Below are 57,671 nucleotides of genomic sequence, written 5' to 3'. Positions count from 1 at the left end.
GCACCATTTTCGGCGGCAGCACGCTTTTGATTTTGCCCACCATGGTCAGCAGCAGCGTTTCGTGTTGTTCTTCATTAAACACGCCGGCGGCGTCGCTGAGGGTTTCGCTGGCGACGATCATCAGCGCGCTGTTTTCCTCGTTGGCCACCAGCTGTTCAAGCAGCGCCAGCAGCAGGGCCTTATTCGGCAGCTCCGTCACCGCGTGGCGGGTGCTCATGGCGCTCATTTCCTGATGCAGGCGCAGCGTCATTTGCTGATTGCGGTTGTAGCTGCGCACCAGAATGCCGATTTCATCATCATGATGCAGCGGCGGCAGCCTGAGCTGATGCGCGCCGGCATCCTGCGGGCTCAGGTCATCGAGCTCCCGGGCGATCTTACGCAGCGGATGGATAATCAGGCGGTTAATCGACCAGCTGATCGCCACGGATAAAATCAGCGCCAGCAGCAGATAGGTAGTCAGCAAGGTGGAAATGGTGCTGATAATAAATTTGTACATCCGCCAGGAGTCCGCCTGCAGAACCAGATAGGCCAGCGGCTGCGGGTTCGCCGGGCGTTCCAGCGAATAAAGCGGCAGGGAAATTTGCACCGGAAGCTCAAACAGACGCGCGATCCACACCGGGATGGGACGTTCCGGGGCGAAGCTCTTGCGCAGGGCCTGGAACTGGTTAGGCAGCACGACGTCCGCGCGGCTGATGATACCGGAAGGTTGAATCTGGGTAAGAATCGTCTCCGCCTGAGGAATATCGGCTTTGAGGATAGCCTCGGACAGGGGCAGACGCACCGAATGGGCGATTTTTTCCATCTGGCTTGCGGTGTCGTAGCGGCTTTGCTGCACAAAATGGAACAGCTGCACGACGATAAAAATGAAAATAAACACCACGGCCACGGCTGACACCATCGCCATTTGTTTAATCGTTAAGGAGCGACTGACTCGCAAGCTTACTCTCCGCTGTTTCTCTATCCGCCTGGGCATATTCTTATGCGGCCTGAGTATACTGCATTGCGCGCGTTTTTAGGCGGTAATGCGGGGGAGAATAGGGAAAATCTGTTTGCACAATGGGCGGCAGAGTTCAGGCCGGCCGCTCCCGCCCCGATCCTCCTCGCGGGAGGGCCAGGGAAAGAGGCGGACATCAGAAATCAGCGTAAGGCACCAGAGGCTGCGGCGGCATATCCATATCGCCCTGCCAGCCCGCCTGCGAGTAGCGTACGAAAATCAGCGCGTGGCTTGGGGTATAGTCTTTCGCCTCCTGAATATCTACGCCTGCCCCAATCGACCAGTTGGACGTTATTCTACGCTCCACCAGCGCGCGGGCGGTGTAGCCAAAACCATGACTGCTGCCGCCGCCTGACGGATCGTCGCGGTCCGGATAATCCGCAGTATTCGGCACCAGGCTGGAAAGCGGGTAGCGCTTACCGGCGTCAGATTTTGAGCGTGACCAGGAGCCTGAACCACCCAGCTCCCATGACCAGTTTTCGCTGCGCTGACGCCAGATAAGCGGAATGGCGAACGAAACGTACTGCTGCGGGCTGTAATAGCCGCCCTGGCCGAGGAAATAGTCGCTCAGGTCTTTATCGTAGTGCCAGAGCATATTGGTCAGGCCGAGGGTCAGACGACGGTTGTTTTCGTTGATAAGCTTGTAGTAGTAGCCGGTCATAAAACGCACGCGCCAGTTGTCTGCGACGTTTTTACCGGTCAGCGTATCGCCGCTCAGGCTTGCCCAAACGCCGTTCGCCTCGCCTTTGTCATAGCTGGTACTCACGCCCACGCCCGTGGCGCGCACGCCGCCCCACACCGTATGGGTATCAGGATCGCGCTGGCCGGCAAACGACAGCATAGAGCTGGAGACCGGGCGACGATGAGCATTAAGCGTATAGCCCATCGGCCCGATGTCATCGCTGTAGCTCACGCCGCCGACCACGTCCACCACGTCAAAACCAAGCGGCGTGGTGCCGACGTCCGTTTCCCAGGCCGCGTTTTTCCAGCCCACGGCAAGGCTTGCGCCGTTGGCCCGCTGGTGATTGCTGCCGGTACAGGTGTTTTCGGCGCAGGTGCCCCAGCGCTCGTTGTAGCCGCCGTCGCCGGTATTGCTAAACGTCCCGGCGTCCATCCCAACCACGTCGGTGCGGAACCACATGCGTCCGTCGCTCAGCGGCGCGTCCACCTGAAGCATGGTGGTGTGGGCCTGCAAATCGGAATAGCCCGGCGTGCCGCTTGAGCCCCAGTAATCATGGTCGAGCGTGACGTTAACATCCTGCTGGCGATAAAGATCCGCCGCATCGCTGCGCACGCCGCGCTTAAGCCAGTCATCTTTGGCATCGTTGCGCGTCAGCCGCGTAAAGGCGTCGTTATCCATCGGGCGTTTATCGGTGACGCCGGAAGAAACCATCGCATCTTTGTAGGTTTCCAGCGCCCGCTGCGGCTGATGGCTTTCAGCCTCGAAGCGCGCCGCGTCCCGCAGCACCAGCGCGCTTTCCATGGACGGCGGCTGGCTTTTCGCCGCGGGAGTAATACGGGCGAAAACCTGCTCCGCCTGGGCTTTATCACCCAGCGCTGACCGGGCGTTAGCAATACGGCGTTCGGTATTCACCGACGGCGGTTCGGCGGCCGCAACCTGCTGCATCTGCGCTAATTGCTCACGGGCCTGGGCTTTGTCATGCTGGGCGATATAGACCTCCGCCAGCCCCAGGCGCGCATCGGCATTCTTAGGATCGCGTGCAAGCACCTGCTGATACTGCGCCACCGCGGCGCGGTTATCCCCGCGCTGCGTCACCCAGTCTGCGAGCGTCAGATTGACACGGTCTGAAGGCGGCTGCTGTTTGAGCAGCGCGACGGCCTCGGCTTCGTTGCCGCCGTCGCGCAGGCGGTTCGCCGTTGCCATTACGCGATTGCTTTGCAGTCGGGCGGCCAGCCCGCTGATATTGTCATTCCACTGGCTGCGCGGCAGCGTATTGAGGTGGGCCAGCGCCGCTTCGTCCCGATTATTGCCCGACAGGTACAGGCCACTGGCATAAACCTGTTCCGGGTCTGCCGGACGACGGCGCGCCAGCCCGTTCATCAGCGCATCCGCTTCGCTGCGTTTGCCCGCCGCATACAAATCCTTGCCCAGACGCCAGGTTATCCACACGCTGTCCGGATCCAGCTTCAGGCGCTGGCGCTGCACTTCTGCGGCCCGCGCCCACTGCCCCTGGCTTTCCAGCGCCGTGGCCTGCTGCTCCAGGCGATCGCCTTCCAGGCTGCGCTGGATATCGTCAATGCTGCGCCGCTGGCCGGCTGAAAGGCTCTGAATAAAGGCCTCTGCCCTCTCGGGAGACTGACGGCGATAAATATTAGCCAGGCCGCGCACCGCGTTACTGTTGCCGCGATCCATGCGCAGCGCCTGCTGATAAAAACGCTCGGCGGCCGCGTCGTCTTTGCGCGCCGCGGCCACATCGCCGAGGCCGAGCACCGCATAGCTGTCGGCGCTATCGACGCTGCGCGCCTGCTGATATTTTTGCTGCGCGCCAGCCGGATTACCGGCTTTTAGCCGCGCGTCGCCCTGCTCAATCAGTAACCAGTAGCGGTTGGTTTGCAGCAGGCTGTCCCATTTGCCGCGGTTATCGCTGTTCGGATCCATGCGGATAGCTTTCTCAAACTGCTGCACGGCTCGCGCCCGGTTACCCTGCTGAGAATATGCCTGACCTAAAGCCCCCACGGCTTCGCTGTCGTTATGGTTGGCCGCGACCGCTTCCTGCAGCTGCGGCACCGCTTTGGCTCCGCTGCCGCTGCTGACATCCGCCAGCCCCTGAGCGCGGGCCTTAAACGCCGGGTCCGCCAGCTGCTTTTGCTGCCCGGCAAGCTTAGCTCGCGCGGCATCGACGGTATCGCCCTCGCTGAAGGTGGCGAGGAATTTTTGCAGCGCGAGAACGCTTGCCTCGCTGACCGGCATATTGCTGATTTGGTCATACCAAATCGTCGCGGCGTCGCTGCGGCTGCCGCTCGATTCCGCCATCTGCGCCAGCACCTCAAACCCTTCGCTGCTGCGCCCGCTGGCGAACATCAGCCGCGCAAGACTGGCGCGCAGCTCTCCGTTGCCCGGGTTAGCCGCGTTCAACGCCTTGAGTTTGTCGATGGCCTGCGGGCGCCAGGCGGGATCTTTTGCCATCAGCGTCCAGTATTCCACCGCCAGATCGCCCGCCGGAGGATTGCCGTTGAAGATTTTCCGGTAGGCCGCGGCGGCTTCCTGAGTATGGCCGGTGGTGGCCAGCAGGCGGGCCTGCTGGAGCTGCTGGCGACCTTCCGGCGTGGACAACATCATGGCGGTTTGCGACTGCTGATACGCCGCTGAAGAAGGCGCCAGCCGGGAGAGGCGGTCGAGCTGCTTTTGCGCCCCGGCGTTGTCGCCCTGGCGCAGCAAATAGCGCATCCGCGCGGCAATCACCTGCGGGTTATTCGGGTCCATTAACTCCAGGCGATAAAGGGACTGGCGAACCAAATCCTCACGCTTGCTGGCTTCGCCCAGCCGTACCTGCTCCAGCAGCTGTTGCTGCGGCGTCAGGGCGGCAACCGCCAAAGGCATAAGCACGAGGCCCAGCGATAAGATAATAATATTTATTGAGAATTTTCGCATACCTGACCCCGGTTCGGGATTAACTCACCCCAAGCGTTAAAACGAAAACGTTGCTGGTCCCATCCCTGGACCAAAAGCGTTAAGACATAGCTGTAACGGCGTCATTTTGCGGAGGATTAACCAGCACCCGCTGGCGCGCGCCCGTCTCGATAAAGACCTGTTCTGGCGGCGGTCCGTATTTGACGATCCTCTCCGCCATGGGCGATTACTCATCATCCGGGTCAATGCGACGACGGCTCAAAATGCGCAGAATACGCCACAGCACCCAGGCCAGCAGCACCACGCTCACCGCCGCCAGCAAGGCCAGCAGCACCGGGTGGTTAGACAGCGCATACCAGACGCGTTCGAACCACGGCAGATGGCCGACGTAATAGATATCCCCCACGCGAATGCCGTTCACGCCCGACTCGCGGATCACCGCCACCGAACCGGACATCGCCGCTCGTTTACCGCTGTCGTTCAGCGCGTTATTGAGCAGCTCATAGCCGCGCGGGCTGTCGGCCAGCAGCGCCACAACGCTGCGCTGATCGTGATAAGGCGACTGGAAGCCCACGACCGCGGCCATCGCGCCCGGCGATGAAATGGTGGTTTGTACATCCGCTACGCGGTCGTTTTTATCCGCCATGACGGTTTGCAAAGCCGACTGGCGCACCGGCGTTTTCACCCAGCTTTTCACCGCCTCAACCAGCAGGTCCACGCGCTTGTCATCTTTAAGGCTGTCGGGAAGGGTGCCGATTATCATGATATCGGCGTCTTTACCCTGAATCGTGCCGCCGTCACTGGTGACCCTGACGTTAACGGCCGGGAAGCCCGTCTGCGCGCCAATCGTGCCGAGCGCGTCCAGCAAAGCGGTAACCTGGGCGGGTTTCGGATCTTTATTCACCACCACGATAGTCTGCGACAAATCCGCCATACGGCTGAACGGGAAGCCCGAGTTAGCAAATGAACGCAGATCGGGCATCGCAATGAAGTGGTAGTAGCTGGAGAAATCGATGGTCGATTCGTCTTCGATAACCACGTGGTTCTGCACCGGCTGGAAGGTGATGCAGTTTTCTATCGAGCCGCCCGGCATCGGGTTCATATACGAGAAGTCAAAGCGCAGCTGGTTCGCCGCCCCCAGACGCAGCGCGGGAATGGTCACGTTATTTTTACCGTCGAGCAGCCCTTGCAGAACCGGCAGGCGCAGCAGCAGCTTGCTGTTTTCTTCATTCGGCTGCAGATTAAACGCCTGCAGGAACTGATTGTTCAGGCTGATATCCATCCGCGAGCTGTCTTTGAGCGGCGGCGCGGTATAGCGATATTTCAGATCCATATCGATGCCGTTGCTGCGCATCAGGTAGAGATCCGGCGGCAGGTTCAGCGTGACGTTAATCGACGCGGGCTCAAGGCCGGTGGACTGTAGCTGCTCCTCATAGCTTTTCAGTTCGCCAAGGGTTATCGGACGGTCGGTTCGTACCCAGTTCGGCGCGTCGTAAGGCTGACGCGGCAGCAGCGGCTTAACATCGTCGACGGTGACGCTGTTGCCGCGAAACAGCACGTTCCCCTGGGCGATGCCTTTTGCCGCCTGGATAAGATCTTTATCGTCCCGGCCGAATACCACCAGCAGCTTCACGTACGGGTTAGCCGGATGGCCGATCATTTCCACCGTCGGGGCCTTCACCGGCGGATGGTCACGCAGGAAATCCGGGCGCTTATCGTTGGTGGCGAACACGATGCCGTTGCGGTCAGGAAGCTGGTTATACAGCACCGGGAACTTCTGGCCGCGCCAGACGGCGCGGGACCCGAACCAGGAGGCGATAATCCCCGCGGCGCGCTGCTGCTCAAGATCAGGCGCCGCGGCGAAGACCATCGGCAGCACCAGCGGGCGGTCGTCGCGGCTGTCGAAGAACGGGATCGGGAAGTGGGACAGATCGTTTTGCACCTGCAGGCTCTGGTAGGTCAGCGCCAGCGAGCTGCTGCGGCCAATGTCCATCCACAGCGTGGAGTTCGCCGGGTTTTCACAAACGTCGCGATAGTGCCCGACAAATTCAAGGCGCACGCGGTTAAAGTCCGTGATGTACAGCGGGTCAATCGGCAGCTGGGCGAACGTTTTTTTGCCCAGCTGCTCTTTCGTCACCGGCAGCGCGCCCATCAGCTCATCGTTGAGATAAACCTTCAGCTGCGACTGTACCGGCAGCAACGAAGGCGACGGCGTGTATTCCAGGTTAAGCATCGCTTTAGAGACAAGCTCATCGCTGCGCATGCCAAACTCAACCGAACCGGTCGGATTGATGCCGCGCAGCACCATGCTGCCCGGAGGCGGGGCAATCTGAGCGAAGCTGAGCTTCACGTCTCTGGACGGAATATTCCCGGCAGCGATCGGCGCGGCTCCCGCCAGCCCCTCATCCGCGGGGACAGCACCTGCCGCAGGTGGCGTGGCCGCTGCAGGAGAAACTGTCGTTACAGGCGCCGCCGCTTCAGGCGTGGGCACGGGCGTGGCCGTCGCCGCAGGCTCTTCTGGCGCAACCCCCTCCGCAGCGTTCGCCATCATCATCGGCAGAGCATTAAGGCCCAGTGCCGCCGCGCAAAACCAGGATATTTTTCTTTTCATCGCGTTTTCATCATTGTTGAGCCAGTGCAGACACGGTCCGCTGTTCCGCCCGGATTCCCACCGGGCTACGCGGAATAAACGACACAATCCAGTCCACCAGCGCCGTAACGGAGTGGAAAATAAATTTCAGCGACGCAGGCGCAAACTCCGCCAGATGCCGGTAGCCCCGGAAACCCAGCCTGAGGATATCGAGCAGGCTTTCCAGGGGCTTATCTTCCGGGAAACTGTCCTGCCAGAGCGCCCAGGTATCCGCCCGGGCAAAAGTACACTGAATAAAATCGATATGCTGCCGGGTGGACATCTGCGCGAGCTGTAACCCCACTTCGGTGCCGAAGACGCGCACCACCTGCGCCGGGAAAAAGAACTCCTGCCGCCCGCGTTTAAGCAGCAGGTTCACTTTTTGCCCTTCCAGCACGTTTGCCGGGCCATGAATCTGGATCCCTACGCCGCCGTCAGAGTAGTCACGCACGGTGCAGGGGAAGAGATGGCCGTCTTGCCGGGCGATAGCCGCGGGCATCGCGATTTCAACGCGGTGCGCACGGCGGACCTGTTTACTTTCTACGGAAACCGCGACGGCCCCGCCGAGAATAATCAGGTTGTAGAAGACCCAGATCAGGCTGACCACCACCGTCAGCGCTTCGTTTCCCGGCCCATAGAAGAATCGCCAGGCGCCGAAAACCACGCCCAGCAGGTTAAGTATCACCAGCCACAAATACGGTTTGGTGATAACCCAGTCGACGTAGTCGTTTTCGACCAGCCCGCCCTTCGCCGTGACGTTGAACTTGCCCTTGTGCGGATTAAACAACGCCACCAGCGTCGGCAGGGCGATGTACCAGGCCAGCACCGTTTCGTAGATTTCGCTCCAGAAGGAGTGGCGATATTTCCCCTGAATCTTCGAGTTGGTGAGGCTTGCGTGGATCATATGCGGCAGAACGAACAGCGCAATCATCAGCGCCGGGGCGTAAATGATATAGGCGTGCAGCAGCAAAAACGCCAGCGGCGCGGTGAGGAAGATCAGGCGCGGAATGCCGGACAGGAAGTGGAACATGGCGTTGGCATAGCACAGGCGCTGGGCAAATTTGAGCCCCTTGCCGAACAGCGGGTTGTCCAGACGGAAAATCTGCGTCATGCCGCGCGCCCAGCGAATACGCTGCCCGATATGCGCCGACAGGCTTTCTGTCGCCAGCCCGGCGGCCTGGGGAATGCGCAGGTAGGCGGATGACCAGCCGCGCCGGTGCAGGCGTAAAGACGTGTGCGCGTCTTCCGTCACCGTTTCGACCGCAATGCCGCCAATAGCATCAAGCGGCTCCCGGCGAATCACCGCGCACGAGCCGCAGAAGAAAGTGGCGTCCCACATGTCATTCCCGTCCTGCACCAGGCCGTAGAACAACGTCCCCTCGTTAGGCGTTTTGCGAAACCGCCCCAGGTTGCGTTCGAACGGATCCGGCGAGAAGAAGTGGTGCGGCGTCTGCATCATCGCCAGCCGCTTCTCTTTGAAGAACCAGCCCATGGTCAGCTGGAGGAAAGAGCGCGTCGGCACGTGGTCGCAGTCGAAAATCGCCACAAATTCGCCGGCGGCGTATTGCAGCGCATTGTTGATGTTCCCGGCCTTGGCGTGTTCGTGCGTGGCGCGCGCGATGTACTTAACCCCAACCTGGTCGGCAAACCGGCGGAACTCGTCGCGTCCGCCATCGTCCAGAATCCAGATGCTGAGCTTGTCTTTCGGCCAGTCGATGCCAAGAGAGGCGTAAATCGTGCTTTTCACCACGCTCAGATCTTCGTTGTAGGTCGGCACAAAGATATCTACCGTCGGCCAGGCGTTAGTGTCCTTCGGCATCGGGACCGGCTGGCGGTTAAGCGGCCAGATAACCTGGAAATACCCCATCACCAGCACCAGCCAGGCATAGGTTTCAGCAAACAGCAAAATCAGGCCGCACGCCAGGCTCACCGGATCGTTCCAGTTCAGCGTCGAGGTATAGCGCCACCACATATAGCGGCAGGAGACGGTAAGCGAAAGCACAATCATCATCAGCGCGGCGAAGCGGCCGGGCAGGCGCCGCACCAGCAGCGCCACGCCCCACAGCAGCAGCAGGAAGATAAACTGCGCCAGCGGGTTAAACGGCTGGGTAATACACAGCAGCGCCAGAATGCCCGAGAACACCACGATAACCCCGAGGATGATTCTGCGCAGGGCCCTCGCTGAGGCGGCCGGGCTCTTTTTCGTCGTCAAGATGGCGGGTTCGTTCGCTGATGCGTTCGGGCAGCTTATCGAGCCAGCCGTACCAGCCCGCCCGCCAGAGCCGCATTCTGTCCAGCGACTTAAAGCCCGACCGGAGGGACGCATTTTTCTCCGGCCTGCGTATCAGCAGCCAAAGACTCTGGAGTAGATACCGCAGGGCGTCCAGCGGACGGGGGCGATTCAGGTTGATATGCGGATAAAGCCGCGCGTGCTGAGAGCGGATTTGCGTCCAGCGCGGATTTTCCAGCGGCAGCAGCATCCACGCCAGAATAAACCACAGGCATCCGAGTACGGCGCTAAAAGGCGGCGTACCGCTGCGGCGAAACGTGCGGTAGCGTTCGCTAAGCCGCCGGCTTGCAGCGGGCATCAGCAGCCAGTTCGCAAGGCTTATCATGCGCCTGTACCCGAATCATCGCTCGTATTTTTCCCGCCTTTCGCGAAGTTCAGCAGGCACCAGTTGGCGAGCGTCATAACCTCCTGCGCTGCAAGAGAACCCGGAAGATATTCCCCAAGCGGCTGCTTCATAGCCGACGCCTCGGCAAAGGCTTCATCCCGATGAATAACGATGGGAAGCATGCTGCGCTGGCTTTGCAGCCAGAGCTGATAAATATCGTCCTGCAGCTGGCTTGCCACCAGCAGAGCGTTCACCAGGACGTGCGACGGCGAAGGCAGCGTTTGCTGGTGCAGGCGCGTATGGCAGTTGGTGTCCGGCGTGACCAGGGTCAGCACGTTATCGATCTGGCCGAGCAGCCTGCGCGTGAGGAGGTCATAGCCGTACGGTAAATCAACCAGTATCCACTGATAGCGGCCGCTGGATTTGAGTTCTTCAAGCGATGAGCTGAAATGCCCGAGGGCCGCTGCAAAGGAGGAGGGCATTTCGCGCTCTGCGGGCAGCAACCTGCCGAAAGGCAGCACGTCCAGATGCGTCGTGTATTGCCAGCCGGCGTCGCGCCAGCTGCGGTTATCCAGCAGCGCCCGCGCCCAGCCGCCGCCCTGGGCAAAATCGATATTGAAATGCAGGCGCAGTAAATTATCTGGCGAAGCGTCCACCACCAGCACCGTCTCACCCAGCCGTTGCAAAGCCCATCCAAGCGCTGCGGTGACAGAGGTGGTTCCTACGCCGCCACGCACCCCCTGTAACCCAATGATCGCCATCAGGCCCTACTCCCTATTGTTGCGTTAATTCCGCCAGTAACGGCCAGCGCCTTAAGGCGTCCGCCATCTGCTCCCGCTGTGAGATATCGGTATAATTTATTTCCGGCAGCGAAAATGCTTTGCTGAGTGCTAAAAAATCATTCTGGAAAGCGTAAACAAGCTGGTTTTCCGGCACATTTTCAGCGTCTTTTTCGTGCATTATGGTCACGTTCCTTAGCCGCTCTCCGCGCAGGAGGTGCAGGCAAATGTTCGGAGAACGAAATTTGTTTTACAATGCTAAAACCGATGCTGTTTATTTTCAATGTTAGGTTTATTTCCTGCCTTTCGCTAGTAAACTGACATACATACTAATTTATCACCAAGGGGACGCCATGGAACCCATATTTTCGGTGGGCATCCGTTCATTGTGGGACGAACTGCAGCATATGCCCGCCGGTGGCGTCTGGTGGCTGAACGCCGACCGGCGAGAAGACGCAATAACTCTTTTAAATCAAACCATTGCTGCGCAAGAGGGCCGGACAAAAACCGCCGTGATTACCATGGGCGCGGACCCCAAAAACATCGTCAACCTGGACGGCGATCGCGGCCCGGAAAAAATTCGCTTATTTAGCATGCCGATATCAAAAAATAGTCTAAATTTTTTGCCGCGCGATTTAATGTGTAGCATTAATCCTGAGCATTATTTTTTTATATTGCTGGCCGCTGATAATACCTGGGAGAATATATCCGCTGAAGAATTACACAAATGGCTACATGGCATTAACAAATGGGTTCGGCGCTATAAATGCAGCCTGCTGTTCATTAATCCCGGAAATAATAGCGATAAACAAAGGTCATTATTAGTCAGTGAATATCAATCACTAAGCGGCCTGGCGAGCCTGCGCTATGAGGGCGATAGCCACCGCTACGACGTCGCATTCTGGTTTAATGAAAAGGGCGTCAGCGCGCGGCAACAGCTGCAGCTGAACCGGGTAAACGAAGGCTGGCAGCTCGTTGAATCCACCGAAACCGTGCTGCAGCCGCGCAGCGACGAAAAGCAGGTGCTAAGCCATATCTCCATTCTGGAAGGCGCTCCGCCGCTGTCTGAATACTGGCAGACGTTCGATTCAAACGAGGCGCTTTTTGAAGCCGCCCGCACCGCGCAGGCCGCAACGGTGATCTTCTCTTTATCCAAAAATAATCAAATTGACGGCATAGCGCGGCAGATTCACGCGCTGCGCCGCCAGCGCGGCAGCGCCCTGAAAATTATCGTTCGTGAAAACACCGCCAGCCTGCGCGCGACGGATGAACGCCTGCTGCTCGGCTGCGGCGCGACGCTGATCGTACCGTGGAACGCCCCGCTTTCCCGTAGCCTGACGATGATCGAAAGCGTGCAGGGCACGCAGTTCAGCCGCCACGTGCCGAAAGACATCAACGTCCTTATCGACCAGATGCAGCCGCTGAAACGGCGCGGCTATCAGCCCTGGGACGAATTTTGCAGCGCGATTTCCACGCTGATGAACAACACGCTGCTGCCGCAGGACGGCAAAGGGGTGATGGTTGCCCTGCGACCCGTGCCTGGCCTGCGGGTCGAGCAGGCGTTAACGCTGTGCCACACCCACCGCCTGGGTGATATCGTCACCATCAGCGAAAATCGCCTCACCTTGTTTTTATCTTTTTGCCGAATCAACGATCTCGACACCGCGCTGAACCATATCTTTCCGCTGCCGGTGGGCGATATCTTCTCTAACCGCATGGTGTGGTATGAAGATAATCAGATTGCCGCTGAAATCGTACAGATGAAGGCGATGACCCCGGAGAAATGGACCAAACCCCTGGCCGTCTCCGTTGAAATCAACGAGGCGCGCAGTGCGAAGCCCGGCGGTGGAGCGGCGCGCCGCGTTCCTGCGCCGGTTACCCTGCTAAAAGCGTTAAACCCGGAGCAAGCAAAATAATGATGAACCTCACCGACATCATGCAGCTGGTGGCGCTGTGCGCGGTAATATTTATGCCGCTGGGTTACTTTGCGCACCGCTGGCTGCCGCGCCTGGCAGCGCTTATTCGACTTCTGTTTTTAAAACCACGCTACGTAAAATCGGCCGGGACGCTGCGCCGATCTTCTGTCAGGACAGACCAACAACATGACTAATCAAGCGAAGGCGGGATCGTTGCAGGCCCCTTTGTGGCAAAACTGGCGCGGCCTGGGCGGCTGGAACTACTACTTCCTGCTGAAACTCGGCCTGCTGTGGACCGGCTATCTGAACTTTCATCCGCTGGCAAACCTGGTGTTTGTCGCCTTCCTGCTGCTGCCGGCGCCCGGCCTGAAGCTCCACCGCCTGCGCAACTGGGTTGCGCTCCCGGTCGGGATTGGCCTGTTCTGGCACGACACCTGGCTGCCCGGCCCTGAAAGCATTATGAGCCAGGGCTCGCAGATTGCGGGCTTCAGCCCGGATTACGTTATCGATTTAGTGACGCGCTTTATCAACTGGCAGATGGTGGGCGCCGCCTTCGTGCTGCTGGTGGCCTGGCTGTTCTTTTCCCAGTGGATACGCATCACGGTGTTTGTGGTCGGCGCGCTCGTCTGGCTGAACGTGCTCACTCTTGCCGGCCCGGCGATCTCGCTTTTCCCGGCCGGCGGCGAAGCGCCTGCTGCGGCAACGGCCGGAGCTACGGCAACCGTAGCCCAAACCGGCGCCGCCGTGGCGCCTGTTCCGGGCGATATTCCCGCCCAGACGGCGCCGCCAACCACGCAAAATCTGACGGCCTGGCTGAACAACTTCTATGCGAGCGAAGCCAAACGCGCCACCACCTTCCCGACGACGCTTCCCGCCGACGCCCAGCCGTTTGAGCTGCTGGTTATCAATATCTGCTCCCTCTCCTGGGACGATATTGAATCGGCAGGGCTAAGCGCGCACCCGCTGTGGAAGCACTTTGATATTCTGTTCAAAAACTTTAACTCCGCGACATCCTACAGCGGCCCGGCAGCGATTCGCCTGCTGCGCGCAAGCTGCGGACAGCCGTCCCATAAAGACCTCTACCAGCCCGCGGGAAAACAGTGCTACCTGTTTGAAAACCTGGCGAAACTTGGCTTTAGCCAGCACCTGATGTTGGATCACAACGGCGTATTTGGCGATTTCCTTAAGGAGGTCCGCGAAGACGGCGGCATGCAGGCGCCGCTGATGAATCAGGCGGGGCTGCCCGCGGGTCTGCTGTCGTTTGACAACTCGCCGGTATATGACGACACGGCCGTGCTGAACCGCTGGATGGAAGGCGAAGGCCGCGAGCCAAACACGCGCAGCGCCACCTTTTTCAACCTCCTGCCGCTGCACGACGGCAACCATTATCCCGGCAACAGCAAAACGGCCGACTACAAAGCTCGCGCCCAGAAACTGTTTGATGAGCTGGACGCGTTTCTTACCCAGCTGGATAAATCCGGCCGTAAGGTGATGGTGGTTATCGTGCCTGAACACGGCGCGGCGCTAAAAGGCGATAAAATGCAGGTTTCCGGGCTGCGGGACATTCCAAGCCCGTCCATCACCCACGTTCCGGCCGGGGTGAAATTCTTCGGCATGAAGGCTGCGCACAACGGCGAAGCTATCGAAATCAACCAGCCGAGCAGCATGCTGGCGGTTTCTGAACTGGTTGCCCGGTCGGTTGACGGAAAGAACTTTGTCGCCGACCACGTCGACTGGGACGCGCTGACGAAAAACCTGCCGCAAACCGCCGCGGTATCCGAGAACTCGAACGCGATTGTCATCCGCTATCAGGACAAACCTTACGTACGCCTTAACGGCGGCGACTGGGTGCCTTACCCGCAATAAACCCGCGTAGTGGGTGAGGGTTCGCTCTCACCCATCTTCGCTTTACCCAAACCGCGCAACCGCCCACTCAATAAATACCCGCAGCCTGGCATTCAGATGCCGGTTTGACGGGTACACCAGAAACATATGTTCCGCAGGCGGCTGCCAGTCGCCCAACACGCTAACCAGCTCCCCGCTTTGCAGGTACGGCTCCGCCATAAATCGTAGCGTCTGGATAATGCCCAGCCCGGACCGGGCGGCTGCCAGCAGAGCGTTTCCTTCGTTTACGCTGACCTTATAGCGATGAAGCAGCTCAATCGTTTTGCCGCAGTCGACGAACCGCAGCGGCAGGACGCGATCGTTTACCGCGTGACGATAATGGGTAAGAGGAAATCCCTGCTCCAGTTCAGCAGGATGTTTGGGCGTGCCGTAATGGGACAAATAGCCGGGAGAAGCGCAGGTTACCCACTGCAGCGCGAATAAACGGCGCGCAATCAGCGTCGAATCCGCCAGCGGGCCGCTGCGGATCACGCAGTCCGCGCTGTCGCTGATCAAATCGATGTTGCGGTCGCTCACGCCAAGATCTATCTGGATTTGCGGATAATGTTCCAGAAATTCGCCCAGAGCCGGTAGCAAAACATTTCTTGCGGTTCCGCCGCCGACGTCAACGCGCAAAACGCCCTGCGGAGCGCTTTGCGATTCGGTCATGCAGCCCTCCATCTGCTCAAGATCGGCCAGCCATTTTACCGTGCGCCGGTAATAGCACTCCCCTTCCGGCGTCACCGACACGCTGCGCGTGGTGCGCTGAAAGAGCTTGGTTTGCAGATGGTCTTCCAGGTTCTGAATCAGTTTGGTGACGGTCGCCTTCGGCATCCTCAGCGAATCCGCCGCGCGGGTAAAACCGCCGGTTTCCACGACGCGGTTAAAGACGCGAATAGCCAGTAAATGGTGATCCATAGCGTTCTCGGTGACGGTCTCCGGCAGCAGCCGGAGACTGTTTACAGGCGGAAATAATGGTTATGACTGTTTAGCGCTTATCAGGCTGGTGCGCAAGGAGAGGCCGAACACCATCGCGGCGGACAGGATCAGCGCCCCGCCAAACAGCATCGCGCTGCTCACGCCCTGCCAGTCCACGACTTCCCCGCCCAGCAGGGCGCCAGAGGCCAGGGCAATCTGAATGACGCACACTAACAGCGCCTGCCCGGCTTCGGGAGCCTGCGGCACGGCGGCAAACATCCAGTTAGTGGCGCACACCGGCACCGCACCAAAGGCCAGGCCCCAGACCAGCACCATCAGCGTAGCGCCGGCCAGGCCGCTTAGCAGAGGCGAAACAATTAAAATGCCCGCCAGCATGGCGGCTACCAGAATAAACGTGGCGCGCAGGCTGTGCTCCGCCAGGCGTTCCCCGGCGAAGGTTCCCAGCAGGCGCCTACCGCACCGTACGCCAGCAGCTGCAAGGAAATCGCCGAAGGGCTTAGCACGAACACCTGTTGCAGAAGAGGCCGCAGATAGGTATAGGCCGCGAAATGGCCGATAAACAGCAGCACGATAGCGATCAGCCCAATGCGCGCCATCGGCAGGCGGAACGGCAGCAGCAAATCCTGCGGCGTAACCGGGCGGCTCGGCGGCACCGGCGTCAACAAACGCAGCTGGGCTGCGAAGACGCCAACGGCCAAAGCTGCGCTGCCGAAGAACGCAGCGCGCCAGCCGAACAGGTCGCCAATCAGCGCTCCCGCAGGCACGCCGCAAACCGCGCCCACGGAAACGCCGCTGATAATCAACGCCACGGCGCGCCCCTGGCTTGCCTCCGGCACCAGGTGACGCCCGTAGTTCATGGAAAAGGACCAGAAGCCGCCCACGCAAATCCCAAGCATCACCCTGCCCAGCAGCATCAAAGGGAAGTTGACGGCGAGGGCGGAAACCAGGTTAGAGATAACCAGCAGGGCGGAAAGGCCAATCATCAGCAGGCGCCTGTCCAGACGGCCGGAAATCAGGCTCAGCACGGGTGCGGCAACCGCCGCAACGATGCCCGGCGTGGTCACCATCAGCCCCGCCGTCCCCGTGCTTACGCCCAGCGAAGGCGCAATATTCGTCAGCAGCCCGATGGGCAGAAACTCGGTGGTCACCATCACGAAGCAGGCAACGGTCAGGGAAAAAACCGCCAGCCAGGATGTTATTGCAGGTTTATCTTTATTATTCAGCATAGTAACGCTCATCTCAGGTGGAAGCGCGATCCGCGCACCGGGCGCGAAAGTGACAGAGATCACAATCTACGCAGAGCGGGAGGGGCGATAAACCCGTTAAATTCGATTTCACTGTTTCTGACGGTGAACAATAGCGCAGCCCGGAGCCGGCGCGCCGGCGCAGGCTATTGCCGAAAAGGAGATAAAGCTGGAAGAAATTTGTCAGAAAGGCCCGTAGCCCTTTTCTGAGAAAGAGCTACGGGCCCGGCGAGCTAGCGCGCGGCCAAACCCGCCAGCATTTTCAGGCTCGCGGAATAGTAATCTTCCTGCGCGGTAATTTGCGGCTGGCCCGCGGCGGGGTCGCCCAGGACTAAATCTCTTACCGCCAGCAGGCCGCCGTCCATCATGTACGCAGCGGGATCGTTAGTGGTGATATTAACCCAGGCCGGCGTTTGGCCGCGGGCAAAGCGTCCCCACCAGGCTTTAAAAGGCTCCAGCAGCGGGCTTGTCGGATTGAACCACTTCACGTAAAGCGGAACGCGAATCGCGTCGTAGCTAAAGCGCGCCGGCCACTCTTTCGCCGGCGCCACGTGTCCGTCTGCATACAGCGAAACCCAGTCGGCAGGCAGCTGCGTATTACCGAACCGCATTTTGCCCAGTAGCTTTTGTCCGTCGTTAATCAGCTCCTGCCATACCATTAAATGGCTACGGTTGGCGAAGTCCTGCCAGGCAGGAAAGACGAAGTAGGAGGGGTTGAGGTTCACATAGCTGTTGAGGTTAAAGCCTTTCGCGCCCGGCAGCATGACGCGATAGCCGCCAAAGCTGATGACGTTATGCTCCACCAGCGCCTTAACGATGCTATCCGAAGCCTGCAGATAGCCGTCATCATGCCAGCTTTCGCCGGCCTTCAGCAGCGCCCAGGCGATAAAGGTATCGCCGTCCGTCGCGTTGTTTTTATCGGCAATAGGATCTGCCGATACCGGGTTATAGCGCCAGTAGAACAGGCCGTTGTCCGGGTTCTTAAGGTTTTTTTCCGTCCAGCGCCAGATTTTGTCGAAGCCTGCGCGGTCGTTATTTCTTACCGCCATCATCATGGCGAAGCCCTGGCCTTCGGTGTGGCTGACGCTGTTATTGCCGGTGTCGATAATGCGGCCGTCCGCCATCAAAAACCGGGCTTTGTAGCTGTCCCACGCCGGCCCCGCCAGCGCCTGCTGGCTGATAACCAGCGCCATGACGGCCACCATCAGCATTTTGCATCGCTGCCACATGTCTCACCCCTGTCTGCTGTTCTGATATCTGAAATGGATCACCGTGGCGGCGGGCGAGGCCTCGCGCCACAGCGAAACATGAGATTTCCCGCCCTGATCGCGCAGCCAGCGGGCATAGAGCCCTTCGAGCACCGCGCTGAACGCGTGATTCCAGGCGCTCTGCTGCGCTTCATCCGCAGGCACGGGCAGCGCCATATGGCAAATGCGCATAGCCGTTTCGCTGGCCTCGATATCAATATAGCCCCAGTTAAAGGCGGCCAGCTGAACATTTATCATCGCTTCAAGCTCGCCCACGGTACGCGCCAGCTGCAGCGGGAAACGCGCGCCCAGCGTATCGCCCATCTGCACCAGGAAAGGCCGGCTCTGCGCCTCGCCGACGTTGGTCACCATGCTATCAATCATAATGTGAATCAGCGAGAACCAGCCCGGCTGCGCCTGCTGGTTCTGGAAGTAGTTCAGAAGCTGTTGGTCATTCATTATTTGTTCCCCAGCAGGTAACGGAAGTAGAGCTGCGCGGTACTTTCGTTGTAATCGCCAAAGGTGTCGTAACCGACCTGGCCACCCATGGTCATGTCTTTGTTAATTTTATAGTCGGCGGACGCGCGCAGATTATAGCCCAGGCCATTTTCGCTGCCGCCGCTGTAGTAGGGCCTCTTTGGCGAAGCCGTTAGCAACGTAGTTTTCAAGCTGCGACTGCATTGCCGCATCGCCGGGGAAGTACGGGCTTTCGTCCTGAGTGTAGGACTGATAGCCCAAAGAGGCGCCCACGCCCAGCTTCCAGCTGTCGAACTTCTGGCTGTAGTCCACCGGGAAGGAGACGCTGACGTAATCCTGCGGGCTGAAGTAGCCGCCCTGGCCGTAGCTGAAGTAGCTCAGGTTTTTGGAGAAGTTCATGTAGCTCATGCTGATGCCGGTTTTCAGCTCGCGATCGTCTGAGTAGAACGGACGCAGATACACGCCCGCCGACCCGTTAACGCTGCTGTTGCTCGGCACGTTCTCGCCCAGATAGTTATACAGCCCGAAGCCGGCGTAGAAACCGGCGTCGCCGTTGTCATAGCTGAGCTGCGCGCTGCCGCCGTTCTTCGTCACCTGGCCCCATTTTTTACCGCTGTATTTATCTTCCACGCCGACGTAAGACAGCAGGCTGTCCATCACGGCGCGACGCTCGCCGGTCAATATCAGCTTCAGGTAATCCGTCAGCTGCGGCGACCACTGCACGCCGCCGACAACGGTATTGAGATCCGCGCCCAGCGGCGTTGAGCCAACGTCAATCTTGTACTGGTCGCCGGTCAGCGCCATGCCCACTTCCACGCCGGAAGTATTTTGCGAGCCCTGCGACGGCACCTTGATTTTATCGACGTCGGTGCGCGTTTTCGGCGTGGTGGTTGAAGCGTTATACAGATCTTCGCCTACCGCTCCCTGAATCAGCGCCCCGCTGCCGAAGCGGCGGCTGGACTCTTCAGAAGAGCTTCCCGCGTTCAGGCTGACCGGCGTGACGTTGATATCAAGTCGCGAATCGCCAAAGGGCACCGTGGACCACTGCAGCGGCGACTTAATCTCGGTGAGCTTGCTCAGGCCGCTTTCGCCGTCCCGCCCACGTACGGATACCGCGCCGCGCGCCCAGGTGGCGGTTTTGTCGGTCAGCTGTTCCATCATGTTATCGACCTGCCGCAGCGTGCCGGCCTGCGCGCTTTCCACCGGCAGATCGGTACGCGTCGTGCCCGGAGGAGCGGTCTGCGGATTGCGCGCCAGCTGCGCTTCCTGCCACGGCATCGCCTGGCCATACAGCGAGGCGGAGGTTGGCTGGGCGCTGCGGCTGGAAGTCCCCACGAACGGGTTATCCGCTAAGGCCAGGCCGCCAAGCATCGGCGCCGTTTCGCCGCCGGTTCCCTGCAGGCCAAGCAGCTTGCCGCGCGCGGTGCGCAGATAGCTCATCGCCTGCTGGTGATTGCCCTCGGCTTCCGACACGCGCGCCAGCAGCAGCAGGCGTTGCGGAGTGGCATCGTTATGCAGGCCCGCGGTCAGCTGCTTCGCTTTTTCCACGTCGTTGCTGGCGAGCGCCACGTCGATAGCGCCTGCACGCGCGTCCTGCTGCGGCGTGTCACGCGTCATCAGGTAGTCGTAGACCACGCCTGCTTCTTTGTTCATCTTGCCGGACTGGTACAGCCGCGCCATGGCAAACATCAGATCGGTATTTTGCGGGTCGCTTTGCATCGCGCGGATCAGCTTGTCGTAAGCCGCCGCATAGTTGCCCTGGGTACGAAGCTGGTCCGCCTCGTTAATCACATAGCCGTTGCGAAGGCTCGCCAGCTGCGTGGTGGTGCTGCGCGACTGCAGTTCCGGGCTGGCAAGCCACGCCTGCGCCTCGCTGCCCAACCCGGCCTGGTTTAGCACGGTGACCTGATCGGCATAGTCCCCGGCGCTGCCCTGCACGCCGCGGCGCATGTTTTCGCGCACGATGGCAACGGCGGAGTTTAAGTCGCCGCTTTGCGCCAGCATACGCGCCAGTTTACCGGCGTCCGCCGGGCTTTCCGGAGGACGAACCGCCAGCGCTTTAAGCGTATTGGCGGCGGCGGCGGTGTCGCCCTGCGCCAGATAACGCTCGGCGACCGTCATTTGCAGGTTGTAATTCACGCGCCGGGAAAGCTCGCGCATGTCGGCGTTCTGGCCGGAGGCCGGAATACGCGACAGCAGCGTTTGCGACTGCTGCCAGGCGTTGTTTTCGCTGGCGAACAGCGCCGCGGCATACAGCTCGGTATTGCTGGCATTAGGGCGAAAAGACGGCGACATCACGTTCGCGGCTTCGGCGCTGCGCCCCTGTTTTTGCAGATTGCGCGCTAAGTCCAGACGCAGCCACGGGTCCGAGGGATACTGCGCCACGCCGCGCTGCAGGAGGGCGATAGCCTGCTGGGGATCGCCATTGGCCGCCGCCTGCTGCGCCTGACGGCGCAGCGGATCGCCAGGATTGCCGCCCGACACCCGCGGCGCGAGCTTCGCCTGCAGGCTGGCCGGCAGCGTTTGTAGTATCGCCTGCGCTTCTGCCGTTTTGTTCTGCTCGCGCAAAACGTAGTAGAGGTTTTCACGCGCGGACGCGTTGTCAGGCTGGTCGTTTAATACGCCACGCAGCGTCTGCTCGGCAGCGGTGTAGTCTTTGTTGTGGCGCTGCACGTCGGCGCGAAACAGTTTGGCGGACGCGCCTTGCGCGCCGCCTTGCTGCGCCAGCGGTGCGCTCAGCGCCAGCGCCTGGCTGATGTTGCCCTGCTTAAAAGCGGCCTGCGCGCTGGCGAGCTGTCCGTAAAACTCCGCATCGGCGGCCTGCTGCTTGCGCTCGGCGGAATCAGCTCCGCCCTGGGCCGCCGCGCGGTTTAAATACTGCGCCCCGGCAGCGTAATCACCTTTGCGAAGCGCCACATAGCCCATCCCCGCCAGCGCATCCGCGTCTTCCGGGTTGGTCTGCAGAACCTGCTCAAACTGGCTGCGCGCCGCATCGGTATTGCCGCTGTTCAGGGCGGTAAAACCTTCCCCTTTCGCGGCGCCGCCGATGCTTTTACGGAAATAATCCTGCACCGCGGCGTCCTTCGGATGGCGCTGCAGGAAGGTCAGGTAATACTGGTCGTCCCCCGCCTGCGGCCCGAGCCACAGCAGCGCCTGGCGCAGAGATCTATCCGCCTCCTGGCTGCCGCTGGCCATGCTTTGCAGCAGATCGATGCCTTCCCGACGCGAGCTTTCCTGATAGGTCAGCACCTTGCCCAGCGCGATGCGGGCGTTATTGTCCTGCGGATATTGCGCGGTGAGCTGGCGCAGGCCGCTGACGGCCTGGGGATACAGCGACTTGTCGCCCGCCATCGTCAGGTAGTATTCCGGGGCCAGGCTTGGCGGCGGCTGGTCGCCGTTAAACAGCGAATGCCAGGTGGCGAGGGCTGCAGGAACGTTACCGCTGCGCGCCTGCTGGCGGGCCAGCTCAAGCTGTCCGCGCGGCACCTGCTGCATCTGCTTTGCGTTATCGAGCGCCTGTAAATTGGCGTCCTGCGGGGATACCGAAGACAGCCGTTCGCGCCACTGCGCGGCGCCCTTAAGATCGCCCGCCTGCTGCGCCCAGAGCGCCATTAAATACAGCGCCTGGGTGTTGTTGGCGTCGACCATCAGCACCTTTTTCAGCGACTCCATGGCAAGGTCGTCGTGCGACTTTTCGTGCCAGTAGTTAGCCTGGTCAAACAGCGCTTTTAGCGCCGGATTATTGCTGTCCGCAGCGTGAACGCTCATTGTCCACATCGCCAGCCCGCCGAACAGGCAGGCCGTGGACAGGTTTCTGGCAGTTTTCTTTTTATGATCCATTTTGCTACCACCCTTACTCACGATTGTCGTCCTTCGGGTTAAGGCGTTTACGCGCGCGCTGTTTCAGTAAGACATAGAGGCTTAAACCGATAATCGTCGCAAATAACAAACCACATATCGCCAGCATTGCCGAGTGCTGGTTGGCGTACCACACCACCATCATGTACCAGGGCATCTGGCCGCTTGGGAACTGCGGGCCAACGCGGAAGCTGCGCACGCCGTTTTCATCGGTGATGATGGCGGCGTCGCCGCGGATGCCGGCGTTGATGCGGGCGGAGCTAAGGTCGGCATGCAGGCGTGAAAGCTGCTCGTCGTTGCTGCCGATGGCCATCACCACCAGCCGCGAAGGGTTCCACTGCGAGCGGAAGCTGACGAACCCACGCCAGGCTTCGTTCGACGAGAAGTAGCGGTCGGCATCGACGCCGGCTGCGTTCCAGTCCCCTTCAAGCCAGCGCTGCACTTTTTCCCAGGTCGTGGGTTCACGTACGCCGAAGGTGTGTTCATTGCTGATAAAGGAGGACTGAGCCAGCAGCGCGCGGTTGAACGCGCTTTGCTCAAGTGTGGAAACCGCCAGCACGTCGCTTTCGCCCAGGCGCAGCTGGTTCGCCCCGCCCGACGGCAGGCCGAACATCACGCGGTTATTGCCCAGCGCGGTGCCGGTGGCGTTGCCGGAACGGGCCGCCAGATCCAGCAGCGTGCCGATCTCGGTTTCAGTGGGGTTCTCCGCCAGCAGCAGGACGGTCTGGGAATAGTCCGCCAGGCGCGTGAACGGGAACGAGGCCCCCACGAAGTACGAAAGGTTCGGCAGCAGCGAAAAGTGCTGCGTTTTGCTCAAGTCAATCCATGAATTCTCGTCGATGCGGCTCTTAATATTGTTATTAAGCAGCACGCTGCACGGCGCGTTTTCTTTGGTGACGATTTTGAAATAGAGCTCGAGCTGGTTATCGCCGTAAATCAGATAGGGCTCCAGCGGCATATGGTAGTTTTCCTGGCGGGCATCGCCGCCCACCTTGTGCCACAGCGTTTCCAGCGCGCCCTGTTTATTTACCGGCAGGTTATGCAGGAAGGTGCCGTTGAAGGTCATCGCCAGGTAAGAGCGATCTTCGTTGATCCAGGATTCCGACGGGAAGCGGTAGCCGATCTTCAGCGGAATAGTGTCGCCGTCCCACATAAACAGATCGGGCGCGGCGCGGAACGCAAGGCGCAGTGAATCGTGCCAGATGCCGGTGGCGGTGAGGCTTTGATCCTTACGCATCAGCTCGCTCAGGCGGATCGGCCGCGCGGTGGAGATCCAGCGCGGCGCGTCGTAGGGTTTGCTGACCGGAATAGCCTGCGCATCCACCTGCATGCTGGAAGTCAGGGTTTTAAACTGCCCGCGGGTCAGGCGCCAGGCTGCGCTGCGCAGCTGCTGGTCGTTGTTGCCCACCACCAGCAGCAGCTTGTAAACCGGGTTGCCGGGGTTATCGACGATTTGCAGCATCGGTCCCTGGGTTTGCGGCAGCGTCAGGCCGCCGATGGTCTCGCCCGGTTTACCAAACAGGATGCCGTTTTTTTCCGGCAGCTTATCGCGCAGCGCTTCGAAAGAAATGCCGCGGTAATCAGCCTGTATGCCCAGCCAGGAAGCAACCAGCGCCGCTGCGCCCACCTGCTCCGGCAGGGTTTTCGCCGGGAAGGCGAACGCCATGGTGGCAGGCGTCATCTGCATTTCGTCAAAGAACGGGCGCGGGAAGTGGCTAAGATCGGCACCGATATTCAGCTGCTGGGCTTCCAGATCCAGCCGGGTGGTCGGCATGATCGTGACCTGATATTTATCCGACAGATCGCGCTGGCACAGCAGCGCATCGCCGTCGTTAATCTTAAAGCTCATGTTGTTACGCGACACCACCATCGCCGCCGGGATTTCCAGCTGATAGGTTGAGACGTTGCTGTCCGCCGAGCCAAGCGGCACGGTGCCGAGCGGCTGACCGTTGAGCATCAGCTGCAGCGTGGTGTTACGCGCCGCCATCGCCGGCGAAACCTTCAGGTTCAGCATCAGCTGGGCGTTGGTCACCACCTGGTCTGCGGAGAGGGTGAAGTCAATGCCGCCCTGCAGCTGCCCACCGCTGAGCACCACGCCAAGGGGCTGTCCCATCTGCGCGACGGTAATGCTGCTGGTGTTGCCCGGCGTAAAGATCGAAGGCGTCAGCACCGCAGGCGCGCTGTCCATAGCCGGCGCGGGTTCGGTAACGGGCGCAGGCTCGGTAGCCGGAGCCGGTGCGGGCTCGGTAGCCGGTGCCGGTACGGGCTCGGTAACCGGCGGTAAATCCACCGGCAAAACAGATTCTACGGTTGTCGGCTCCGCCGCCATCACCGGCGCCGCCAGTACGCTAAACGCAAGCCACATCTGGCAGGCTTTACGGGTCATCCGTTTCATACCGCGCTGTCCTCGTTGACGTTATCCTGACGGCGAATTTCTTCCTGGCGGCGGCGACGGTTTTCACGGCGCGATTTCCAGGTCAGCCAGAACAGGTCAAACACGCTGCGAATGATGATCAGCAGCGAGCGGAACGGGTTATCCTGCGGTTTTGGCGGATTGATCCACGCGTCGGCGCGCGCCAGCACCACGCGCACCAGTTCGCGGCGGCGGGCAAGCGGAATTTCTTTAAACATCAGGCGAATGGACTTATCGTCATGGGCGATAAGGCTGACCGGAATGCTGATAGTGCCCGACTGCAGCTGGAGCTCAACCTCTTCAATTTCATCATTAAGATGGCGATCGTCGACCACCGCGATACGGCAGCCGCCCATCGACAGATCGAGAGTATGGCTGCGCGACGAAATGCCGCTGACGTAGTGAATGATGGCGGGTACGTTCACATCGATACGAATGGTTTTACGCGTCTGGCGGGTTTCGCGCGCTACGGCAATCGCCGCCAGCAGGAAGATCAGGCTGTACAGCCCCCAGCCAACGTTCAACGCGATAACCCTGGGATCGACGCCGAAATAGTCATTGGCGCAGGCGCGTACAATCCCGGCAATAACGCCGATGGCGAGCAGTACGGCGATAATCAGGTGCGGACGCACGATGCTGAAATCGAAATAGCCCACGTCAAGCAGGGCGCCTTTGTCGGTGACGTTGAACTTGCCGCGCTTGGGGAAAATCATGGTGATCATGGTCGGCAGAATCAGATGGAACGCCAGCACCAGGTCATAGATTTCGCCCCAGAAGCTGTAGCGGAACCGCCCGTTGAGCCGCGAGTTCAGGTAAATACACAAAAACAGGTGCGGCAGCATATAGGCGAATATCAGGCTGGCCGACGAGTGAATAATATTCAGGTTAAACAGCAGATAGGCCAGCGGCGCGGTGAGGAACGCCACGCGCGGCAAAGCGAACTGGAACGAGAGCATGGCGTTGAGATAACACAGGCGCTGCTGCCACTTCAGGCCGCGGCCGAACAGCGGATTATCGAGGCGGAAGATCTGCGTCATGCCGCGCGCCCAGCGGGTGCGTTGAATCACGTGCAGCACCAGCCGCTCGGTTGCAAGGCCCGCCGCCAGCGGGATATCCAGATAGGCGGACTTCCAGCCCAGGCGCTGCATTTTCAGCGCGGTGTGGGCGTCTTCGGTCACCGTTTCGACGGCGAAGCCGCCAATTTCTTCCAGCGCGCTGCGGCGGATTACCGCACAGGAGCCGCAGAAGAAGGTCGCGTTCCAGTTATCGTTGCCGCGCTGGATTTGCCCGTAGAAGAGCTGCCCTTCGTTAGGAATATTGCGCCCCTGTGAGAGGTTGCGCTCAAAGGGATCCGGCGAATAGAAGTAGTGCGGCGTTTGCATCAGCGCAAGCTTGGGATCGATGAGAAACGCGCCGACGGTCGCCTGCAGGAATATGCGCGTCGCCACGTGGTCGCAGTCGAATACGCAGATAAGCTCGCCTTTGGTCAGCTTCATGGCGTGATTAAGGTTGCCCGCTTTGGCATGAAAGTTATCCGTACGAGTGATGTAGCCCACGCCGACGTTTGCGGCGAAGACCGCAAACTCGCTGCGTTTGCCATCGTCGAGCAGGTAGATTTTGAGCTTATCGGCCGGATAATCGAGGCACTGCGCCGCCAGTACGGTGTCGCGCACCACTTCCAGGCTTTCGTTATAGCTTGGAATATAAACGTCGACCGTCGGCCACAGGGAGGTGTCGTCCGGTAACGGCACGATAGTGCGCTTAAGCGGAAAGAGGTTTTGCAGGTAGCTCAACATAATGGTTATCCAGATGTAGAGCTCTGCTAAAAATAAACCGATACCAAGAATGGCTTCTATTTCGGAATTAAAGTGCAGCGTCTGCGTCGCGCGAAAGTAGATATAGCGCGTGGACATTAAAACGGCCACGATCATCATGATGACGGAAATACTGTGTTTTTTACTAAAACCCAGTAAAAACAAAACGCCGATGCTGATTAAGCCAAAGATATACTGCTTTTGGCTGTCCATAGGCGTAGTGACGATCAGCACCGCTATTGGGGAAAGCACCAATAACAGCAAATAAAACAGGGCCTTTTTCATAGGACTTCCTGAAGCTAAGGTTAGAAACTAGAATTTCTCAGCACGTCGTTTACCGCACCGTCGCCGATTTTTATCCCGAGAATGCCCGCCACGCGTTTGCTCACCAGCTCAATATCAAAAGCCGCGGCCGAGGCGGCGCTGAAATCAAATATCGACTGCTGTGAGGCATTGGCCTCGGCCACGCTTTCATCCCGGTTAATGATGCCAAGCAGGCGGTCGCCAAGCCGTTGCTGCATAAAAGCGGTGACGTCGCGGCTGATATGGCGACGGTTATCGCTTTGGTTTATCAGGAAGTAATACCCGGCTTTATTATTCATTGGCGCGCCGCCCGTCAGGCGGTGGCTTTCAATTTGCGGCAGCAGCGACAGCGAGGCGGTATCCGCAAGCATGGTCACCAGATGCAAATCGGCCAGCTGCGACATCGCTTTCAGCGCCGGATTGGGCCCCGGCGGGAAGTCGGCGAGGATCACCAGGCCCGGATAGTTAAGCAGGGTGCTTAAGCCGCGCGTCAAAAAGTGGCTGTCGGTGGTAAGAAGATGTTCAAACTCAAGCCGCTGCTCTTCGGTGACGTCGCCATACGGCAGCACAAACATGTTGCTGCCGGCGGTCAGCACGGACTGGCTCCAGTCCGCGGACTCGCTGGCTCGGGCAACGTAGCCACGTCCGTCCGACAGCGGCACGCCGAAGTGCAGACGCAGGGCATTTTGCACATCGAAATCAATGGCCAGCACCTTGCTGCCGGAACGCGCCAGGGCATAGGCCAGGTTGGCGGTGATCGTGGTTTTTCCTACCCCACCTTTTGGCGAACAAACACAAACTAACGGCATGAAGCGATCATCTCCAGGAGCGGTTGTAACGGGAGGTCTTTGGCAGGATTAGTGGTTGCGGAGAGGGTTTTAGCGGCAAAAAGCTGCTCAAAACGCACGGGCCCGGCAGGCTGCGGCGCGGCAAACTGCTTGAGCGGTTCCGGCGCAGGCGCCGCTGGAGCCGGTTGTTCAAACCGCGGCGCGGCGGCTGGTTTTTCTTCCTCAAGCGGCGGCTGTCCGGCTTTTTCAACAGGCGTTGCCGCGTTCAGGCTGCCCATTATCGAGCGCGGCGCGGCCGCGGATTCAGTCGCCTGGTGCGGGGCGGGTTTAGCGAAAGCCGCGTCGAATGCGCCCGGCTTTACCGCCTGCGGAACAGGCACCGCCACGCTTCCGGCCTGCGCCAGAACCGAGTCGTCGCTGCTGCCGGAGAGCTGTTTAATAATGGCCCAGCTGCCGGTGTTAAGCTGCTGGGTTTGCGCCGACATATCCTTAAAGTCAATGGCGCCCGTGCGTGTCTTATCCTTGAAACGCTGCAAATCATCATAGTTTTTCATCGCGATTCTCATGATTTACAAATAAACGTTTATCCACGTACGACTTTAGGGTGACCAGTTATTTCTGGAAATATGACTTTAGTCGTTAAATGTTATATTCGCACCGTGCCATAGAACAAATATCGCTTGCGAAACATGATAATTACCGAGGTTATTATCATCTTCGTGGCGGCGATGGCGGATGCTGCTAACAGGATATCGGGTAAGACAAGCGTTTCTCTATCTTTTTTTCCTTACCCAACAGGCTTAATCATAAAGTAGTAGCAAAAAAGCGTCACCAACGACGCTTTAAGCTAATTTACCTTAAACAATCAGAATTTAATTCTTCTATGTATGTTAAAAAAAGCATAATGCATTAATATTATTTCGCTTTCGAAATTAACTTTTACCCCTCAGAAAACCGTTACCCACAAAAAGTCAATGGTTAAATAAGAAGACAGTTATTTATTTGAATTTTAATTAATGACGGCATTTTTGATTAAGGAGAGGGCCCGTGAGTTTTTAACCAAAACGCCCGGATGCGGCCTGGCCGGAGCAAAATGTCATCCTGGCGGTTTCCTCCTTTAGTGGCATGACGGCGTTTGGCTTAAGTGTGCATCGTGCCATTACGTATCGCTTTGACTTATCTGGGGTAAAGCCAGGGGCGGCTACAAGGCGAGCCCTCGCGGTAAATACACTTTCAGAATTTAGCCCTACTTAATTTCCTTTCCTTTTGGAGTTTTTTGAACGTTAATTGGAAACAATTGCGTAAAGGAAAGGAGATTTAAGGATGAGTAAACGAAGCCATATCATTGATGGCAACAAAGCCGTCAGAAACCCATTCGGGCTGATCTATACGGAGGTGCTGGGGTGGATCGATCTTGGTCATGCGCAAGGCACGGATATCACTATATTAATGGATAAAATCAACGCTGGAGAATCCTCGAATCAGGACTATTACAATGTGACCTACTCACAGTCTATGACGGATCCAACTAACACAATTAAAATGGGTAAATTTATTACCTGGCGCATTAAACGGGGCCGTTCTTATTTCGAACGCCAAAGCATAGCGCTGGCGATGATGATGACGCTGGCCCGCAAGTTTGAATCTTTTCAGAGCTCGTTTCCTAATAACCTCGTCACCGACAGCGGATTTAGCGGAGAGGATTTAGTGTCGGATTTGCTGGGCTTTTACCGCGTGATGTCCATTCAAAACCCCTTCCCCCTGCTACGTCCGGTCAGCAAAGCGGAAGCGCTCAAACGCTGGGATTATTATGGCCCGATAGGCTCTTTTAAGAATGAAACGTTTTTACCGCTCCTGTTCCCCGATCCTGAGAAGTTCCCCCATGCCAGACCGCGAAAAGGTGTGCTGCCGGGCTTTATGCAAACAATCAGACCTTATGATGATTTCAGGTCTGGTAATGTTATCGTTGCTTCCCGGGATGGCTCATTCATGGATAAAGCCCAAAATGGGACTTTATCCTTATGAGAAACATGCTCAAATTGCTTTGTGCACTCACGATCTTTATTACCGCGGCGCTCACTTACTTCTGGCCCACGATAAAGATGATGCTCGCGGAAAACTCGCACTATACCGAGCAGGATAAAAGGGAATATGATTTTTATACGCCTGATATTTTGAAAAAAATCCCGCGGATTACAAGCCGTTACGATTTCGATTATGTAAAAATCTCCGGCCCGGCTTCACATATATATGCGGTACATTTTTATGATACCGCTGACACCAGTAGGATTGATACGTATCTGACTTCGACCGGTTACAGGCGGCAGGATAAATGTCATATCGAAGCAGCATGCTGGCGCGGTAAAGATCCGCAGGAAGTGGTGACCGTAAGCATTCTGGAAGATCCCGTATCCGTACTTGTGGCGGTTATCTACAACTTCTAAGCTCTGGAAAGCTTTAACAGATACTTAGGGTAATGACATTTTTAACTGAAGATATGTCGATTTTATACAGCATGGGAAGGGAAGCCCGATGATATGAATACATCAGTAAAAGTATTTTGTACTGCCGCTGTCATTATCGGCGCCGCGCTTGCTTATGCCTGGCCCTGGATCAAAATGGAATTTGCCGGCAGCGCACACTATACCGAGCAGGATAAACGGGAATATGAATTTTATACGCCGGACCTGTTAAAAAATATGCCCCGCATTACGGCCCGCTATGACTTCGCTTACGCCAACATAACAGGGCCGGCATCGCATGTATTTACAATACGGTTTTACGATACCGATGATATCAGCAGGGTTAGCGCCTATCTGACATCGGCTGGCTATAAGCTGCGGGAGAACTGCTTTATTGAAGCCGAATGCTGGAGCATTAACGATAACGCTTATCCGCCGGAAGTCGTGACCGTAGCTAAATTAAAGAGTAATAAAAACGTAGAAGTATCGGTCGTCCATAATTTTTACTGACGCAATCGTGGGTATATTTATGCCATCGGCCTTGAGGAAAGCAGCATTTTGTAGGTTGGATAAGCGATAGCGCCATCCAACATTTACGGCGGGTGTCGCTCGCGCTTACCCGCCCTACAGATCTCTGCGCTCTCAAAAGACACTACCAGCTCTGACTGGTTTTCCAGGGTAATGTTGCTATCTTCTTGCGCGACGACAATTTTATGTAAAGAGGAAAAGGAGATCCGATCGTATGAAAATGCCGGTTAAAATATTCTGTGCCGTTGTTGTCATTATCGGTGCCGCAATTACTTATACCTGGCCCTGGATAAAAATGGATTTTGCAGAAAACGCACGCTATACCGAGCTGGATAAACGGGAATATGAATTTTATACGCCGGACCTGTTAAAGAAAATGCCGCGTATTTCATCTGACTACGTCTTTGATTATGCGAATATCTCTGGCCCACAGGCGCTGATATTTTCTGTCACTTTTTATGGTACCGACGATACCAGCAAAATTCGTAACTATCTGTCCAGTTCGGGGTATAAATAACAGGCGACTTGCGATGTTGAAGCGGAATGCTGGCGAGCTGCGGGCTCTAAGGATATCGTGAGTGTAGCAAAAATAACTTCCTCCCAAATGGTCCTGGTACAAATAGACCGTAATCCCTACACGCAATAACTCACGATGCTGAAAAGCCTCTGTCGCTTCCAGCAGCGATTCTTTTTGCTCAAGCAGTCGAAGCGCTGAGTGCACCACTTCGTTAGACGAACCATAGCGGCCGCCGGCTTGTTGCGTTTTATAAATGCATCAAGCGGATCGTAATGTTGGTTGTTCCTGTTCCGCCGGTTGCTGACGCTGCAAAAGCGGCAGAGTTAATGCCACGCAGTATTGCCGCAGGCTTTCTGAATCGTCAGAAAGTAGCCGATAAGCTTCTGAAATAACGGATATAGTATGTTGTACCGCATTGATATTGTCGCGATTCTTGTCGTGGCGCATCAAAAGGAAATTGACTGCCCCACTGAACTATAAGCGTTGTGGCTGATAGTGCAGGCTTACGCCCCCAACAGAGACTAATCATGCGTAAGCAGCACTATAAATCAGAGAAATGCAGCAGCGGTTCCATCTTGTGGTGAAGGATCCTGATAATGAAAATGTCTTCAGGACGGAGACGATAGAAAATAGCGTGCATTCGATAATCCAGACGGTGAATTCCCTCCGCTATTTCAGGACACTCCCGGCCAGGCAATGGAGAGGAAACAATCGACTCAAGAATGCTTTCCATTGCTTCCGTATAATCATCTGCCTGAGCCTCGCCAAAAGCCATCAGCGTGTAGTCATATATGCCGGCAAAGTCTTCTTCAGCAAGTTTCGAAAGCTTATACATTACGCTCCCGCTTTTTCTTCGCAGCTATCTCCCGTAATGTCATTGAACCTTCACCGCTTTCTTCACCAGCCAGTACTGCCTGTCTTAACGCCTCCAACTGAGATTCTTTTTGTTCAAGCAGACGTAGCGCCGAGCGCACCACTTCGCTGGTCGATCCGTAACGGCCATCGTCAATCATACGATTCACAAAAGCATCAAGCCGATCGCCAATAGTAATACTCGTTGTTCTTGGCATAGCGCCTCCTGTGTTAATAGATAACACAAGCATAATACAAGGATGGGTGTATATGTACCACCCATCCAAGGAAACTCAGTGAATTTCGGGATTCTCACCACCACTAATCATCGCCAGCCCGGTAGAGGTGCGCACGAAGCGAGGCGTTTTTAAATCTTCGACCAGGACGTTCATCAACTCGAACAGCATTCCAGTAATATGCTCTTCCTGCTCCGCCGGTTGCTGGCGCTGCAAAAGCAGCAGGGTTAATGCAACACAGTATTGCCGGAGGGTTTCTGAATCGTCAGCAAGCGGAGTTTTTAATAGAGTGGTGACGGCAGGCCCGATTTCAGGACGAGCGAATGTGGTACTATCAGCGTTAGCCATAGCTGTTACCTCGATTAACGGTTGTGGTCAGACGCCCCGGCAGTGTTCCTAGCACTTCGGGGCGTTGTTTTTGGTGGTTTTAGCATGCTAAGGTGGCCACCTACAGTAACCAAACTAATCCGTAGGTGGCCTCTTGTCAATCGTTAAGCGGGATAAAAAATCAACAATTGGGGGACAGGCCCCACAATTTAAAATGCGTATCGATCCCGCGTTAAGAGAGCAGTTGGACGTCGAAGCCGCGGAACAAGGGATAAGCCTGGCGAACTGGTTTAAGAACCTGGCGCGCGAGGCTTTGAAGGCAAAAGGAATTGAGCCTAAGGGGTAAGTTTAGTTAATTTATATAGAGAAAAGAATTATTAGCTATGAACAGACTTCTTAATTCTACTGAAAAAGCATTTATCAAACGTGGCATACCATCCAATGTTGCTAAAAACCTCAAAGAATCTGGTTATACGTTGAATGGATTAAAATATAAATCACTGAACGAGCTCATTTCCTTAAACATACCAGAAAATGCCGCTTATAAAATATTAGCAGCACGTCCCCCCATACCGGATAAGACATTAACAACCTTATTAAATACTAATAAATGGACATGCTGCATTTGCCATGATATAACACAGCCGATTATCGTTCACCATATTAAACCTTGGTCCTTAAGCAGAAGTCATGATATTTATAACCTTGCGGTATTATGCCCAACACATCACGCATTTGCACATAGTACTTCTGAATTAACTATTTCATTAACTGCTGAAAAGTTGTCATCAGCCAAGAGAATCTGGGAAGCTCAAGTTAAAAACGATGATTCAGTCGCAGTGCGAAAGGCCGTTCAATCTGTTGGAGAGTATTGGTATTTTTTTAATTTACCTAGAATTATAGAGATTGCAGAAAGTCAAAATATAGACTTAAAAAAACTTCATAATTATTCATCCGTTAGAAAAAATGGATTGATAACTCCATCAGGTAATCTTATACCAGAAGAAAATGAAAAATATTATTCCTATGCTGGCCGCAATAATATATTAAGATATGATTATGCCAAGGAGCTATTCCTTCATGTTTTAAAAAAATTATCAATAGAAAATATTTCAGATCGTTTAGACCGCAGTGACATTGGCTCAATTCTTATTCCCGATGATATAATTTATATCCAAGGTGCTCATACCTTTCAGAAACTGAACGATAATAATACCGGTTGCAGCCAAGATATTAAAGCAACTCGCTCTGCTAATAATGTTGTTATCACTTATACATTTGATCGATGGCACGCCACTTCAAGTTCAGCTCGTTCAGAATGGCTATCAGGAAGATCGGCAGTAGGAAGTATTTGCCGAGTAGGAAGATCTTACCGGGAAGATGGCAAAGTAATAGTGAAATGTACTGTATTAGCTATATGCAATGAAATTCCTGACCTCAAAAAAAGAGATTACCTGAATAGATAGTGAGTATGGCGTTAAGAAAAAATAGACCCTTCCTATTAAAAGGGTCTATTCATAAAAATTAACGAACTTCCCCGTTCTCATCCTGGTCAACGGCGAAACACGCCACCAGCTGACCGCCGTAATCTTTTAGCTGCGGCTGGAGCTGCGTGCAGGGCCCGAAACGGCGGCGGCAGCGGGCGTTGAACGCGCAGCCCGGAGGCGGGTTCAGCGGGCTTGGCAGCTCGCCGGTGAGCTTGATGCGCTCGCGACGGTCGTCCGGGTTCAGGCGCGGCGTGGCGGAAAGCAGCGCCTGGGTGTACGGATGGCGCGGGTTGGAGAAGATCTGGTCTTTCGTGCCCTTCTCCACGCAGCGGCCCAGGTACATCACCATCACTTCATCGGCAATGTGCTCCACCACCGACAGGTCGTGAGAGATAAACACGTAAGACAGCCCCATATCCTGCTGCAAATCCATCATCAGGTTCAGCACCTGCGCGCGCACGGACACGTCCAGCGCGGAAACGGGTTCGTCCGCGATGACCACGTCCGGGTCCAGCATCAGACCACGCGCGATGGCGATACGCTGGCGCTGGCCGCCGGAGAACATATGCGGATAACGGTCGTAATGTTCGGTTTTCAGGCCGACTTTCGCCATCATCGCCAGCGCTTTTTCACGGCGTTCGGCTTTGCTCAGGCTGCTGTTGATCTGCAGCGGCTCTTCAAGAATTTGCCCCACTTTTTTACGCGGGTTCAGGGAGCCGTACGGGTTCTGGAAGACGATCTGGATTTTCTGACGACGCAGCTTTTCCGCCGTTTCATCAGGCTTCAGCAAATCCTGGCCCTGATAGTACAGCTCGCCGCCGGTCGGGATTTCGATCATCGTCAGCAGGCGGCCGAGGGTGGATTTCCCGCAGCCGGACTCGCCTACCACCGCCAGCGTTTTGCCGCGTTCGAGGTTAAAAGAAACCCCGTCCAGCGCTTTCACCAGGCGCTCCTGGCCGAAAATACCCTTCTTCACCGGGTAGTGTTTTTTCAGATCGATGGCCTGCAACAGCGGCTGTTGGGCGGTGGCCTTATCGGTAATCATAGGTTGGCCTCCCGGCATCATCGAGTGGGTAGTGACATTTGGACTGGCGACCGTGATCCACCAGATTCAGGTCCGGCTCATCAACGCGGCACTTATCCGTAGCATACGGACAGCGCGGGTTGAGCAGGCAGCCGTTCGGACGGTCGTACTTACCCGGCACCACGCCCGGCAGCGACGCCAGGCGCGCCTTGTCCTGCGCAAACTCCGGCAGCGCGCGCAGCAGCGCCTGGGTGTACGGGTGACGTGGCGCGCGGAAGATATCCTTCGCTTCGCCGGTTTCCACCACCTGGCCTGCGTACATCACGATGATTTTATGCGCCGCTTCGGCCACCAGCGCAAGGTCATGGGTGATAAGGATCAGCGCCATGTTCTCTTTTTGCTGCAGCTCGAGTAACAGCTCGATAATCTGCGCCTGGATAGTCACATCCAGCGCGGTGGTCGGTTCATCGGCGATCAGCAGCTTAGGACGGCAGGCGATAGCCATGGCGATCATCACGCGCTGGCTCATGCCGCCGGAAAGCTGGTGCGGATAAACGTCCAGACGCGAAGCCGGGTCCGGTATGCCCACCAGGTTCAGCAGGTCGATGGCGCGCTGACGACGGGTTGACTTGTTGCCGCCCTGGTGCACTTTTATCGCTTCCATAATCTGGAAACCGACGGTGTAGCACGGGTTAAGGCTGGTCATCGGGTCCTGGAAGATCATCGCCACTTCCGCGCCGACCAGGTTGCGGCGTTCTTTCTCAGAAATTTTCTGCAGGTCCTGGCCGTTAAACTCCAGTTTCTCCGCCATTACGCGGCCTGGAAAATCAATCAGCCCCATAATCGCCAGCGAGCTGACGGATTTGCCCGAGCCGGACTCGCCGACGATACCGACAACTTCGCCCTGATTTACTGTGTAACTCACGCGGTCTACGGCACGGAAAGGGGTGCCTTCGTCGCCGAAGTGCACCGATAATTTATCTACATTCAATAACGCCATTACGTAGCCCTTTACTGCTTGAGTTTAGGATCGAGCGCGTCACGCAGCCCGTCACCCATCAGGTTAAATGCCAGCACCGTCAGCAGGATAGCGACACCGGGGAAGGTGACGACCCACCAGGCGCTTTGCGCGAACTGCAACACGTCCGAGAGCATAGTGCCCCATTCCGGTGTTGGCGGCTGCGCACCCATGCCGAGGAAACCAAGGGCGGCCATATCGAGAATGGCGTTAGAGAAGCCAAGCGAGGGCCTGCACGATAAGCGGTGCAAGGCAGTTCGGTAAAATGTTGATGAACATCTGGCGCATAGGGCTTGCGCCCGCCACGCGGGAAGCGGTGACGTAGTCGCGGTTCACTTCCACCAGCACCGCGCCACGCGTGAGTCGCACATAGTGCGGCAGCGCAACGAAGGTCAGGGCAAGCGAGGCGTTAACGATCGACGGGCCGAAGATAGCCACCAGCACCAGGGCCAGCAGCAGGCTTGGCAGCGCCAGCATGATGTCGACGATACGCATGATGATGTTGTCGATCAGGCCGCCGAAGTAGCCGGCAATCAGCCCGAGCACCACGCCCATAATCAACGACAGCACCACCACCAGACAGCCCACCAGCAGCGACAGGCGCGCGCCGTACATCAGGCGAGCCATGATGTCGCGGCCTACGTCATCGGTACCGAGAATAAACTGCCAGCTGCCGCCATCCTGCCACACGGGCGGGTTGAGCAGCGCATCGCGGAACTGTTCCGCCGGGCCGTGAGGCGCCAGCACGTTGGCGAAAATAGCAATCAGGATCATCGCGGTGACGTACACCAGGCCGACGACCGCCCCTTTATTACGTTTAAAGTAGTGCCAGAACTCCTGGAATGGCGTCATTGGCTTCGGCGCCGCCACTACTTTGTTTTGTGTTAATTGCGTCATGATGGCCCCTTATTTCTTATGGCGTATACGCGGGTTCACCACGCCGTACAGCAAGTCGACGATCAGGTTAACGAGGATAATCATCGTCGCCACCAGCAGCACGCCGCCCTGCACCACCGGATAATCACGGCGCTGAAGCGCGTCGATCAGCCAGCGGCCAAGGCCCGGCCAGGAGAAGATGGTTTCCGTCAGGATGGCGCCGGCAAGCAGCGTACCGACCTGCAGGCCGATAACCGTAACCACCGGCAGCATGGCGTTACGCAAAGCGTGCACCACGATAACGCGCATGCGGGTCAGGCCTTTCGCGCGGGCGGTACGGATATAGTCTTCGCCCAGTACCTCGAGCATCGCCGAGCGGGTCATACGTACGATAACCGCCAGCGGGATGGTGCCGAGCACGACCGCAGGCAGCACCATATGCGCCAGCGCGTCGATAAAGTCGCCCTGCTCGCCCCAGATAGCGGTGTCAATCAGCATAAAGCCGGTGAGCGGCATGCTGTCGTCAAGGAACACCGTGTCGCTGACGCGCCCGGAAACCGGGGTCAGGTTCCAGTACACCGAAACCAGCATAATAAGCATCATGCCCCACCAGAAGATAGGCATGGAGTAACCGGTCAGCGCCAGGCCAACCGCGGTATGATCGAAGATGGAACCGCGTTTAACGGCTGCCAGCACGCCAACCGGGATCCCTACGGCCCACGGCGAAAATCATCGCGCACACGCCGAGTTCCATCGTCGCTTTAAAGCGCGGCACGAACTCATCCCACACCGGGAGGCGGCTTTTTAACGAAATGCCTAAATCGCCGTGCATAACGCCCCAGATATAGTGGAGGTACTGCTGCCACATCGGCTTATCGAGGCCGAGTTCGGCCAGCAGCTGGGCATGACGTTCAGGAGAGATACCACGCTCGCCGGCCATAATCATCACCGGGTCACCGGGGATCATATGCACAAAGGCGAAGGTAAGTAGGGTAATACCGATAAACGTGGGGATAACTAGCCCCAGACGTCGGAGGATGAACTGCAACATATCCCGGATTCTCTGTAATGACTGAAAGCCTTGCGGCGTTCAGTCTGTATTGCTCACAAATCTTTCCCCTCTCCCGGGAAGGGAGAGGGAATAAAGCGCTTTGCTTTTATTATTCGACTGACACGCTTTCGAAGTGGTGTTTGCCTAATGGATCAACCACATAGCCCTTCACTTCTTTACGCACAGGCTCGTATACGGTGGAGTGAGCGATGATCAGCGCCGGAGCCTGGTCATGCATCACTACCTGAGCCTGCTTGTACAGCTCGATACGTTTGTTGTGATCTTCCGCCGCACGCGCAGGTTGGATCAGGTCTTCAAACGGCTTGTAGCACCAGCGGGAGTAGTTAGAGCCGTCTTTCGCCGCATCGCAGCTAAACAGCGTGGCGAAGAAGTTGTCCGGATCCCCATTGTCCCCGGTCCAGCCCATCATCACGGCCTGGTGCTCACCGGCTTTGGCGCGCTTCAGATACTCGCCCCACTCGTAGGTGACGATTTTGGCGGTTACGCCGACCTTCGCCCAGTCAGCCTGAATCATTTCGGCCATGCGGCGAGCGTTCGGGTTGTACGGACGCTGAACCGGCATAGCCCACAGGTCAACGGTGAAGCCTTTATCCTGGCCTGCTTCTTTCAGCAGCGCTTTCGCTTTCTCAGGATCGTAGGTGTAGTCCTTCACGTCATCGTTGTAGCTCCACATGGTTGGTGGAATCAGGTTTTTAGCGGCGGTGCCGGCGCCCTGATAAACAGCTTTGATGATCGCTTCTTTGTTCACCGCGTAGGTCAACGCCTGACGTACCTTCACGTCGTCAAACGGTTTCTTCTCGGTGTTAAAGGACAGGTAACCTACGTTGAGGCCGGCCTGCTCCATCAGGTTGATGCTCTTGTCCTGCTTCATACGAGCGATATCGGCCGGGTTCGGGTACGGCATAACCTGGCACTCGTTTTTCTGCAGTTTGGCGTAGCGCACGGAGGCGTCAGGAGTGATGGAGAACACCAGGCGATCGATTTGCGGCTTGGTGCCCCAGAAGCCCGGGAACGCTTTGTAAAGGATGCGGGAATCTTTCTGGTATTGCAGCAGCTGGAACGGACCGGTCCCGATTGGGTTAAGGTCGGTTTTTTCCGGCGTGCCGGCTTTCAGCATGTTATCCGCATATTCCTTGGACAGGATGGAAGCGAAGTCCATAGCCAGATCCGCAAGGAATGGCGCTTCCGGACGGGCCAGCACGAACTGAACGGTCTGGTCGTCTACTTTTTTAATCTCGGTGATCAGATCCGGCAGGCCCATGCCTTCGAAGTATTCGTAGCTGCCGCCAGACACTTTATGGTACGGGTTCTGGGCGTTTTTCTGACGGTCGAAGGAGAACACCACGTCGTCGGCGTTGAAGTCACGCGTTGGTTTGAAATCTTTATTATCCTGCCACTTCACGCCCTGACGCAGGTGGAAGGTATAGGTTTTACCGTCTTCGCTGACGTCCCATTTTTCAGCAAGGCCCGGAATGATTTCCGTGGTGCCGGTTTTGAATTCGACCAGACGGTTATAGATTGGCACCGAGCTGGCATCGTAGGTTGTACCAGAAGTGAACAGCTGTGGGTTAAAACCTTCAGGCGATCCTTCTGAACAATAAACCAGGGTTTTAGCCTGAACGCTGGCTGCAACGGTCAAAGCTACCAGGCTCAGACCAAATTTCAGCATCCCTGACTTCTTCAAGGAAATACTCATTCTTCTGCTCCAATGTGAGATGTGTTGTTTTTATCCGTTAGACCTTTGTTATTTGAGTGCGGTCTGTTCGGGGTGCCCGCAGGCGGCGGTGAGGCCAGGGGTTCCTTTCGTCAGGCTAGCTGTGTGGTAGTGCGGACTGTCCATAAATTGCCCCTCACGCCCTACAATCTGTCAACAGATCGTTTAAACGTCAATACAGGTATCGGGGATTTACAACCGGGGTGAGAAACGGCGAACAAAGTTAAAAAAAAGCCAGCGGGGGCATTTCCAGCAGGGAAATTTATGCTACAGGCTTGTTACCAGAATATTACACTGCTTATTTTGCATACAATAGGAGTAATCGGTTGCGCGCATTTTAAAAAATTTCTTGTCGGATGATGATTATATGACCGATTAATTTTGTGATCCCGGTCTCTTGCAGCGAAAAATGCTGGCAGCAAACATAAGCAATGGCGCAAAAAACCACGATTTTTCATAACAAAATACGATGGAATATTTCACAAAAACGCATAAAGACGAGCGTTGGACGATGGAGTGGGATTTTGAATAATGATGAAATTATAGGGCAAATCATCCCGTGTGGTTTGGCCGAATATCTACCCTGTCCGCAGCGCCAAAATGGCGAAAAATCCTAAATCAGACTGGCGCGTTTACAACCCTTTCAGCAGCTTAGTATTATTCCGGGGTAGGTTATTTAATGGACAAGGACACAAGGAATAGTTCGCCATGCCAGCACTTCAGTTTCCCTGCATGATATTCAAAACGCAAAAATGGATGGACGACTACGCTGCCAGCGATATGCACTGCGGTGATTTATCCGAGGCTCAATTAAAATCACAGTTTAAACTGGTGGATGTCTCCGCTAAGGCAAATCCTTACACACTGAAGAAAATCCCCCCATTTACCCAGCGCCATACGGTGCATGACGGCATACACAGTGAAGGGGAGAAAATTACCCGCCAGCAGTGTGCGACTATTCTCTTCGACGAGTTTCGCTATCTGTCCCGCACCTTTGCAGTCTACAGCCCTTATAAGTCTCTAATAACGCATATGATCAACCATATGCAAAAAGGCAACGGCACCCCTTTCCGGCATATGCTGCTGGACCAGGCATTGAAAGAGCACATTCTGAACGATCGGACCGAAAACAGTACTCGGTTACGGTTGGGAGAGACTTTAAAAGACAAAATCGACTGGGAAAATAAGTGCTATTCGGTAAAACATAAAGAGGAGCTAAGGACTGCCATATCCCGTGGTAAGCTGCCAAAATTTGATCGCCCTCAGGATAACTTTAATGGCATGGGAATCACCGTCCATGATACCTGGGCGACGCATATCACCATAAAATCCCTACAGATAGAGAACAATCGCTATTGTGCAATGGTTCACTATAAAGTCCAAGATCACTTTGGCCTCGACGGTAAAGATATTTTAAATACGAAATTTCATCAGTTCCGTTTATTCCGCCTCTGGTTTGTGCTCCAACGTTATAATCAATTCGGTTTTAAACCCTTTATGACCAATATAGAAGCCACTACTGAAATTACCGGAGATCGTCATGGCATTTAAAAATAAGAAAACCTTAACCCTGCTATTCCTGGCGGGCTGCGTGCTGGCTGGCTACTGGCTTTGGCTATCGCTGCGTCCGGTGGAAATTGTCGCAATACACCAGGAAAATAACTTTAGTGATGTTTTAGTCAAAAGCTACCCTTTTACCGATAAAGGCAAAATAAACTGGTGGCTTGAAAATAAAAATATGTTGAAAGAAAAATATAATGTCCCTAATCCTGCTGACGATGGCTATTTTTCTATAAGCTTTTGGTTGTTCGGAGACGGGTATAAAGAAGAAGAGAAATATGACCGACTCTGTTTTAATGATATGAAAACAAAAGTAAACTGTATTGAAAAAGACATTGTATTTACCGTCAGCAATAGCAAAAACAGAGGAACTATTTTCACCGTGTATGAGGGGAAATATCGGCAGGATAAAAATGGTGACATTGTTAAGTTAAAAAATGAATCTGAAGTTAGGTGATCTCTCTTTCTTCATCGGCTGCAAAGAAAATGAGGATCACTTGTCACTGCGTGACACGCCCTGCGGGCCGTTGCTGAAGCAACGTTGTCTCGCTGCGCTCGGCTCAAACCTCCTTCGGAGGTTCTCATCCTCTGTAAGCTACAGACGTAAAAAAACCTGCCGAAGCAGGTTTTCTTGAATATGGTCGGCGAGAGAGGATGATTCCCCTGCGGGCCGTTGCTGAAGCAACGTTGTCTCGCTACGCTCGGCTCAAACCTCCTTCGGAGGTTCTCATCCTCTGTAAGCTACAGACGTAAAAAAACCTGCCGAAGCAGGTTTTCTTGAATGTGGTCGGCGAGAGAGGATGATTCCCCTGCGGGCCGTTGCTGAAGCAACGTTGTCTCGCTACGCTCGGCTCAAACCTCCTTCGGAGGTTCTCATCCTCTGTAAACTACAGACGTAAAAAAACCTGCCGAAGCAGGTTTTCTTGAATATGGTCGGCGAGAGAGGATGATTCCCCTGCGGGCCGTTGCTGAAGCAACGTTGTCTCGCTGCGCTCGGCTCAAACCTCCTTCGGAGGTTCTCATCCTCTGTAAGCTACGGACGTAAAAAAACCTGCCGAAGCAGGTTTTCTTGAATATGGTCGGCGAGAGAGGATTCGAACCTCCGACCCACTGGTCCCAAACCAGTTGCGCTACCAAGCTGCGCTACTCGCCGAATGCGGAGCGCATCTTACTGCGCACCGTTTTAGCCGTCAATCCCTTAACTTAAAAATCCAAATCGTTTGCTTTAAAAGCCAGCGATTGTTGAACCAATGTTATTGTGCCGCCTGCTGCGGCACGTGGCACCAGTTGTTGTTCTCGTTAATCCCGCCGTTTGGCGAGGTGTAGCCGAGGCAGCCCATAATGGTGTCATACAGCTCAACGTGGCGATGCGGCACTTTCATCGCCGCCTGCTCTTTCATATGTTCAAAGGAACGGGCGCGATCGGGGTTTGCAAGGTACTTATCAGAAGCCCAGACCAGCAGCGGAACGCGGAACTGCTCTGGAGGCGCCATGCCGCGCGGCGTGCCGTGCAGGTGCTTATGCTCGCTGATTGATTCGCCGTGATCCGAAGCATAGAAAATAATCGCGCGCTTATCGCGCAGCTTATCGATGACGTCGGAGAGAACCGTATCGGTATACAGCACCGAGTTATCAAAGGCGTTAATCAGCTGCTCTTTGCTGCACTCTTTATCAATGCTTACGCACTCCGGCGTCCACTTCGCAAAGCTGCGCGGATAGCGCTGCACGTAAGAGAAGTGCGAGCCTTTGGTATGCAGAATCACCAGGTGCTTGCCCTTTGGATGCTCGTCGATAGAACGCTTCATCTCTTCAACCAGCAGCATGTCGTCCACCTGCTTGCCGCTGTTGCGCGGCTCGGCGGCGATCTGCTCGCGGTAGGAGAAGTTATCCGCCATGGTGTTGCTGTAGAACCAGACCTCACTTTGCATGGCGTACAGGCTGGAAGAGAAGCCCAGCTGCTTAAGCACCGCAAAGACGTTCTGCTCTTTCAGGGTACGCTGTGGATTATCCTCCGCGCCGCCTTCACGCACGAACATGCAGCGCAGCGAGAGCTTGGTGGCGGTATCGCAAGACTCGCCGCGGAAGGCGACCAGGTTTTTCTCCTGGGCCAGCTTCGGCGTGGTATCGCGGTCATAGCCCAGAATCCCCATGTGATCCCAACGCGTGGTTTCGCCAATGACGAACACCACGTAGGTATCATCAATGTCTTTTGGCGCCACGTAGGTAAATTTCTTCACCGGGTTCATCAGCGAACCGTTATCGCTGGATTCATCCACCTGGGCCCAGGCGAACAGGCCGAGCGCGGAAATCCAGTTTGACGGCAGGTAGGAGTTCGCTACCACGCCGCCGTAGCTTGGCATATCTACCGTCGAGCGTTTTTCGAGACGGTTTTGCTGCTTATCAAGATAACGCAGCGGCGCCCAGACCATCAGGCCGGCCAGCAGCACAATCGCCACGCTTTTCACGCGGTGGCCGCGGGTTTTTAGCTGTTTGAGCAGCGTGTAGCGGCAGGTATTGCTCCAGATAAGCACCAGCGGAATCGCGCTGACCAGCACCATCCATAAAATAAAGTGGTAGCCAACGATCTCTTTCGACAGGTCGATATCGGTGGTCATCACCGAAGCGATAATGCCGTAGCCGATGACGACGTTAAGGAAAGTCATGTAGTAGCTGGCGCCGACGGAGCACAGCACGATAAAGGTGGTGAGGATTCGCCAGACCAGACGCCCGAACAGCGAAAGCACACGCAGCAGGAAGAAAGTGACCAGCACCGTAGCGCATACCTCCGCCACGGCGGCAAACGCTTTCCATGCGTTAAAGTCATGCGCTAATCCATCAAAGCGGTGATAAAAAACCGAGATATTCAAAAACAGGCCGATGTATACCGCTAACAGAAAACATAACTTCTGCTGGGTCATCGATTTAATGTAATTCATTCAGGGTGTCCTGGCGCAAAAAGAAAACGTATAAAACGTTACTCAGACCTTTAAAGCTTGAGGGAGTTCTGAGAAAGAAAGCGTTGCAAGGGAATCGGGATGATTCTCAGGCCATGTTTCACAGGAATGGCGCGGGCTAGTAGAGCACAGAGGCAAAAAAAAGTATCGATCAAAAACATTATTTTTGCGTTTATTTAAAGAATCCGGGCAAAAGTAGCACGATTAAATAAACAGCAGTTTTGCTGGTTCAGCGGCCGGGCCGCGCAACAAAAAATAGACAGCAGAATAAAGTTATGGGAAATACTGGATCTGCACAAAGCGTCAACGGAGGCTTCCCCCATGCAGTCTTTAGAAGAGCGCGCCCGTCGTTATGCCACCAGGGCGCACGCCGCCTGCGAACAGCGCCGCAAATACACTTCAGAACCCTATATCGTGCATCCGGCCGCCGTCGTGGAGCTGGTACGCAGCGTCTGTGACGCGGAAGAAGTGCTGGCCGCCGCCTGGCTGCACGATACCGTAGAGGACACCGACACCACCATTATTGATATCGAACAGCGCTTCGGCCCGGAGGTGGCGGGGCTGGTAGCGATGCTGACCAATCCAGAGCAGCTGCCCGGCATCAATCGCGCCCATCGCAAACGCGCGCATTTTCTGCATACCGCCCAGGCCAGCCCGGACGCGCAGACCATTAAGCTTGCGGATATCATTGATAATACCCGCGAGATTTTGCGCTACGACCCGCATTTCGCCCGCGTCTATTTAATCGAAAAGAAGCTGCAGCTGGCGGGGCTGGAACGGGGAGATACAAGGTTAAAACAGCAGGCGGAAGGCATCATCGAACGGGGAATCGCGCAATTAATGATGCCGCCGTATAACGTTCCGGCGGCATGGTTTACGCAGCTGATGGCACGCTATCAGGCGTGAGCATGTTCACCCTGCAGCGCTTCACGCGCCGGCTGGCGAATCGTCGTCGACAGGGCCAGCGATAAAATCAGCAGGGCGAAGATGACGCAGAAAGTGACGTAGAAGCCGCCGAACAGCGAGGCGATAATCGAACCGCAGATGCTGCCGATGCCGAAGCCCAGATAAATCACCCCGTAGTTTTTAGTCAGGTTGTTCAGGCCGAAGAACTCGCTTACCAAAGACGGATAAACGGTGATGGTGCCGCCGAAGTTAAAGGCCACGCAGGCGATCGCCGCAAAGAATGTCGCTTCGTTAAGCGGCGCGAACAGCAGGGCAGCCATGCCGACCAGGGAAATCACCTGGCCGAGCGTAATCACCCGGATGCGGGCAATTTTGTCAGACAGAATGCCCAGCACCAGACGGCCGCTCAGGTTAGCAATCGCTATTACCGTGACCGCGTTCGCCGCGGATTCCGCGGTCAGGTGCACCATGCCCTGGGCAATATCTTTCGCCACGCCGATCACGTACAGGCCGCTCATGCAGGCGGTCAGGAACATCACCGCCAGCATCCAGTACTGCGGTTTGCGCATCGATTCCGCCAGCGTGTAGTCTTTCTCGGTCACGCCGTTAACGGTTTGCGCTTCGTGTACCGGCGCGTCTTTCATCAGGGAAGCGCCGAAAAGAATCATCACCATCGCCAGCGCGCCCCAGATCATAAAGGTGTTTTCCAGGCCGTAGGACGCCAGCAGATGCGTATCGATATATTTAAAGCCGAGGCTGCCCAGGCCATAGGAGCCAATCGCAAAAGCGGAGATCAGCCCTTTGCGCTCCGGGAACCATTTTACGCAGTTTGAAAGCGTTAACAGGTAGCCCGCGCCGTCGGCCAGGCCAACCAGGACGCCGGCGCTCAGCCACAGCATCATCAGGTTGTTTGAATGGGCGGTCAGGAAGAAGCCCACGCCCAGCAGCACGCCCGCCGCCATGGTGACTTTACGAACGCCGAAGCGCTCCTGCAGCTTGCCGGCAACGGAGGAGGAGATGGCAAGGCCGAGGCTTAATAAGCCAAAGGAGAACGCCACCTGGCTGAGCGGCTCGTTGAGCTTTTCGGAAAGCGCGCTGTTAAACAGGCTCCAGGTATAAACGGAACCCAGGGCGAACTGGGTAATAATCGTCCCGATAAGGGTTAACCAACGCGTGCGGTTGTACTGGGCAGTATTCATGGCAGATGTCCTGCAAAGCTGAGGGAAGTTATCTGCCGCTTAAGATAGCGAAGCGCATTTTATTCCAGGAGAAAAAGGCATGAAGTGCGCCGAAGACGGAATGAAATGCATCCGGGCGGGAATGAACGGCCTGGCCCGGAATTTTTTGAGAAGTTTGTGAGTAACCACTATCAATACAATCAGCGCCACGCCTGTATATAAAATGTTAAAACATACTGTGACGAGGTTAACACAATGAGCATTTTGTTACGCCGCGGCGCGCCTTGCCGTTGCGCCCGGCAGGGATGATTAAAAGCGCGCGCTTACGCCAAGGTTATACATATAAGCTTCGCCGGTAGAGACGCCTTCGGCCTGCGACATAGAAGCGAAAGCCGCCACATTTTTGCCGATGGGCATATCGGCGCCCACCGTCACGTCCATCCAGCTGGTATCCTGCACGCTCGCGGCATAGGTGCGCGAGCCGCTCTGGGCTTTCCAGAGATTATCGCCGTACTGGTGGTTATAGCTCACCTGCGCCCACGGCCGAATGTATCCCAGCGAAGAATCCAGCCGCCAGCCCACGGTAGAAACGCTGGCATGCCAGAGCTGGTCGTTAAAGCGCGACGCCACCACGCTATCGCCGTATTCGTTATAGATTCCCGTAGAGCTGCCGTCCCAGCTATATTCCGCGGTTGGGCCGGTGGTAATATTCCCCGGCAGCGGAAAGGTCCAGCCGATGCCGAGCCGCGAGTTGTCGGGGCTGATGCCGTCATTTCCGACGGAATAGTTAAGCCCTTCCAGGCTTTGCGGAACCATAGAGGAATGAATGCGTTCGGCAAGAATGTCGTTATAGCTTGGCGCGTGCTCGCTATCCCAGGTATAACGATCCCGGGCGTCGCCCGTTGATTCTTCGGCCACATATTCTTGCTGCCACGCAAACGCATGCGTGGCGTGGAGCAGGCAACAGGATGTCAGCGCCGTGATAAGCGTGACACGACGACCACTGCGTATAGCATTTTTTATCATCAAAAAGACTCCAGAAAAGAGCCAAATCCGGCGATATTTTTTTGTGTTTTTGACGGGCTTGCGGATCACCCTGAATTAACTATTGTCTCTTTATCAGACACGTCAAGTTGACAGGCATTTATTTCATCAGAGGGAACAGGCTATGCAGCGTTGCGGATGGGTTACCCAGGACCCGCTCTATCTTGAATATCACGACAGGGAGTGGGGCGTGCCGGTCACCGACGGGAGGAAACTTTTTGAGATGATCTGCCTTGAAGGACAGCAGGCCGGCCTTTCGTGGATAACCGTGCTGAAAAAACGCGACAACTATCGCCGCTGCTTTAAAGATTTTGATCCCCAGGCCGTCGCCCTGTTCCAGCCGGAAGATGTCGACATCCTGATGCAGGATGCGGGCATTATCCGCCATCGCGGCAAAATCGAGGCCATTATTAATAACGCCAGAGCCTACCTGGCGATAGAGGCGAGCGGCGAAAAATTTCCGGAATTTGTCTGGTCGTTTGTGAATAACGAACCAAAGGTAACCGCCGCCGCCACCCTCGCAGAGGTTGCCGCCACGACGCCCGCCTCCGACGCGCTGTCTAAGGCGCTTAAAAAACGCGGCTTTAAGTTTGTCGGCTCAACGATCTGCTATTCGTTTATGCAGGCCCTGCGGGCTGGTCAACGACCACGTCACCACCTGTTTTTGCCATCCCGATAACCTCAAATGATTCGCCTCCTGCACGCCGGCGAAATGGATGCGCTTATTGAGCTGTGGCTTGCCAGCACCATAGCCGCCCATCCTTTTATCGCCCAAAGCTACTGGCGGGAAAGCGAATCCATCGTGCGCAACGTGTATATCCCGCAGTCGCACACCTGGGTTTATGTGCTGCAGGATAAAATCGTCGGCTTTATCAGCATCCTGGATGCACGCTTTATCGGCGCGCTGTTTTTGGCCGAGGCCTTTACCGGCAAAGGCATCGGCCGCGCGTTGATAAACCATGTGCAAACGCGCTATCCGGAACTGAGCCTTGAGGTGTATCAGAAAAACCAGCGGGCGGTGCATTTCTACCATCAACAGGGCTTTCGTATTGAAGAAAGCGCCTGGCAGGAAGAGACGCGCCACCCAACCTGGATTATGAGCTGGCGGGCGGATCGAACGCCGTAACCGCGGGAGCCGGGCCGTCATATTTTTCGGCCCACACCAGCGAGGAGTTTGCCGCGCAGCCGTTCGCCAGACGCGAAGTGGGAATATCCAGCGTCAGCACGTTCACCGCGCCGTTTTTGCACAGCCTGTCGTCGTCTAAATCCGGCCACGCGCCTTCGTGAATACACACCACGCCGGGCTTAATGCCTTCGGTAACCTGCGCCCCCACCAGCACCTGGCCGCGCTTATTCCAGACGCGCACTAAATCGCCATCTCTGATGCCGCGCGCGGCGGCATCCTGAGGATGCAGCGTCAGGGGTTCACGCCCGGCCACGGCGTATTTATCACGCAGCGCTGAATAGTTGAGCTGGCTGTGCAGCCGGTGGGCCGGATGCGCCGAAAGCAGCTGCAGCTGATCTTTTTCCGCGTTGCCTTGCCATTCATCCGGCGCAAGCCAGGTGGGATGCGGCGGACAGTCCTCATAGCCGAACGCCGCGATGCGCTCTGAGTAAATTTCAATTTTTCCGCTCGGGGTCTTTAACGGATGCGCCTGGGGATCCGCGCGGAAATCGCTGAAGCGGACAAAACCGTTATTTTTCTCGCTTTCCGGCATTTCTATCAGCCGGTTAGCTTCCCAGAACTCGCTGAAGTCGGGCAGCGTCACCTGCTGGGCCGCCCCGCGGCTGCGGGCTATTTCGTAGAAGGTTTCCAGCCACTGCAGCTCGCTTTTCTCTTCCGTAAAACGCGCCGCGCCGCCCGGCTCCCAAAGCTCGCTCAGATCGGCAAAGATATCAAAATCGTTGCGCGCTTCGCCCTGCGGGGCGACCACCTGCTTCATCGGCACCAGGTGCTGGTTGCTGTAATCGCCGGTCATGGTCATATCATTGCGTTCAAACGAGGTGGTAATGGGCAGCACGATATCGGCATGCTTCGCCGCCGCCGTCCAGAAGCACTCGGAAATGATCGTCAGCTCCGGCTTTTGCCACGCCGTTATCAGGCGATTGGTGTCCTGATGATGGGTGAAATTGCCGCCGCCCGCCCACCACAGCATGCGGATATCCGGGAAGGTTTTCTCCATTCCGTTGTGCTGGTAGCCAGCGCCGGGGTTTTCCAGCGCTTCGACGATACGGGCGACGGGAATTTTTTCTACCGCATCCGTACCGCCGGCCACGGTGCCCTGCAGCGAACCGAGCACCGCCGCGCGTCGGCCAGGATTGCCGCCGTTGGCGAAATGGTAAGAAAGGCCAAAGCCGCCGCCCGGCGTGCCTATCTGTCCGAGCATGGCCGCAAGCGTCACCAGCATCCAGTGCTTCTGCTCGCCGTACTGCTGGCGCTGCATGCCCCAGCCCGACATCAGCATGGTGCGGTTGCTGCTAAACAGCTGCGCCAGATATTCGATGGTTTGCACCGGCACGCCGCAAATATTCGCCGCCCATTCGGCGTTTTTCGGCTGGGCCGTCGCTCTCGCCTTTCAGATAGGCGATAAACTTCTCGTAGCCGTAAGTACAGCGGGCCAGGAATTCCGTGTCGTCCCAGCCGTGTCTGACCAGCGTATGGGCGATCCCCAGCATCAGGGCTACGTCGGTGCCCATGTCAGGGGCGATCCACTGGGCGCGATCGCCGAAGAAATCCACCGTTTCCGATCGCATCGGATCGATGGCGATCACCGTTTTACCGCTGTTTTTCAGCCGTTCGAAATACTTCACGCCCTGCTCGTCGCTGGCGTTCCATGCAATCTTGAGGGTGTTCAGCGGGTTCGCGCTCCACAGCACCACCACGTCGCTGTGTTCCAGCACCAGAGGCCAGCTGGTTTGCTGCTGATAAACTTCGTTTGAGCCCACGACGTACGGCATGATCACCTGCGCAGCGCCGGTAGAATAGTCTCCCAGATGGCCGGTGTAGCCGCCGGCGAGGCTCATATAGCGCTGCAGCAGCGTGGCGGCCTTGTGCAGCACGCCGTTAGAACGCCAGCCGTAGGAGCCGGCAAAAATTGACGCGGCGCCGTAGGTATTACGGATACGCTGATGCTGCTGGTGAATCAGCTTCAGGGCTTCATCCCAGCTGATGCGCACAAACTCATCCTTGCCGCGCACGCCCTGCGGCGCATCGGGCGACGCCAGAAAGCCCCTGCGCGCCATCGGATATTCCACACGCGCTTTGCTGTGAACCTGATCCGGAACGGCCTGCTGGAGTGAGTTTTCGTGCCCGGTATGCAGCGCGCCGCGGGAGGCGAGCACGCGCTCGCCGTCAGTCTCAACCACCATCGGACCCCAGTGGGCGGCGGTTAAGACTTTTTTCGTTGTCGGGGATGTGTTAGCCAATCAGGACTCCGGTGTTTGCAGATGGCGGCCTGTGGCCACTCAATATTGTTTACAAATTCAGACGACTCTGTGGAATTTTCATCATATTCACCCGGCATAATCAATCACCGCAGTTCCGTGCGGCACAGATTAATAATTCACAAAGGAAATGAGATGAAAAATCGCGTTATGATTGCCGCCCTGGTTTGCGGCACGTTAGCAGTTTCTGGCTGTACGACCAACCCCTACACAGGCGAAAGAGAAGCAGGTAAATCCGGAATCGGCGCAGGCGTTGGCTCGCTGGTGGGCGCGGGCGTAGGCGTACTTTCCTCATCGAAAAAAGATCGCGGCAAAGGCGCGCTGATTGGCGCGGCGGCCGGCGCAGCCCTGGGCGGCGGCGTAGGGTATTACATGGACGTGCAGGAAGCGAAGCTGCGCGACAAAATGCAGGGAACGGGCGTAAGCGTGACGCGAAATGGCGATAACATCGTGCTTAATATGCCGAACAACGTCACCTTCGACAGCAGCAGCGCCACCCTGAAACCAGCGGGCGCCAATACATTAACCGGAGTGGCGATGGTGCTAAAAGAGTATCCGAAAACCGCGGTTAACGTGGTGGGCTACACCGACAGCACCGGCAGCAACGATCTGAACATGAAGCTTTCTCAGCAGCGTGCGGACGGCGTAGGCAGCGCGCTGATCTCCCAGGGCGTGGATGCCAGCCGTATTCGTACCACCGGCGCAGGGCCGGCGAACCCAATCGCCAGCAACAGCACCGCCGAAGGCAAAGCGCAGAACCGCCGCGTAGAAATTACGTTAAGCCCTCTGTCCTAAGCCCTGTGGCGGATGACGCTGCACTTATCCGTCCTGCGCATCCCGATGCCAGGGTGGATAAGCGTTAGCGCCATTCGCCAACGGCTGACAAAATTTATGTTACTCTCCGCAAAGCTACCCCCTCCAGGAGACGGACATGAACGGCAAGGTTGCACGCCCGACGATAAGCGACGTCGCGAAAGCGGCGAAAACCGGTAAAACCAGCGTTTCCCGCTATCTTAACGGCGAGCAGAATTTGCTGTCCGACGACCTGCGCCGACGTATTGAAACGGCCATCGCCGATCTGGATTACCGCCCAAGCCAGATGGCCCGCGGCCTGAAACGCGGGCGCACCCGCCTGATTGGCCTGATCATCGCCGACATCACCAACCCCTACTCCGTCGACGTGCTAAGCGGTATCGAAGCCGCGTGTCGGGAAAAGGGTTTTACGCCGCTGGTCTGTAATACCAACAACGAAGTGAACCAGGAGCTGCACTACCTCGATTTGCTGCACAGCTATCAGGTGGAAGGCATCGTGGTCAACGCCGTGGGCATGCGCGAGGAAGGGTTAAACCGCCTGCAGCAGTCGGCGCTGCCGATGGTGCTTATCGACCGTAAAATCCCCGATTTCGCCTGCGACGTCGTGGGGCTGGATAATATTCAGGCCGCCACTACCGCAACCGCCCACCTTATCGAGCAGGGTTTTGAGGCGCTTTTGTTCCTGAGCGAGCCGCTGGGCATGGTTAACACCCGTCGCGAACGCCTGCGCGCCTTTCGTAATACGACCGAACGCTATCCCGGCATCGTGGCGGAAAACGCCGAAATCCCTCTGCACGAAGCGGACTCGCTGGACAACGCCCTGCGCCAGTTCCACACGCGCCACCGCGGGATGCGCAAAGCGGTGATTTCCGCCAACGGCGCCCTCACCCTGCAGGTCGCGCGATCCATGCGCCGTATCGGCCTGCACTGGGGTAGCGATATCGGCCTGCTGGGCTTCGACGAGCTCGAATGGGCGGAGCTTGCGGGCGTGGGCATCACCACCCTGAAACAGCCGACCTGGCAGATAGGCTATGCCGCGCTCGAACAGGTGGTAAAGCGTATTGAAGGCGGCGCTGAGGGCGTGCTTGAACAGGTCTTTTCCGGCGAATTGATAGTGCGCGGATCCACCGCCCGCTAAAAATTATCTTCGTGATAGCGATCATAAATTCAGCATGCCCGGCTTCTCTTTGGAACCGGTTCCACCTAGCGTAATAGTGAAGTTAGTTCGCTTTTACCGTGATGGAGCTTTTCATGTCGCGAAAAATTATTGTCGTCACCGCAGCCTACGGCCATGACCGCATCGTCTCGCTCGGCGGCCAGCAGGCGCTGTTGCCCATTATCGCCAACGCAGGCGCTGACGGCGTAGAGATCCGCCGCGAGCTGCTCAGCAATACCCAGCTCGATTCCCTGCCGGCGCTGGCGAGGCAGATTGCGGACCATAAGCTGCAGGCCTGCTATTCCGCGCCGGAGCCGCTGTTCTGCGAAGACGGCAAGCTCAATCCCCTGATCCCTTCGCTGCTGCTCGAAGCCCACCAGCTGAATGCGGACTGGCTGAAGCTTTCGCTCGGCAATTTTCGCAGCAGCCAGCAGTTCCCGTTATTACAGCAGTGGCTGGCGCAAAACGACGTCGCGCTGGTGGTGGAAAACGATCAGACCGCCTGCGGCAAGCTCGCGCCCATGCAGCGTTTCCAGGCCGCCTGCAGCGTGCTGAACCTGCCGGTGACGCTAACCTTTGATATGGCCAACTGGCTGTGGGTCGACGACTCGCCCGAAGCCGCGGCCCGCGCGCTGGCGCCTTCCGTTAGCTACATCCACGTGAAGGCTGCGATTCCACACCATTATCACTACCGCGCCATTGCGCTGGACGACGCCGAGCCGCGCTGGCTGGAACTGCTCAACAATCTGCCAGGCGACGCGCCGCGCGGCATAGAGTTCCCGCTTGAAGGCCGCGACCTGACCGCCGTTACCCGCCATTACGTTAACCTGCTACGCGAGGAGTAAGCGATGCTTAACCAGCTGGACGTCATCACCATCGGTGAAGCGATGGCAATGTTTGTGGCAAGCGAAACCGGTGATTTGGCCGCGGCCGAACGGTTCGTAAAACGCGTGGCGGGCGCTGAGCTGAACGTCGCCACCGGCCTCGCGCGCCTGGGCCTGAAGGTGGGCTGGGTGAGCCGCGTGGGCAACGATTCATTTGGCCGCTACGTGCTGCAACAGCTTGAGAAAGAACAGATCGACAGCCGCGGCGTCACCACCGACGAGCGCTATGCGACCGGCTTTCAGCTTAAATCGAAAGTTGAGGATGGAACCGATCCCATCGTGGAGTATTTCCGCAAAGGCTCGGCGGCCCAGCCACCTCGGGGTGGAAGATTTTAACGAAGATTACTTTTTCAGCGCGCGCCACCTGCATTTGAGCGGCGTGGCGGCAGCGCTTTCCGCAACGTCGCTTGAGCTGCTGAACCACACCGCGCAGGCGATGAAGGCGAAAGGGAAAACCATCTCCTTTGACCCGAATCTGCGCCCCGTGCTGTGGAAAAGCGAAGCCGAGATGGTTAAGCAGTTAAACCAGCTGGCCTTCCAGGCGGACTGGGTACTGCCGGGCGTAAAAGAAGGCATCATCCTTACCGGGCAAAACACCCCGGAGGGGATCGCCGATTTCTATCTTCATCAGGGAGTTAAAACCGTAGTGCTGAAAACCGGCGCTGACGGCGCCTGGTTCAAAACCGCCAGCGGCGAAAAAGGCGCGGTGGCGGCCGTAAAAGTGGAGAACGTGGTGGATACCGTAGGCGCCGGAGACGGCTTTGCGGTCGGGGTGATAAGCGCCCTGCTGGAAGGGAAGTCCTTACAACATGCGGTAAGCCGGGGTAATAAAATCGGCTCGCTGGCGATACAGGTCATCGGCGATAGCGAAGGGTTGCCAACCCGAGCTGCGCTGGGCGAATAAATTAAGACCGCATCGGCTGTACCCTACATTCAGCACGATGCGCTTCTCCTCAACATAGAGGCCAGCCTTATGAAAACCAATACAATCGCGCCAAAACGTTGGTGGTATATCATGCCTATCGTGTTTATCACGTACAGCCTGGCCTACCTCGACCGCGCCAACTTTAGTTTTGCCTCCGCCGCCGGCATCAATGACGACCTCGGCATCACCAAGGGCATTTCGTCCCTGCTGGGCGCCCTGTTCTTCCTCGGCTATTTCTTCTTCCAGATCCCGGGCGCCATGTACGCCGAGCGCCGCAGCGTGCGCAAGCTTATCTTCGTCTGCCTGATTCTATGGGGCGGCTGCGCATCCCTTACCGGGATGGTCAGCAATATTCCGGCCCTGGCGGCCATCCGCTTCGTGCTCGGCGTGGTTGAAGCGGCGGTAATGCCGGCGATGCTGATTTACATCAGCAACTGGTTTACCAAATCCGAACGCTCGCGCGCCAATACCTTCCTGATCCTCGGCAACCCGGTCACCGTGCTGTGGATGTCGGTGGTTTCCGGCTATCTGATTCAGGCCTTCGGCTGGCGCGAAATGTTTATCTTTGAGGGCATTCCGGCGGTTATCTGGGCCTTTGCCTGGTGGGTGCTGGTAAAAGATAAGCCCGCCCAGGTCGGCTGGCTGTCCGACGCCGAAAAAGCCGCCCTGCAGGCGCAGCTTGAGAAAGAGCAGGCGGGCATTAAGGCCGTGCGCAACTACGGCGAGGCGTTCCGCTCCCGCAACGTGGTGCTGCTGTGCATGCAGTATTTCTGCTGGAGCATCGGCGTGTACGGTTTCGTGCTGTGGCTGCCGTCAATCATTCGTGGCGCCGGCGCCGCCGGTATGGGCATGGTGGAAGTGGGCTGGCTGTCATCCGTTCCTTATCTGGCGGCCACCATCGCGATGATTGCCGTTTCCTGGGCGTCGGACAAAATGCAAAACCGTAAGCTGTTCGTCTGGCCGCTGCTGCTGATTGGCGCGCTGGCGTTCCTCGGCTCCTGGCTGGTTGGCGCCAACCACTTCTGGGTTTCTTATACGCTGTTAGTGATTGCCGGCGCCGCTATGTACGCCCCTTACGGACCCTTCTTCGCCATCATTCCGGAGATGCTGCCAAGAAACGTGGCCGGCGGCGCGATGGCGCTGATCAACAGCATGGGCGCGCTGGGCTCCTTTGTCGGCTCCTGGTTTGTAGGCTATCTGAACGGGGTGACCGGCAGCCCTGCCGCTTCCTACATTTTTATGGGGGTGGCGCTGCTCGCCTCCGTGTGGCTAACTTTGATAGTGAAACCGGCAACCAACCAGCAGCTGCCGGTGGGTGCCCGCCACGCCTGACTTTGACCGGGCGGCGTCGCCGCCCGGTATGTGCTTAATTCCATTAGGGAGAACACCATGAAGCCGTCCGTCATCCTCTACAAAAAGTTACCTGACGACCTGCTTGCCCGCCTCGAAAGCCATTTTAACGTCACCCAGCTCAACGACTTAAGCCCGGAAACCGTCAAGCAGAACGCGGAAGCTTTTGCCAACGCGCAGGGGATTTTGGGATCCAGCGAGAAAGTCGATAAGGCGTTTTTAGCGCACACGCCAAAGCTGCGCGCCGCTTCGACCGTTTCTGTCGGCTACGATAACTTTGATGTCGAGGCGCTGACCGCTCGCGGCATCGCGCTGATGCACACGCCGACGGTGCTTACGGAAACCGTCGCCGACACCATGATGACGCTGGTGCTGGCCACCGCCCGCCGCGCGACGGAGGTAGCCGAGCGGGTGAAAGCGGGCGAATGGCAGGGCAGCATCGGCCCGGACTGGTTTGGCATCGACGTGCATCACAAAACCCTGGGCATTCTGGGCATGGGCCGCATCGGGCTGGCGCTGGCGCAACGCGCGCACTTCGGCTTTAGCATGCCGATTCTGTACAACGCGCGCCGCCATCACAAAGAAGCGGAGGAGCGCTTTGACGCGCGCTATTGCGACCTGGATACGCTGCTGGCGGAATCCGACTTCGTCTGTATTTCCCTGCCGCTGACCGAAGAAACGCACCATATGATCGGCGCCGAACAGCTGGCCAAAATGAAGCCGTCAGCCATTCTGATTAACGCAGGGCGCGGCCCGGTCGTTGATGAAAAAGCCCTGATTCAGGCGCTGCAGGACGGCACCATTCATGCCGCAGGCCTGGACGTGTTCGAACAGGAACCGCTGCCGGCCGGCTCTCCGCTGCTGGCGATGCCAAACGTCGTCGCCCTGCCGCATATCGGCTCCGCCACGCACGAAACGCGTTACAACATGGCGGCCTGCGCGGTGGACAACCTGATTGCCGCGCTGACGGGCGAAGTGAAAGAGAACTGCGTGAATCCGCAGGTATTGCAGTAAATGCCTGGGCCGGCGGGAAACCCCGCCGGCTGAACCTTTCATTTATTGTTAATAATTGTTTTCGAAGGATATTCCTGGCGCGCATGCAGAACGCTAAGCACGGTAATATTTGTTGCGCTTATTCGGTAAACGATCAGGTAGTTTGGGTGAGCGACAATTTCTCTTGTTCCTGCAACTCTTCCGGGACGGAAAAGATAAGGATGTTCTGCGACGGGTAAAATAGCTTCTTCTATAACTTTCTTAATACGGCGGGCGGCAAAAGGATTTTCGTTAGCGATAAACGAGATAATACTTGTCATATCGCTCCTTGCGGACTGATTCCATATTATCGGTAACATGTTACCCCTGCTTATTCATCCGTGATTCTGCAGCGGCGATAATGGCGTCCATTTCCGCCATAAGCTGGTCGTGAGGTATACCGTCACGAGGATCGTCAAGAGCCGCTTTTACCTTAGCCCTGAACCAACGATCGTAGCTAGCTGCCTGTTCCTCAGTTTCAAATTCTGAAACGATGGGGGAAAGTAATGCGCCCATTAGCCCGGCTCCTTTTTGCTTATGTTTTAAACAGTATAACCTTTTCTATTTAGCTGTCAGTAACCGTTTAAGACACAGGATTTAAGGACGGATAAGCGCATCCGCCCTATAAAGGAAGAAAATTAAAACTCGGTCTTAGAAAAACCGGTGACTTCTTCAAGATCCATTTCACGGCCCAGCGCCGTCATTGGGTGTACCACCACCAGGCCACGCACGGCTTTCTTCAGCTTGCCCATATCCGCCTGCTCTTTCTTAGTGATTGGACGCTTAAACGGTAGCGCCATCAGCTTTTGCGCTTCTTTGC

42 protein-coding genes, 1 tRNA gene, 4 other RNA genes and 8 pseudogenes (2 of these 55 running past the window's edge) are annotated in these 57,671 nt (G+C 56.7%); 20 read left to right on the top strand and 35 right to left on the bottom strand.

Translation table 11 applies throughout. From position 1 onward, the window contains the following. The 6 genes and pseudogenes from hmsP to bcsR all read right to left on the bottom strand — a co-directional run. Positions 1–937, bottom strand: the start of a protein-coding gene (gene hmsP / locus WLO32_RS00835; RefSeq protein ID WP_435946859.1) for a biofilm formation regulator HmsP. It extends 1,058 nt beyond the left edge of the window; only the first 937 of its 1,995 coding nucleotides appear in the window; its start codon is at positions 935–937; its stop codon lies beyond the left edge, outside the window. Positions 938–1,130: 193 nt separating this feature from the next. After that, positions 1,131–4,607 (bottom strand): cellulose synthase complex outer membrane protein BcsC, encoded by a 3,477-nt coding sequence (gene bcsC, locus WLO32_RS00830; protein ID WP_435946858.1) that lies wholly within the window; start codon positions 4,605–4,607, stop codon positions 1,131–1,133. 205 nt (positions 4,608–4,812) lie between these two features. Further along, positions 4,813–7,197, bottom strand: coding sequence for a cellulose biosynthesis cyclic di-GMP-binding regulatory protein BcsB (gene bcsB, locus WLO32_RS00825; RefSeq protein WP_435946857.1), 2,385 nt, complete (start codon positions 7,195–7,197; stop codon positions 4,813–4,815). 10 nt (positions 7,198–7,207) lie between these two features. Further along, a pseudogene (gene bcsA, locus WLO32_RS00820) lies at positions 7,208–9,830 on the bottom strand (UDP-forming cellulose synthase catalytic subunit). After that, complete coding sequence (gene bcsQ / locus WLO32_RS00815) at positions 9,827–10,591, bottom strand: cellulose biosynthesis protein BcsQ (protein ID WP_435946856.1); 765 nt, start codon at positions 10,589–10,591, stop codon at positions 9,827–9,829. Before bcsQ (WLO32_RS00815) ends, bcsA (WLO32_RS00820) begins: the two are co-directional and overlap by 4 nt. A 13-nt stretch (positions 10,592–10,604) precedes the next feature. After that, on the bottom strand, positions 10,605–10,790 hold the full coding sequence (gene bcsR, locus WLO32_RS00810) for a cellulose biosynthesis protein BcsR (protein ID WP_435946855.1): 186 nt from the start codon (positions 10,788–10,790) through the stop codon (positions 10,605–10,607). Between the two features lie 172 nt (positions 10,791–10,962). On the opposite strand from bcsR, the gene bcsE reads away from it, so the two are divergent. The 3 genes from bcsE to bcsG are packed head-to-tail and all read left to right on the top strand — an operon-like array spanning position 10,963 to position 14,391. After that, on the top strand, positions 10,963–12,525 hold the full coding sequence (gene bcsE / locus WLO32_RS00805; protein WP_435946854.1) for a cellulose biosynthesis protein BcsE: 1,563 nt from the start codon (positions 10,963–10,965) through the stop codon (positions 12,523–12,525). Between the two features lie 2 nt (positions 12,526–12,527). Then, positions 12,528–12,719, top strand: a complete 192-nt coding sequence (bcsF, locus tag WLO32_RS00800) for a cellulose biosynthesis protein BcsF (protein ID WP_435948224.1) — start codon at positions 12,528–12,530, stop codon at positions 12,717–12,719. After that, a complete protein-coding gene (bcsG, locus tag WLO32_RS00795) occupies positions 12,712–14,391 on the top strand; it encodes a cellulose biosynthesis protein BcsG (RefSeq protein WP_435946853.1) in 1,680 nt (559 codons plus the stop codon). Before bcsF ends, bcsG begins: the two co-directional genes overlap by 8 nt. A 42-nt stretch (positions 14,392–14,433) precedes the next feature. On the opposite strand, the gene WLO32_RS00790 is transcribed toward bcsG, so the two are convergent. From WLO32_RS00790 to bcsO, 9 genes and pseudogenes are all read right to left on the bottom strand, one after another. Further along, on the bottom strand, positions 14,434–15,327 hold the full coding sequence (locus WLO32_RS00790; protein WP_435946852.1) for a LysR family transcriptional regulator: 894 nt from the start codon (positions 15,325–15,327) through the stop codon (positions 14,434–14,436). A 60-nt stretch (positions 15,328–15,387) separates the two neighbouring features. Next, positions 15,388–16,574, bottom strand: a pseudogene (locus WLO32_RS00785) (MFS transporter). 251 nt (positions 16,575–16,825) lie between these two features. Further along, positions 16,826–17,821 (bottom strand): glycosyl hydrolase family 8, encoded by a 996-nt coding sequence (locus tag WLO32_RS00780; RefSeq protein ID WP_435946851.1) that lies wholly within the window; start codon positions 17,819–17,821, stop codon positions 16,826–16,828. 3 nt (positions 17,822–17,824) lie between these two features. Then, entirely contained in the window at positions 17,825–18,298 is a 474-nt protein-coding gene (gene bcsD / locus WLO32_RS00775; protein ID WP_435946850.1) for a cellulose biosynthesis protein BcsD, read from the bottom strand. After that, positions 18,298–22,156, bottom strand: a pseudogene (locus WLO32_RS00770) (cellulose synthase subunit BcsC-related outer membrane protein). Before WLO32_RS00770 ends, bcsD begins: the two are co-directional and overlap by 1 nt. Positions 22,157–22,169: 13 nt before the next feature. Beyond that, positions 22,170–24,569: a cellulose biosynthesis cyclic di-GMP-binding regulatory protein BcsB gene (bcsB, locus tag WLO32_RS00765; RefSeq protein ID WP_435946849.1), complete on the bottom strand. Its 2,400-nt coding sequence runs from the start codon at positions 24,567–24,569 to the stop codon at positions 22,170–22,172. Further along, positions 24,566–26,686, bottom strand: coding sequence for a UDP-forming cellulose synthase catalytic subunit (gene bcsA, locus WLO32_RS00760; RefSeq protein WP_435946848.1), 2,121 nt, complete (start codon positions 26,684–26,686; stop codon positions 24,566–24,568). The genes bcsB (WLO32_RS00765) and bcsA (WLO32_RS00760) overlap by 4 nt, the downstream gene beginning before the upstream one ends. A gap of 20 nt (positions 26,687–26,706) precedes the next feature. Continuing rightward, positions 26,707–27,513 carry a cellulose biosynthesis protein BcsQ gene (gene bcsQ / locus WLO32_RS00755; protein ID WP_435946847.1) on the bottom strand — a complete coding sequence of 269 codons (807 nt, stop codon included), beginning with the start codon at positions 27,511–27,513 and terminating at the stop codon, positions 26,707–26,709. Beyond that, positions 27,504–28,046, bottom strand: coding sequence for a cellulose biosynthesis protein BcsO (gene bcsO / locus WLO32_RS00750; protein ID WP_435946846.1), 543 nt, complete (start codon positions 28,044–28,046; stop codon positions 27,504–27,506). The genes bcsQ (WLO32_RS00755) and bcsO overlap by 10 nt, the downstream gene beginning before the upstream one ends. Before the next feature lie 769 nt (positions 28,047–28,815). On the opposite strand from bcsO, the gene WLO32_RS00745 reads away from it, so the two are divergent. From WLO32_RS00745 to WLO32_RS00730, 4 genes are all read left to right on the top strand, one after another. After that, complete coding sequence (locus WLO32_RS00745) at positions 28,816–29,517, top strand: hypothetical protein (protein WP_435946845.1); 702 nt, start codon at positions 28,816–28,818, stop codon at positions 29,515–29,517. Beyond that, complete coding sequence (locus WLO32_RS00740) at positions 29,514–29,936, top strand: hypothetical protein (RefSeq protein WP_435946844.1); 423 nt, start codon at positions 29,514–29,516, stop codon at positions 29,934–29,936. Before WLO32_RS00745 ends, WLO32_RS00740 begins: the two co-directional genes overlap by 4 nt. A gap of 93 nt (positions 29,937–30,029) precedes the next feature. Continuing rightward, entirely contained in the window at positions 30,030–30,464 is a 435-nt protein-coding gene (locus tag WLO32_RS00735; protein WP_435946843.1) for a hypothetical protein, read from the top strand. 232 nt (positions 30,465–30,696) lie between these two features. Then, a complete protein-coding gene (locus WLO32_RS00730; RefSeq protein ID WP_435948357.1) occupies positions 30,697–30,999 on the top strand; it encodes a hypothetical protein in 303 nt (100 codons plus the stop codon). A 541-nt stretch (positions 31,000–31,540) separates the two neighbouring features. On the opposite strand, the gene WLO32_RS00725 is transcribed toward WLO32_RS00730, so the two are convergent. The 3 genes from WLO32_RS00725 to WLO32_RS00715 all read right to left on the bottom strand — a co-directional run bounded on the left by WLO32_RS00725 (position 31,541) and on the right by WLO32_RS00715 (position 32,435). Continuing rightward, positions 31,541–31,834: a type II toxin-antitoxin system RelE/ParE family toxin gene (locus WLO32_RS00725; protein WP_435946842.1), complete on the bottom strand. Its 294-nt coding sequence runs from the start codon at positions 31,832–31,834 to the stop codon at positions 31,541–31,543. Beyond that, positions 31,827–32,069, bottom strand: a complete 243-nt coding sequence (locus WLO32_RS00720) for a type II toxin-antitoxin system ParD family antitoxin (protein ID WP_435946841.1) — start codon at positions 32,067–32,069, stop codon at positions 31,827–31,829. Before WLO32_RS00720 ends, WLO32_RS00725 begins: the two co-directional genes overlap by 8 nt. Positions 32,070–32,144: 75 nt before the next feature. Beyond that, a complete protein-coding gene (locus WLO32_RS00715; protein ID WP_435946840.1) occupies positions 32,145–32,435 on the bottom strand; it encodes a hypothetical protein in 291 nt (96 codons plus the stop codon). A gap of 133 nt (positions 32,436–32,568) precedes the next feature. Here WLO32_RS00715 and WLO32_RS00710 point away from each other — a divergent pair, with 133 nt between their 5' ends. Beyond that, complete coding sequence (locus tag WLO32_RS00710) at positions 32,569–32,760, top strand: toxin-antitoxin system HicB family antitoxin (RefSeq protein WP_435946839.1); 192 nt, start codon at positions 32,569–32,571, stop codon at positions 32,758–32,760. Between the two features lie 37 nt (positions 32,761–32,797). Continuing rightward, a complete protein-coding gene (locus WLO32_RS00705; protein WP_435946838.1) occupies positions 32,798–33,880 on the top strand; it encodes an HNH endonuclease in 1,083 nt (360 codons plus the stop codon). Between the two features lie 58 nt (positions 33,881–33,938). On the opposite strand, the gene dppF is transcribed toward WLO32_RS00705, so the two are convergent. The 5 genes and pseudogenes from dppF to dppA form a co-directional block, all read right to left on the bottom strand. After that, positions 33,939–34,946, bottom strand: a complete 1,008-nt coding sequence (gene dppF, locus WLO32_RS00700; protein WP_435946837.1) for a dipeptide ABC transporter ATP-binding subunit DppF — start codon at positions 34,944–34,946, stop codon at positions 33,939–33,941. Then, positions 34,933–35,925, bottom strand: a complete 993-nt coding sequence (gene dppD, locus WLO32_RS00695; RefSeq protein WP_435946836.1) for a dipeptide ABC transporter ATP-binding protein — start codon at positions 35,923–35,925, stop codon at positions 34,933–34,935. Before dppD ends, dppF begins: the two co-directional genes overlap by 14 nt. Before the next feature lie 11 nt (positions 35,926–35,936). Beyond that, positions 35,937–36,840: pseudogene (gene dppC / locus WLO32_RS00690) on the bottom strand (dipeptide ABC transporter permease DppC). Positions 36,841–36,849: 9 nt separating this feature from the next. Next, positions 36,850–37,870, bottom strand: a pseudogene (gene dppB, locus WLO32_RS00685) (dipeptide ABC transporter permease DppB). A 109-nt stretch (positions 37,871–37,979) separates the two neighbouring features. After that, entirely contained in the window at positions 37,980–39,587 is a 1,608-nt protein-coding gene (gene dppA, locus WLO32_RS00680) for a dipeptide ABC transporter periplasmic-binding protein DppA (protein WP_121264958.1), read from the bottom strand. A 726-nt stretch (positions 39,588–40,313) separates the two neighbouring features. On the opposite strand from dppA, the gene WLO32_RS00675 reads away from it, so the two are divergent. Together WLO32_RS00675 and WLO32_RS00670 are read left to right on the top strand one after the other, a co-directional pair. Continuing rightward, positions 40,314–41,156: a YPO3983 family protein gene (locus tag WLO32_RS00675; protein ID WP_435946835.1), complete on the top strand. Its 843-nt coding sequence runs from the start codon at positions 40,314–40,316 to the stop codon at positions 41,154–41,156. Continuing rightward, positions 41,146–41,622: a DUF943 family protein gene (locus WLO32_RS00670; protein WP_435946834.1), complete on the top strand. Its 477-nt coding sequence runs from the start codon at positions 41,146–41,148 to the stop codon at positions 41,620–41,622. Before WLO32_RS00675 ends, WLO32_RS00670 begins: the two co-directional genes overlap by 11 nt. A gap of 19 nt (positions 41,623–41,641) precedes the next feature. Here the strand turns inward: WLO32_RS00670 and WLO32_RS00665 are convergent. The 6 genes from WLO32_RS00665 to eptB form a co-directional block, all read right to left on the bottom strand. Continuing rightward, positions 41,642–41,771, bottom strand: a non-coding RNA gene (locus WLO32_RS00665) — RtT sRNA. A 32-nt stretch (positions 41,772–41,803) separates the two neighbouring features. Continuing rightward, a non-coding RNA gene (locus tag WLO32_RS00660) (RtT sRNA) lies at positions 41,804–41,917 on the bottom strand. Positions 41,918–41,949: 32 nt separating this feature from the next. Next, a non-coding RNA gene (locus WLO32_RS00655) (RtT sRNA) lies at positions 41,950–42,063 on the bottom strand. Positions 42,064–42,095: 32 nt separating this feature from the next. Beyond that, positions 42,096–42,209: non-coding RNA, RtT sRNA (locus WLO32_RS00650), on the bottom strand. Positions 42,210–42,241: 32 nt separating this feature from the next. Beyond that, positions 42,242–42,318, bottom strand: a tRNA-Pro gene (locus tag WLO32_RS00645). A 100-nt stretch (positions 42,319–42,418) separates the two neighbouring features. Further along, entirely contained in the window at positions 42,419–44,101 is a 1,683-nt protein-coding gene (gene eptB / locus WLO32_RS00640; RefSeq protein ID WP_435946833.1) for a kdo(2)-lipid A phosphoethanolamine 7''-transferase, read from the bottom strand. Positions 44,102–44,440: 339 nt separating this feature from the next. Between eptB and WLO32_RS00635 the strand changes: the two genes are divergently transcribed. Further along, a complete protein-coding gene (locus WLO32_RS00635; RefSeq protein WP_435946832.1) occupies positions 44,441–45,025 on the top strand; it encodes an HD domain-containing protein in 585 nt (194 codons plus the stop codon). On the opposite strand, the gene WLO32_RS00630 is transcribed toward WLO32_RS00635, so the two are convergent. Both WLO32_RS00630 and WLO32_RS00625 read right to left on the bottom strand, forming a co-directional pair. Then, positions 45,016–46,224: an L-lactate MFS transporter gene (locus WLO32_RS00630; RefSeq protein WP_435946831.1), complete on the bottom strand. Its 1,209-nt coding sequence runs from the start codon at positions 46,222–46,224 to the stop codon at positions 45,016–45,018. The two genes, WLO32_RS00635 and WLO32_RS00630, sit on opposite strands and share 10 nt — an antisense overlap. A gap of 288 nt (positions 46,225–46,512) precedes the next feature. Then, positions 46,513–47,121, bottom strand: coding sequence for an autotransporter domain-containing protein (locus WLO32_RS00625; protein WP_435946830.1), 609 nt, complete (start codon positions 47,119–47,121; stop codon positions 46,513–46,515). Positions 47,122–47,371: 250 nt separating this feature from the next. On the opposite strand from WLO32_RS00625, the pseudogene tag reads away from it, so the two are divergent. Both tag and WLO32_RS00615 read left to right on the top strand, forming a co-directional pair. After that, positions 47,372–47,936 (top strand): annotated as a pseudogene (gene tag, locus WLO32_RS00620) (DNA-3-methyladenine glycosylase I). Then, a complete protein-coding gene (locus tag WLO32_RS00615; protein WP_435946829.1) occupies positions 47,933–48,373 on the top strand; it encodes an N-acetyltransferase in 441 nt (146 codons plus the stop codon). The pseudogene tag and the gene WLO32_RS00615 overlap by 4 nt, the downstream one beginning before the upstream one ends. Here the strand turns inward: WLO32_RS00615 and WLO32_RS00610 are convergent. Next, positions 48,342–50,616 (bottom strand): annotated as a pseudogene (locus WLO32_RS00610) (molybdopterin guanine dinucleotide-containing S/N-oxide reductase). The gene WLO32_RS00615 and the pseudogene WLO32_RS00610 overlap by 32 nt on opposite strands. A gap of 210 nt (positions 50,617–50,826) precedes the next feature. Between WLO32_RS00610 and WLO32_RS00605 the strand changes: the two are divergent. From WLO32_RS00605 to ghrB, 6 genes and pseudogenes are all read left to right on the top strand, one after another. Then, positions 50,827–51,486 carry an OmpA family lipoprotein gene (locus WLO32_RS00605; protein WP_435946828.1) on the top strand — a complete coding sequence of 220 codons (660 nt, stop codon included), beginning with the start codon at positions 50,827–50,829 and terminating at the stop codon, positions 51,484–51,486. 136 nt (positions 51,487–51,622) lie between these two features. Then, on the top strand, positions 51,623–52,642 hold the full coding sequence (locus WLO32_RS00600) for a LacI family DNA-binding transcriptional regulator (protein WP_435946827.1): 1,020 nt from the start codon (positions 51,623–51,625) through the stop codon (positions 52,640–52,642). 113 nt (positions 52,643–52,755) lie between these two features. After that, positions 52,756–53,505 carry a sugar phosphate isomerase/epimerase family protein gene (locus WLO32_RS00595; protein ID WP_435946826.1) on the top strand — a complete coding sequence of 250 codons (750 nt, stop codon included), beginning with the start codon at positions 52,756–52,758 and terminating at the stop codon, positions 53,503–53,505. 3 nt (positions 53,506–53,508) lie between these two features. Continuing rightward, positions 53,509–54,448: pseudogene (locus WLO32_RS00590) on the top strand (sugar kinase). Positions 54,449–54,517: 69 nt separating this feature from the next. After that, a complete protein-coding gene (locus WLO32_RS00585) occupies positions 54,518–55,801 on the top strand; it encodes an MFS transporter (RefSeq protein WP_435946825.1) in 1,284 nt (427 codons plus the stop codon). A gap of 57 nt (positions 55,802–55,858) precedes the next feature. Further along, a complete protein-coding gene (gene ghrB, locus WLO32_RS00580; RefSeq protein ID WP_435946824.1) occupies positions 55,859–56,833 on the top strand; it encodes a glyoxylate/hydroxypyruvate reductase GhrB in 975 nt (324 codons plus the stop codon). 38 nt (positions 56,834–56,871) lie between these two features. Here the strand turns inward: ghrB and WLO32_RS00575 are convergent, their stop codons facing one another. The 3 genes from WLO32_RS00575 to WLO32_RS00565 all read right to left on the bottom strand — a co-directional run. Beyond that, entirely contained in the window at positions 56,872–57,132 is a 261-nt protein-coding gene (locus WLO32_RS00575) for a type II toxin-antitoxin system RelE/ParE family toxin (RefSeq protein ID WP_435946823.1), read from the bottom strand. Positions 57,133–57,172: 40 nt separating this feature from the next. Beyond that, positions 57,173–57,367, bottom strand: a complete 195-nt coding sequence (gene relB, locus WLO32_RS00570; RefSeq protein WP_435946822.1) for a type II toxin-antitoxin system RelB family antitoxin — start codon at positions 57,365–57,367, stop codon at positions 57,173–57,175. Between the two features lie 122 nt (positions 57,368–57,489). Beyond that, positions 57,490–57,671: the 3' portion of a YibL family ribosome-associated protein gene (locus tag WLO32_RS00565; RefSeq protein ID WP_121264919.1), read on the bottom strand. The gene runs 181 nt beyond the window's last position; 182 of the gene's 363 nt are visible here — the last part of the coding sequence; the start codon falls outside the window, past its right edge; its stop codon occupies positions 57,490–57,492.

Origin of the sequence: Dryocola mayonis, assembly GCF_051307045.1 — a bacterium.
Lineage (GTDB): Bacteria > Pseudomonadota > Gammaproteobacteria > Enterobacterales > Enterobacteriaceae > Dryocola.
Note: the sequence above shows the minus strand (reverse complement) of the source record. Positions and strands in the feature narration are given on the sequence as shown.

Coding starts and splice junctions, on each gene's coding strand:
- bcsC (WP_435946858.1), bottom strand. CDS start 4,607: ATGCGAAAATTCTCAATAAATATTATTATCTTATCGCTGGGCCTCGTG.
- bcsB (WP_435946857.1), bottom strand. CDS start 7,197: ATGAAAAGAAAAATATCCTGGTTTTGCGCGGCGGCACTGGGCCTTAAT.
- bcsQ (WP_435946856.1), bottom strand. CDS start 10,591: ATGGCGATCATTGGGTTACAGGGGGTGCGTGGCGGCGTAGGAACCACC.
- bcsR (WP_435946855.1), bottom strand. CDS start 10,790: ATGCACGAAAAAGACGCTGAAAATGTGCCGGAAAACCAGCTTGTTTAC.
- bcsE (WP_435946854.1), top strand. CDS start 10,963: ATGGAACCCATATTTTCGGTGGGCATCCGTTCATTGTGGGACGAACTG.
- bcsF (WP_435948224.1), top strand. CDS start 12,528: ATGAACCTCACCGACATCATGCAGCTGGTGGCGCTGTGCGCGGTAATA.
- bcsG (WP_435946853.1), top strand. CDS start 12,712: ATGACTAATCAAGCGAAGGCGGGATCGTTGCAGGCCCCTTTGTGGCAA.
- WLO32_RS00790 (WP_435946852.1), bottom strand. CDS start 15,327: ATGGATCACCATTTACTGGCTATTCGCGTCTTTAACCGCGTCGTGGAA.
- WLO32_RS00780 (WP_435946851.1), bottom strand. CDS start 17,821: ATGTGGCAGCGATGCAAAATGCTGATGGTGGCCGTCATGGCGCTGGTT.
- bcsD (WP_435946850.1), bottom strand. CDS start 18,298: ATGAATGACCAACAGCTTCTGAACTACTTCCAGAACCAGCAGGCGCAG.
- bcsB (WP_435946849.1), bottom strand. CDS start 24,569: ATGAAACGGATGACCCGTAAAGCCTGCCAGATGTGGCTTGCGTTTAGC.
- bcsA (WP_435946848.1), bottom strand. CDS start 26,686: ATGAAAAAGGCCCTGTTTTATTTGCTGTTATTGGTGCTTTCCCCAATA.
- bcsQ (WP_435946847.1), bottom strand. CDS start 27,513: ATGCCGTTAGTTTGTGTTTGTTCGCCAAAAGGTGGGGTAGGAAAAACC.
- bcsO (WP_435946846.1), bottom strand. CDS start 28,046: ATGAAAAACTATGATGATTTGCAGCGTTTCAAGGATAAGACACGCACG.
- WLO32_RS00745 (WP_435946845.1), top strand. CDS start 28,816: ATGAGTAAACGAAGCCATATCATTGATGGCAACAAAGCCGTCAGAAAC.
- WLO32_RS00740 (WP_435946844.1), top strand. CDS start 29,514: ATGAGAAACATGCTCAAATTGCTTTGTGCACTCACGATCTTTATTACC.
- WLO32_RS00735 (WP_435946843.1), top strand. CDS start 30,030: ATGAATACATCAGTAAAAGTATTTTGTACTGCCGCTGTCATTATCGGC.
- WLO32_RS00730 (WP_435948357.1), top strand. CDS start 30,697: ATGAAAATGCCGGTTAAAATATTCTGTGCCGTTGTTGTCATTATCGGT.
- WLO32_RS00725 (WP_435946842.1), bottom strand. CDS start 31,834: ATGTATAAGCTTTCGAAACTTGCTGAAGAAGACTTTGCCGGCATATAT.
- WLO32_RS00720 (WP_435946841.1), bottom strand. CDS start 32,069: ATGCCAAGAACAACGAGTATTACTATTGGCGATCGGCTTGATGCTTTT.
- WLO32_RS00715 (WP_435946840.1), bottom strand. CDS start 32,435: ATGGCTAACGCTGATAGTACCACATTCGCTCGTCCTGAAATCGGGCCT.
- WLO32_RS00705 (WP_435946838.1), top strand. CDS start 32,798: ATGAACAGACTTCTTAATTCTACTGAAAAAGCATTTATCAAACGTGGC.
- dppF (WP_435946837.1), bottom strand. CDS start 34,946: ATGATTACCGATAAGGCCACCGCCCAACAGCCGCTGTTGCAGGCCATC.
- dppD (WP_435946836.1), bottom strand. CDS start 35,925: ATGGCGTTATTGAATGTAGATAAATTATCGGTGCACTTCGGCGACGAA.
- dppA (WP_121264958.1), bottom strand. CDS start 39,587: ATGAGTATTTCCTTGAAGAAGTCAGGGATGCTGAAATTTGGTCTGAGC.
- WLO32_RS00675 (WP_435946835.1), top strand. CDS start 40,314: ATGCCAGCACTTCAGTTTCCCTGCATGATATTCAAAACGCAAAAATGG.
- WLO32_RS00670 (WP_435946834.1), top strand. CDS start 41,146: ATGGCATTTAAAAATAAGAAAACCTTAACCCTGCTATTCCTGGCGGGC.
- eptB (WP_435946833.1), bottom strand. CDS start 44,101: ATGAATTACATTAAATCGATGACCCAGCAGAAGTTATGTTTTCTGTTA.
- WLO32_RS00635 (WP_435946832.1), top strand. CDS start 44,441: ATGCAGTCTTTAGAAGAGCGCGCCCGTCGTTATGCCACCAGGGCGCAC.
- WLO32_RS00630 (WP_435946831.1), bottom strand. CDS start 46,224: ATGAATACTGCCCAGTACAACCGCACGCGTTGGTTAACCCTTATCGGG.
- WLO32_RS00615 (WP_435946829.1), top strand. CDS start 47,933: ATGATTCGCCTCCTGCACGCCGGCGAAATGGATGCGCTTATTGAGCTG.
- WLO32_RS00605 (WP_435946828.1), top strand. CDS start 50,827: ATGAAAAATCGCGTTATGATTGCCGCCCTGGTTTGCGGCACGTTAGCA.
- WLO32_RS00600 (WP_435946827.1), top strand. CDS start 51,623: ATGAACGGCAAGGTTGCACGCCCGACGATAAGCGACGTCGCGAAAGCG.
- WLO32_RS00595 (WP_435946826.1), top strand. CDS start 52,756: ATGTCGCGAAAAATTATTGTCGTCACCGCAGCCTACGGCCATGACCGC.
- WLO32_RS00585 (WP_435946825.1), top strand. CDS start 54,518: ATGAAAACCAATACAATCGCGCCAAAACGTTGGTGGTATATCATGCCT.
- ghrB (WP_435946824.1), top strand. CDS start 55,859: ATGAAGCCGTCCGTCATCCTCTACAAAAAGTTACCTGACGACCTGCTT.
- WLO32_RS00575 (WP_435946823.1), bottom strand. CDS start 57,132: ATGACAAGTATTATCTCGTTTATCGCTAACGAAAATCCTTTTGCCGCC.
- relB (WP_435946822.1), bottom strand. CDS start 57,367: ATGGGCGCATTACTTTCCCCCATCGTTTCAGAATTTGAAACTGAGGAA.